Raw genomic sequence first — 55336 nt, forward strand, 5'->3', positions numbered from 1 at the left:
ATGACGCGCGGGCCGTATACCTTCCGCGGCTATTTCAACAGCCCGGAACACAACGCCAGCGCCTTCGACGCCGACGGCTTTTACTGCTCCGGGGATCTGATCGCCATTGACGAGCAGGGCTACATCACCGTGCAGGGGCGCGAGAAAGATCAGATCAACCGCGGTGGCGAAAAGATTGCCGCCGAAGAGATCGAAAACCTGCTGCTGCGCCACGAAGCGGTGATCCACGCCGCGCTGGTGAGCATGGAGGACAGCCTGCTGGGCGAGAAGAGCTGCGCGTATCTGGTGGTGAAACAGCCCCTGCGCGCGGTGGAGGTGCGCCGCTTCCTGCGCGAGCAGGGCGTTGCCGAATTTAAGCTGCCGGACCGCGTGGAGAGCGTGGATGCGCTCCCGCTGACGCCGGTCGGCAAAGTTGATAAGAAACAGTTGCGCCTGTGGCTTGCTGAACGCGCCCGGGGCTGAGGAAAAGAGTATGGCCATTCCAAAATTAACCGCTTACGCGCTGCCGACCGCCGCAGAGTTGCCGACCAGCAAGGTGAACTGGGCGTTTGAACCGGAGCGCGCCGCGCTGCTGATCCATGATATGCAGGAGTATTTCCTGAACTTCTGGGGCGAAAATAGCGACATGATGCAGCAGGTAGTAGCGAACATCGCCAGACTGCGCGCGTACTGCAAAGAACACAATATCCCAGTGTACTACACCGCGCAGCCGAAAGAGCAGAGCGATGAAGACCGCGCCCTCCTGAACGACATGTGGGGGCCGGGCCTGACCCGCTCGCCGGAGCAGCAGCGCATCGTGGCTGAACTGACGCCGGACGAAGCGGACACCGTGCTGGTGAAGTGGCGCTACAGCGCGTTTCACCGCTCGCCGCTGGAGCAGATGCTGAAAGAGACCGGCCGCAACCAGCTGCTGATTACCGGCGTTTACGCCCATATCGGCTGCATGACCACCGCCACAGATGCCTTTATGCGCGACATCAAGCCGTTCTTTATTGCCGACGCGCTGGCGGATTTCACCCGCGACGAGCACCTGATGTCGCTGAAATACGTGGCAGGACGTTCTGGCCGCGTGGTGATGACCGACGAGCTGCTGCCGTCCGTTCCGGCAACGAAAGCCGCGCTGCGCGCGCTGATCCTGCCGCTGCTGGACGAGTCCGACGAGCCGATGGATGACGAAAACCTGATCGACTACGGCCTGGATTCAGTACGGATGATGGCGCTGGCCGCCCGCTGGCGCAAAGTACACGGCGATATCGACTTCGTGATGCTGGCCAAAAATCCGACCCTCGACGCCTGGTGGGCGCTGCTCTCCCGCGAGGTGAAGTGATGGTGTTTGATTTCACCGGCAAAACCGTCTGGGTCACGGGCGCGGGGAAGGGGATTGGCTACGCGACCGCACTGGCGTTTGCCGAAGCCGGCGCGCAGGTGACCGGGTTCGATCTGGCCTTCCCGCAGGATGACTATCCGTTTGCCACCGAAACGCTGGACGTGGCGGATGCCGGGCAGGTGCATGAGGTGTGCGGGCGCGTGCTGGCATCGCTCGACCGCCTGGACGTGCTGGTCAACGCGGCGGGCATCCTGCGCATGGGGGCGACGGACCAGCTCTCGCAGGAAGACTGGCAGCAGACCTTCGCGGTCAACGTCGGCGGCGCGTTCAATCTGTTCCAACTGACCATGGGCCAGTTCCGCCGTCAGCAGGGCGGGGCGATTGTTACCGTGGCGTCCGACGCGGCGCACGCGCCGCGCATCGGCATGAGCGCCTACGGCGCATCGAAAGCGGCGCTGAAAAGCCTGGCCCTGACCGTCGGGCTGGAGCTGGCGGGCAGCGGCGTGCGCTGCAATCTGGTGTCGCCGGGCTCAACGGATACCGATATGCAGCGCACCCTGTGGAAAAGCGACGATGCGGAGCAGCAGCGTATTCGCGGCTTTGGCGAGCAGTTCAAGCTCGGCATTCCGCTGGGCAAAATCGCCCGCCCGCAGGAGATAGCTGCGACCGTGCTGTTCCTTGCCTCCGATGCCGCCAGCCACATCACCCTGCAGGATATCGTGGTGGACGGCGGCTCCACGCTGGGGGCGTAAATGATCTGGAAACGTCATTTATCGCTTGAGGAGCTGAACGCCACCAGCGTGAATACCCTGGTGGCGAACCTGGGCATCGTCTATACCCGCCTCGGGGACGACGCGCTGGAAGCGGAGATGCCGGTGGATGCGCGTACCCATCAGCCGTTTGGCCTGCTGCACGGCGGGGCGTCGGCGGCGCTGGCGGAAACGCTTGGCTCAATGGCCGGATTTCTGATGACCCGCGACGGGCAGAGCGTGGTGGGCACGGAGCTGAACGCCACGCATCATCGGGCGGTATCCCACGGCAAGGTTCGCGGCGTGTGTCAGCCGCTGCATCTTGGGCGTTCGAGCCAGAGCTGGGAGATTGGGGTCTTCGACGAGCAGGGGCGGCGGTGCTGTACCTGCCGGTTGAGTACGATGGTGTTGGGCTAACTCAGATCAAAGTGATCGGCTTAACACTGTGGTGTAAATCTCTGGTTTGACCACGCATTATTGCGTTTCAAAGTTGTTAAATTTTTCCGGTTGTTCTAGAAACAAAATGTAACATCTCACTGTTTCACGACAACGGACAACAACTATGAACAACTCAGGGAAATACCTTACATGGGCAGGGCTCTCCGTTGTGGGAGCTTTTGCCCTGGGCTATATCGCCCTCAACCGGGGGGAGCAGATCAACGCGCTCTGGATCGTCGTTGCCTCGGTCTGCGTTTACCTGATCGCCTATCGTTTTTATGGCCGCTATATCACCAGGAACGTCCTGGGCGTTGATGCAACGCGCATGACGCCTGCCGTCCGCCATAACGACGGTCTGGACTATGTGCCGACCGACAAGAAAGTGCTGTTCGGTCACCATTTTGCGGCGATTGCCGGGGCAGGCCCGCTGGTGGGGCCGGTGCTGGCGGCGCAGATGGGTTACCTGCCGGGGATGATCTGGATCCTCGCCGGGGTGGTGCTGGCGGGGGCGGTGCAGGACTTTATGGTGCTGTTCGTCTCTACCCGCCGCGACGGACGTTCGCTGGGTGAGCTGGTGAAAGAGGAGATGGGGGCCACTGCCGGGGTGATTGCGCTGGTGGCGACCTTTATGATCATGGTGATTATCCTCGCGGTGCTGGCGATGATTGTGGTGAAAGCGCTGACCCACAGCCCGTGGGGGACGTACACCGTTGCCTTTACCATTCCGCTGGCGCTGTTCATGGGGATCTACATCCGCTACCTGCGTCCGGGACGCATTGGTGAAGTGTCGGTGATTGGCCTGGTATTCCTGGTGTTCGCCATTATCTCCGGCGGCTGGGTGGCGGAAAGCCCGACCTGGGCCCCGTTCTTCGACTTTACCGGCGTACAGCTGACCTGGATGCTGGTGGGCTACGGCTTTGTGGCGGCGGTGTTGCCGGTGTGGCTGCTGCTGGCCCCGCGTGACTACCTCTCTACCTTCCTGAAAATCGGCACCATTGTCGGGCTGGCAATCGGTATTCTGATTATGCGCCCAACGCTGACCATGCCGGCGTTAACCAAATTTATCGACGGTACCGGCCCGGTCTGGACCGGCAATCTGTTCCCGTTCCTGTTTATTACCATCGCCTGCGGTGCGGTGTCGGGCTTCCACGCGCTGATCGCCTCCGGGACGACGCCGAAGATGCTCGCGAATGAAAATCAGGCCTGCCTGATTGGCTACGGCGGCATGCTGATGGAGTCCTTCGTGGCGATTATGGCGCTGGTATCCGCCTGTATTATCGACCCGGGCGTGTATTTCGCGATGAACAGCCCGATGGCGGTCCTGGCTCCGGCGGGCACCGTTGACGTGGTCGCTTCCGCCGCGCAGGTGGTGAGCGGCTGGGGCTTTGCGATTACGCCTGAAACGTTGACGAGCATCGCCAGCGAAGTGGGCGAGCAGTCCATTATCTCCCGCGCGGGCGGGGCGCCGACGCTGGCGGTTGGCATGGCGTATATTCTTCACGGCGCGCTGGGCGGGCTGATGGATGTCTCGTTCTGGTATCACTTCGCCATTCTGTTTGAAGCGCTGTTTATCCTGACGGCGGTGGATGCGGGAACCCGTGCGGCGCGCTTTATGCTGCAGGATCTGCTGGGCGTCATCTCCCCGAACCTGAAGCGGACCGATTCGCTCCCGGCTAACCTGCTGGCTACGGCGCTGTGCGTGCTGGCGTGGGGCTATTTCCTGCATCAGGGCGTGGTCGATCCGCTGGGCGGGATTAACACCCTGTGGCCGCTGTTCGGTATCGCCAACCAGATGCTGGCGGGCATGGCGCTGATGCTCTGCGCGGTGGTGCTGTTCAAGATGAAGCGCCAGCGCTACGCGTGGGTGGCGCTGGTGCCGACCGCGTGGCTGCTGGTCTGTACCCTGACGGCGGGCTGGCAGAAGGCCTTCAGCCCGGATAACAAGGTGGGCTTCCTGGCGATCGCCAACAAGTTCCAGGCGATGATCGACAGCGGCAAGATCCCGGCACAGTACACCGAATCGCAGCTGTCGCAGCTGGTGTTTAACAACCGTCTGGACGCCGGGCTGACCATCTTCTTTATGGTGGTGGTCGTGGTGCTGGCGTTGTATTCTCTCAGGACCGCGCTGGCAGCATTGAAAGTCGACGCGCCAACGGCGAAAGAGACGCCGTATGAGCCAATGCCTGAAAACCTGGAAGAGATTGTGACCCAGGCCAAAGGGGCGCATTAACCCGTGTGCCGGGTGGCGCTAGCGCTTACCCGGCCTACATTCCCTGTGAGATCAGAACTATGTTCGACACCCTTTCCAAAGCCGGTAAGTACCTGGGACAGGCCGCCAAAATGATGATTGGCGTGCCGGACTACGACAACTACGTCGAGCATATGCGCGTCAACCATCCAGACCAGACGCCCATGACCTACGAAGAATTTTTCCGCGACCGCCAGGACGCCCGCTACGGTGGCAAGGGCGGGGCGAAGTGCTGTTAACCCTCTTTCGGGAGATAGAGGCTGATCTGCTCCTGCTTACAGCCGTAGATCGCCGCCAGCTTTTCGCGGGTGCGCTTTTGCGGACGGGAGTCCAGCGCTTCCAGCTGTGACACGGCGGACTGGCTGATGCCGAGTTTCTCCGCCACCTCCTGCTGGGATAGCCCGCGCAGGATACGCCACGCGGCCTGCAGGCTGACGTTCTGCCAGGTCATGATGCTGCACACGTCTCCGGGCAATTCCACGTCATCCAGACTATCGTGTTCGACCTCAATATCCTCCAGATCGTCATCGGTTTCGTCGTCGATCTCTGCCATCTGTGAGCACATGCGGAAGTATTCGTGATAAGGAATAACCACATACTGCGTTTTACCGTTATCGTCCTTAATTAGCTGAACAGCCATAGGTGGCTTTCTCCTCATGCAGGTAAGTCGTTGAAGTTCTGCGCTTGACGGCTAAAACATAACAATGGTTATCGGGATCGTCCCGAAGCGTATAGATGATGCGGTAATCGCCAACGCGAAGCCGGAAATGATTTTCTGTCGCCGATATTTTTTTGATATCGGGCCGGGGTGCCGAGCGGTCATCCAGTTCGGCAAGCTTTACCTCAATGCGGCGTTGATACCGCTCGTCAATTCTGGAAAAAGCCTTTTTTGCACCATTAGACCAGACAATCTTCATCCGTACCTCCACTGTACGCCCACACAAATTATAAGGAAATAATAAGACTATTAGATAAATTCCGAATTTCTTATGGGGTACTGTAGAGCGGACATAAAACGGAAGTAAGCGGTAAAAAGCGAAACATCGAGGCGGCTCGACAAGGCCTCTGCCGGGCGACAGAGGCTTGCAGAAAAGGTGCGATCAGGCGTTCAACCCGCCGTCGACATCCAGCCCTGTGCCGGAGATCTGCCCGGCGGCCGGGCTGGCAAGGAAGGTGACCGCCGCCGCGATGTCTTCCGGCTGGCCGTAGTGGCCGACCGCGATCATCTGGCGCTGGGCTTCCGCCTGTTCGCCGTCTTCCGGGTTCATATCGCTGTTGGTGGGGCCGGGATGCACCAGGTTAACGGTAATGCCGCGCGGGCCCAGATCGCGCGCCAGGCCGCGGGTGAGGGAGTTAAGGGCAGACTTGGTCATCGAGTAAACGGCAATGCCCGGCATCGCCACGCGGTTCGCCAGACAGCTGCCGATGTTGATGATGCGCCCGCCGTCGGACATGTGCACCAGCGCTTCCTGAATGGCGATCACCACGCCGCGAATGTTGACGTTGATCAGCGCGTCGATGTCCGCCAGGGTCATGGACTCCAGCGGGCCGCCGCGCGCGATACCCGCGTTGTTGACCAGAATATCCAGCCCGCCAAGGGAACGCGCTGCATGGGTAACGGCATCCTGAATCGCCTGCGCGCTGGCGCTGTCGGCCTGAATCGCTTCGCCGTGCCGCCCAAGCGCCTTAATTTCATCGGCGACCGCCTGGGCTTTATCGGCGGATTTTTCATACGTAATAACCACATCGGCACCGGCGCGTGCCAGCGACAGCGCGATAGCCCGACCCAATCCACGGCTGGCGCCGGTAACCAGCGCCTTTTTACCTGTTAAATCGATCTGCATGATGACCTCGTGACGAGAGTGGTGAGAATCATCATTAGGTATAGCCTGTCGGCGCGATTAACGGCTGAAGGATTCCACCTTCTCAAACGCGGCGCGCAGAACGTCGGGCGTTAACGTCACCGGCAGAGAGTGAATCGACTCCACCGGGCGCAGGGTGTGGGCAATGACCTTATCCAGCGCTTCCCGGTTATTGATGTCAACGTCCAGCGCGCGAAGCGTGGTCGGCAGGTTAAAACGCCGGTACGCCGTCACCAGTTGCGCCAGCACATCGTCCTGACCGAGCAGGGCGCTCTGCACCAGAATCCCGTAGGCTACCTTGGTGCCGTGCAGATATTTTTCCGTCTGCGGCAGCATGGTTAAGCCGTTGTGTACCGCATGTGCTGCCGCCACGCGGGTATAGCGTTCGCCCAGACCGCCGACCATCCCGCCACCGGCAATAATCGCATCCACCACGTCCCGGAACGCCTGCGTCTGGTCACCGCGCTGCTGGTCGGCCAGCGCCTCTTCGCTGCGCGTCAGCAGCACGTCGCGGATCGCCAGCGCGCCGTTGATGCCGAGCCGCACGGTCAGCGGCAGGTTCTCCGGCTCAGGTGCCAACACCACCGCTTCGTACCACTTCGCCAGCGTATCGCCGATGCCTGCCAGCAGATATTCCGCTGGGGCGTTAAGGACGATCTGCGGCTCCACCAGCACCAGGAAGTTGGCGTCGTCGAAGATCTCAAAATGCAGCGCCTGACCGGCATCGTTGTACCAGACGGAGAGCGGGGTCCACGCCGCGCAGGTGGCGGCAATGGTGGGGATGCCCACGAACGGAACGCCTAAACGACGCGCCACGGCTTTCACCGTATCCATCACCGCACCGCCGCCGACGCCAATGACCACGCTGGCGTCGCTGCCGGATTCATTCACCAGATGAGTGACGTCGCGCTCGCTGCAGTGGCCTTTAAAAAGCAGGCGTTTCGCCCCCGGCGCGTGAAAGCTCTCCGGCAGGAACGGGCGCGCGCCGTCGATAGCGCGCTCGCCGTAAATCCACACCGCGCGGGAAAGCTGTTCCGGGGTAAAGAAGTCATTCAGACGCGCAAGGCTTCCGGGATGGGAGAAGTAGTTCGCCGGGCCAGGCACGACGCGGATATCGGTGTTGCTCATGGTGTTGTCCTTTTTTAGCAAGCGCTAACCCGATGTTATGTCTGGACATCCGGATGGCTAATAATATTTCGCTTTATCTTATGCCTTTTCCGTCGTTGTCAGTCAACCGGAGCTGTGAAAAATTCGATAAATCAGAAGAGTTATGAAGGATTTACGCGGATGGTTTCCAGTCGCCTTGAGATGCGCGGTATCAGCCTGGCCTTTTCCGGCTTTCAGGCGCTGTCGCGCGTGAATTTCACCTTAACCGGCGGATCGGTACATGCGCTGACCGGCGCCAACGGCGCGGGGAAATCGACGCTGATGGCGGTGCTGTGCGGGACGCACGACCACTATGAAGGCGAAATCTCCATCAATAACCAGCCGGTAAGCATCCGCGAGCCGCTGGACGCCAAACGGCTGGGCATCCACCTCGTGCAGCAGGAGGTGGACGTGGCCCTGATCCCGGGATTAAGCATCGCCGAGAACATCATGCTCGACCAGCTGGCGCAGCCGGGGCATCGCTTCAGCTGGCGCGCCGTCCGCCAGCAGGCGAGACAGGCGCTGGCGCAGCTGGATGTTTCTCTGGACGTTCGCCGCTCCATCGACAGCTGCACGCTTGCCGAAAAGCAGCAGATTTTGCTGGCGCGCGCCCTGTCACACCACTGCCGTTTTCTCATTCTTGATGAGCCCACCGCGCCGCTGGACGCGCACGAGAGCGAGCGCCTGTTTGCGGTGGTGAGACGGTTAAAGCAGCAGGGCATCGGCGTGGTGTTTATCTCCCACCGCATTCACGAGCTGAAGGCCATCTGCGACACCCTGACGGTGCTCCGCGACGGCAAGCTGATTGAGTCCGGCCCGATGGCCGATCTGAGCGGCGAAGCGATCGTCGAGAAGATGCTCGGCCACGTGCTGAGCGATATCTACCCGCCCGCGCGGCCGCCGCACGGCGACGAAACGCTGCTGCGGGTGGAAGGGCTGCACGACGACGCGCTGCTGAAAGATATCTCGCTGCACCTGCGCAAGGGCGAAATTCTCGGCATTGCCGGGCTGGCGGGCGCGGGCAAAACCGAACTCTGTAAGGCGCTGTTTGGCGCCAGCAAAAGCCGCGTCGCGAACGGCGAGCTGAACCATCAGGACTGGAAACCGCGCGACCCGGCGGACTCGGTGCTGCGCGGCCTGGCGCTGGTGCCGGAAGAGCGGCGCAAAGAGGGCATTTTTATCGACGAGCCGGTGAGCATGAACCTTGCCGTGTGCGCCGATAACAGCTTTTCGCGCTGGAGCCTGTTCGGCCATCGTCAGGCGTGGCGCTGGGCGGAGGAGGTGATCGCCCGCGTCGGCGTGCGCGCCCGCGGACCCGGGCAGGTTTTGCGACGTCTCTCCGGCGGCAACCAGCAGAAGGTCGCCATCGGCAAGTGGCTGCGCAATGACGCGAGCGTGCTGATCTTCGACGAGCCGACCAAAGGCGTGGACGTGAAGGCCAAAACCGATCTGTTCCAGCTGATCGACGGCCTGGCGCGCGAGGGCAAAGGGGTGATTTACGCCTCGGGCGAATTTGCCGAACTGGTCGGGCTGTGCGACCGCATCTGCGTGCTGTGGGACGGGCGCATCGTGGCGGAAATCGCCGGGGCCGAGGCCCGTGAAGAGACACTACTTTATTATTCAACCGGAGGAACGGCGTCGTGAGCAAGGCCCTTTCAGTAAACGCGGCGGCGTCTGGCCGTCAGCAGATTTTCGATTTTCTCTACAAGTGGGGCATGCTGTTAACCGTCGTCGCGCTGGTGGCCGTCTTTGGCCTGGCGTCGGACAGCTTCCTCGATCCGAACAACATCATCAATATTCTGCGTTCGATTGCCATCGTGACGGTGATTGCCATCGGCGTGTCGATATCGCTGACCATTGGCGGGTTCGATCTCTCCGTGGGGTCTACCGCGTCGCTGGCGAACGCGCTGGTGATTTCGCTTTTCGTCTGGCACGGCTTCGGCACCACCGAGTCGATTCTAATCACCCTCGCGCTCTGCACGCTGGTCGGCCTGTTTAACGCCTTTCTGATCGTTATCCTGCGCATTCCGGACATGCTCGCGACGCTGGCCAGCCTGTTTGTCATTCAGGGCGTGGCGATGACCTACAGCTACGGCGGGTCGATTACCGAGAACATGGTGCTGCCGAGCGGCGACATGGCGGAAGGCACCATCCCTGCGACGTTCAGCCTGCTGGGGCAGGTGCCGACTATCGTGATCGTCATGCTGGTGGTGACGGTTCTGGCGCAGCTGGGGCTGTCGCTCACCACTCACGGTCGTCGGATGTACGCCATTGGCGGTAACCCGGAAGCGGCGCGCCTCTCGGGGATTCGCACCACCCGCTACAAGGTGGCGGCCTACGTGATTGCCTCCCTGCTGGCGGGCCTGGGCGGGATTTTGCTGGCCTCGCGCATTGGCTCGTCGCAGGTAAACGCGGGCGGCGGTTACCTGATGGATGCGGTGGCGGCGGCGTGGATTGGCTTCTCGCTGGCCGGGTCCGGCAAGCCGAATGCCCTGGGGACCCTGGTCGGGGCGGTGATTCTCGGCGTGCTGTCGAACGGGCTGGTGATGCTCTCCGTGCCGTATTACGCCATGGACATTATAAAAGGGCTGGTGCTCGCGGTAGCGCTGGCGATTACCTACATACAAAAACGCTGACAACACAACGGGATAAAAAATGAAAAAGATTGCACTCTCTTTGGTGGCATTAGGGTTATTCACCGCTCTGCCTGGCTTCGCGGCCACGCCCGCACCGCTCCCGGCGGCCATTGCCAACCATGACGGCCCCATTCGCATCGCGGTGATCCGTAACCTCGGCTCAGACGACAACACCACGCAGTTTATTGCCGGGGCCATTCAGGAAGGGAAGAAGCTTGGCTTTAAGGTCAGCACCTTTTTAAGCAACGGGGACGACGCCAAATTCCAGGACTTCGTGAACCAGGCCATCAGCCAGAAGTACGACGGGATTATCCTGTCTCAGGGCCGCGATCCGTACTCCACCGCGCTGGTGAAGAAGGCGGTGGACGCCGGGATTAAGGTCGCGGTATTTGATACCGCCGTCAACGGCGAGATCCCGGGCGTGACCGTTACCCAACAGGACGATGCCTCTCTGACGAATCTCTCCTTCGGCCAGCTGGCGAAAGATTTCAACGGCAAGGCTAATATCGTCAAGCTGTGGGTAGCGGGCTTCCCGCCGATGGAGCGTCGTCAGGCGGCGTATAAAGAGTTGCAAAAACAGTACCCGGACATCAAAGAGCTGGAGTCTATCGGCGCGGTCTCCTCTGACGTGCAGGGCGACACCGCCAACAAGGTGGGCGCGATCCTCGCGAAATACCCGAAAGGCAAAATCGACGCCATCTGGGGAACCTGGGACGCCTTCAGCCAGGGGGCGTATAAGGCGCTGAAGGAGAACGGCCGTACCGAGATCAAACTCTACAGCATCGACATCTCCAACCAGGATCTTCAGCTGATGCGCGAGCCGGGCAGCCCGTGGAAGGTGAGCGTGGCGGTGGATCCGAAGCTGATTGGGGCGACCAACGTGCGCCTGATCGCCAATAAGATTGCCGGGGAAGCCACGCCTGCGACCTACGATTTTAAGGCGGCCGCTATTCCGCAGACGCTGCTGACCGCCCAGCCGGGCGCGGTGAACGTGGCGTCGCTGGGGAAAATCATTCCGGGTTGGGGCCAGACGGAAGATTTTATCGCGCCGTGGTTTGCGACGCTGGAAGCGAAGAATAAATAAAACCCAGCCGGGTGGCGGCTGCGCCTTACCCGGCCTACATTTCGCACCCGTAGGCCCGGTAAGCGCAGCGCCACCGGGCGAAAGGAGCTCAAGGTGACTCATTTACCCCCTCCCGAATACAGCCGCAACATGCGGCTGATTGGCCATAGCGATCAGGGTGGTCGCCCGGACGGCGTGCAGCTGATGGTGCACCGCGGTTTCGCTTATATCGGCCATATGGTGTCGCAGGGCTTTTCGATTGTCGACGTGCGCGACCCGAAAAACCCGAAAGCGGTGGGCTACGTGCCCGCGCCGCCCGGCACCTGGAACGTGCATCTGCAGGCGCATGATGACCTGCTGCTGGTCATCAACGCCCGGGATCTGTTTGCCGATGCCCGCTTTGCCGACGAGAAGGTCTACTATACCCGGCAGGTGGGCGAGACCGTCAGCGACGTGCAGGACAAAGGCTGGAGCGCTGGCCTTCGCGTTTTTGATATCTCCACGCCGGACGCGCCGCGCGAAATCGGCTTTCTGCCGCTGAGCGGCATTGGCATTCACCGCATCTGGTACGTCGGGGGCCGCTGGGCGTACGTGTCGGCGCTTATTGACGGTTTTACCGACTACATCTTTCTGACGATCGACCTGGCCGACCCGCGTAAGCCTGAGGTGTCAGGGCGCTGGTGGCTGCCGGGCATGAACCAGGCCGAAGGCGAACAGCCGAACTGGCCGGAAGGGAAACGCTACGCGCTCCACCATGCGATTATTGCCGGCGATACGGCGTACGGCAGCTGGCGCGACGGCGGCCTGACGCTGCTGGACGTGAAGGATCGTACCCAGCCGAAGCTCATTAGCCACCGCAACTGGAGTCCGCCGTTTGGCGGCGGCACGCACACCGCGCTGCCGCTGCCGGACCGCGATCTGCTGGTGGTGCTGGACGAAGCGGTGCTCGATAACCAGGAAGACGGCGAGAAGCTGATCTGGCTGTTTGATATCCGCGAGCCGTCGAACCCGGTCAGTATCTCTACCTTCCCGCAGCCGGATGAAATCGACTACGTGGCGAAAGGGGCGCATTTCGGGCCGCACAACCTGCACGAAAACCGGCCGGGGAGCTTTGTCAGCTCAACGCTGATTTTTGCCACCTATCAGAATGCGGGCGTGCGCGCGTATGACATTTCCAATCCGTATCGTCCGGTTGAAACGGGGGCGCTGGTGCCCGCCGCGCCGGCGAAAATGATGGATACCCGCCCGAATCGCCCGCAGGTGATCCAGTCGTGTGACGTGTTTGTGGATGCGCAGGGAATTATCTACAGCACGGACTATAACGGCGGGCTGTCGGTGATTGAGTATCTGGGGTGAGTTTTTGCCGGGTGGCGGCTTCGCCTTACCCGGCCTACATTTTGCTCTCGTAGGTCCGGTAAGGCGAAGCCGCCACCGGGCAAACGTTCTCAACTGTACTGCCGCACCCGCGCCACCAGATCTTCCGCGCTGTCGATACGGTCGGCAATCACGATCAGCGCCTTGCCGAGCGTTATCGCGTGGCGCAGGCACTCGTGGCGCATCGCCTCGTCCTGAATGGTGTCGATATCCGCGACGTGGGAAAGCCCGACGCTGCGGCGAATGAGTTCGGTGCCGCAGAAGCCAATGGCGTCATGCCAGACCTTTTTCAGGAACGCGGAGGCATAGCCCGGCGCGCCGAGCGCCGCGTCGCGCGTTTTCTCGTGCGCCAGCGCCTGGAAGCGTTCCGCGAAGGTGTTCCACAGCTCCTGAATATCGGTCAGGCGCTGCTCGCGCGCGGCGGCGGCATCGCGAATGCCCAGGTGCCCCGGCAGGCCGCAGAAGTTGAGCAGCAGGTTGCCGATGGCGGTGCCGATATCAAAGCCCATCGGGCCAAAATAGCCGAACTCGGCATCGATGGCCTTCAGGCTGCCGTCGGCCACAAAAATCGAGCCGCTGTGAATGTCTCCGTGCAGCAGGGCTTCAGCCTGAGAAAAGAAGCGGTGCTTGAGGGCGGCCACGGCCATTTTCAGCTGGGCGTCGTCGCGTAGCGCGGCGACGTCATTTTCCAGCTCGGCAGGGTAGCTGTTGCGTTCGTGGATCTGGTACGGATCGTTGAAGAACAGATCTTCGGTGATCTCGCACATCTCCGGGTTGATGAATTTCGCCACCTGCGCTTTCTTCTCGTGCGGGTGCAGGTAGAAATCGCTGGTGTGGAACAGCGCGTGCGCGAGGTATTCACCCAGCTGACGCGCCGCCTGCGGGTAATAATTATTTTTGATCAGCTCGCCGCGCCAGATGCGATGGCTGGAGAGATCTTCCATCACCATTACCGCCAGTTCCGGGTCAAAGTGGTGGATTTTCACGGTGTGCTGCGGGCTGTGCCGGTAGTGCTCGACCAGCGTTTGCGCCTCCAGACGGGCGCGATCCAGCGTCAGCGGCCAGGACTCGCCGACGCAGCGCACGTAGGGCAGCGCCTGCTTGACGATGATGCGGCTCACGCCCGCGCTGTCGATAATTTTAAAAACCAGATTGAGGTTGCCGTCGCCTACCTCCTGCGCCTCCACCAGCGATGAAGGATCGTCAAGGCCGCCAAATTGCCTGGCATATTCCACGGCGTCCTGAGCGGTAAAGGTACGGTATTGCGACATGGCCTGCTCCTCACGGGTTTGCTAATAAAGACATGTAGACGTCTATACATCTGGATTTCATCCTGACACAATGTGCTACAACAACGCAACAGGGAATTAACGACATGCAGACATTACAGACGACCAGCCTGCGGGTAGCGGATAATCAGCTCTTTATTCTCGACCAGCAGGCCCTTCCGCAGGAGAAACGCTGGCTGGATGCCTCAACGGTAGAGGCGCTGGTGGGGCATATTCACGCCCTGCGGGTGCGCGGCGCGCCGCTGATCGGTCTCTCTGCAAGCCTGCTGCTGGCGCTGCTGGCGGAAAACGGCAAAAGCCGTGACGGGCTGGCGGTTGCGCTGGAAACCCTGCGCGCGTCCCGCCCGACGGCGGTGAACCTGATGAACAACCTCGACCGCATGAAGCGGACGCTGTGGCAGGAAGATTTTGTTCCGGCGCTGGTGGCCGAAGCGCTGCGCCTGATTGACGAAGACAAACGACTTTGCGATGCGATTGCCAGCGCGGGCAGCGCGCTGGTGAAGCCCGGCAGCCGTCTGCTGACCCACTGCAACACCGGCGGGCTGGCAACGGCGGGGGTCGGTACGGCGCTGGGGGTGATTGCACGCGCGCACCAGGAAGGCAACGTCAGCAACGTCTGGGTGGATGAAACCCGCCCCCTGCTGCAGGGGGGGAGATTAACCGCGTGGGAACTCGGCGAGCTGGGCGTGCCGTATCAGCTGATTACCGACTCCATGGCCGCCAGCCTGATGGCGAAAGGGCAGGTCGACGCCGTGTGGGTGGGCGCAGACCGCATTGCGGCCAACGGCGACGTGGCGAATAAAATCGGCACCTACTCTCTGGCGGTGCTGGCAAAATTCCACGGCATTCCGTTCTACGTGGCCGCGCCGCAAACGACCCTCGACCCGGACTGCCCGAACGGCGACGCGATCCCGATTGAGCAGCGTGCCGCCAGCGAGGTGACGGGCGTCGCCGGAAGCTTTGGCGCGGTGCAGTGGGCGCCGGAAAACGCGAAGGTCTACAACCCGGCGTTTGACGTGACCCCAGCCTCGCTGATTAGCGGCTGGGTGCTGGATACGGGCGTGGTCACGCCGGAAGAGGTTGCGGAAGGGAAATTTGCCTGAGTCCGGCTATCCTTTAAGGGGCTCCCTTAAGAGGACAACATCGTGACGCTCGACCCTGAAACAGACTTAAAACTGGAGCGCGTAGTGGACGCACCGCGCGACCTCCTGTGGCTCTGCTGGACTACGCCCGAACACATCAAACACTTCTTCATCCCTGCACCGCATAAGGTGCTCGACTGCGATCTCGATTTGCGCGTGGGCGGGCGGTTCAACACCGTGTTTGAGGTGGACGGCCAGCGGATGGATAACCGGGGCGTGTTTCTTGAAATCGACCCGGGGAAAAAGCTGGTCTTTACCGACGGCTATACCGAAGGCTGGAAACCGGCCGAGAAGCCGTTTATGACGGCGATCCTGCTGCTGGAAGAGGTGGGCGAGGGCAAAACCCGCTATACGGCGATTGCGCGCCACCCCACGAAGGAAATCCGCGAGCAGCATGAACAGATGGGATTTCACGAAGGGTGGGGGATTGTGCTGGATCAGCTGGTGGCGTATGTGAAAGGGCTTAACGCGTAGTGCGCGCTGGTGCCCTCACCCCGACCCTCTCCCACAGGGAGAGGGAGAAAAGATCAGGCCAGGCGTGGATACGCATCCGCAATTGCGTCACCGGTAAACTGGGCAACCCAGCCTTCCGGGTTATCGAAAATACGAATCGCCGTAAAGTTCGGCTCTGAGCCCATATCAAACCAGTGCGGCGTGCCCGCGGGCACGGAGATCAGGTCGTTTTTCTCGCACAAGACCTGATATACCTCATCGCCGATGTGCAGGCAGAACAAGCCCGCTCCTTCCACGAAAAAGCGTACTTCGTCTTCGCCGTGGGTGTGTTCGTTCAGGAACTTCGCGCGCAGCGCGTCTTTCTGCGGATTGTCGGCGCGCAGGCTGATCACGTCCCAGCTCTGGTAACCCTTCTCTGCGACCAGTTTGTCGATCGCATGTTGATACGCCGCGATCACGGCTTCAGGCGCGGGATCGTGTCCTAAATCGCGATCCGCCGCCCAGCGTTCAAACCGCACGCCTTTCGCGTTGAGCCGTTGGGCAATCTCGGCGGCGTCGGTGCTGTGCCACTGGTGTTGACTGGCATCTTTGTCGGAATAAATGGTCAATGCGCTCATGAAGGGATCTGCTCCGGGTTAATTTCGTCAAACTGGTGGACCTGATGGTGGTGGCTTGCGCCGTCATCATCACCGCGAATCAGCTGCAGGGTACGAAAACCTGCCTGTTCAGCCGCGTCCAGCTCCTGATGAATATCGGAGAGGAAGAGGATCTGCGACGGGGCGATGCCCGTTTGTGCCGCAATGTTCTGATAAGACTGCACCTCGCGCTTGGCGCCGATGTGGGTGTCGAAATAGCCGCTGAACAGATGAGTAATATCACCTTCGTCGCTGTAGCCAAATAACAGTTTCTGCGCGGCGACGGAGCCAGAGGAATAAACATAGAGATCAATCCCTTGCGCTTTCCATTTTTCCAGCGCCGGGAGCACGTCCGGGTAGAGATGGCCGGTAAAGTCGCCGTTAACGTAGCCGTCGTGCCAGATGATCCCCTGCAGCGCTTTAAGCGCCGTGGATTTACGGTCTTCATCCATAAAGGCAAACAGGGCGTCGATAAGTTCGCTGACGCTGGCGTGTGGGTTAGCGATTTCATCACGCAGGTTGTCCAGAATGGATTTGACCGGCTCGGCGTACTGCTGCGCGGTCACGAAGGCCGCCAGTCGCTCACGCGCGTAGGGGAACAAAACATCATGGACAAAACGAATATCGCTGGTGGTCCCTTCAATATCCGTCACAATCGCGCGAATCATACTCTCTCCAGTTGTCGTAAACGCATTTCGCATTCAAATAAGAACTCTAATCCTTCCAGATGACGCCGGGCTTCGGCCACGTCGCTTCCCCAGCAGGTTAAGCCATGACCGCGCAGAAGAAAACCATAATTAAGCGGCCGTTCCTGGGCGTAATGAGCGATGCGTGAGGCGAGGGCGTCGATATCCTGGTCGTTATCAAAGACCGGGATAGCCACCGTGTCCAGATGCGTGGTTTGTCCGGTGAGGGATTTTTGCATCTCAAAGCCGCTGATGGTGAGCTCGGCCTCTTTGACCAGACGCGACAGCACCGTGGCGTTAACCGTGTGAACGTGCAGCACGGCGTTGGCTTCCGGGAACAGGCGATAAATCAGCGTGTGCAGACCGGTCTCCGCCGACGGTTTACGACCGGACGGCGCGCGGTTGGTGGCGATCTCCACCTGCAGAAAGTCATCGGTTGTGAGGCTACCTTTGTCCTTGCCGGATTCGCTGAGCCAGCAGAGATGTTCGTCCTGACGCACCGACATGTTACCGCCGGTAGCGGGCGCCCAGCCTTTGGCACCGATCCAGCGGCAGGCATCGACCAGATGCGCGAGTTGCAGGTTGTCTGTCATTTCCTTTTACCCTCTCGGCCAGGAATATTCATATGGTTTATACCCGTCATACTTCAAGTTGCAGGTGCGTTGGCTGCACTCACTCACCCCAATCACGTACTTATGTACGCTCCCGGGGATTCGTTCCCTTGCCGCCTTCCTGCAACTCGAATTATTTAGGGTATAGACGTCTAAGCGTCTTGATTGCCAAAGACTAACATCGTGTTATAGTGGCAGCAACATAAGTATTACAAGCAGGCACAACACAATGAGCATTAACGCCTTGATTCCGCAAAGTAAACTTCCTAACCTCGGTACTACCATCTTTACGCAGATGAGCGCCCTGGCGCAGCAGCACAACGCCATTAACCTTTCTCAGGGGTTCCCGGATTTCGACGGCCCGGCTTATCTGCAGGCGCGTCTGGCGTATCACGTGGCGCAGGGGGCGAATCAGTATGCGCCGATGACGGGCGTGCAGGCGCTGCGGGAAGCGATTGCCGACAAAACGGCTGAGCTGTATGGCTATAAGCCCGATGCGAACACCGACATCACGGTGACGGCAGGGGCAACCGAAGCGCTGTACGCGGCCATCACCGCGCTGGTGCGCGCGGGGGATGAAGTCATCTGCTTTGATCCGAGCTACGACAGCTATGCGCCTGCGGTTGAACTCTCCGGCGGCGTGGTGAAACGCGTGGCGCTCCAGCCGCCGCATTTCCGCCCTGACTGGCAGGCATTTGCCGCGCTGCTGAGCGACAAAACCCGTCTGGTGATCCTGAATACGCCGCATAACCCGTCGGCGACGGTGTGGCAAAAAGCCGATTTTGCCGCGCTGTGGCAGGCTATCGCCGAACGGGAAATTTACGTCCTGAGCGATGAAGTCTACGAGCACATCTGCTTTGCTGAGGAAGGGCATGCCAGCGTGCTGGCCCATCCGCAGCTTCGTGAACGTGCTATCGCCGTCTCTTCGTTTGGTAAGACCTACCATATGACCGGCTGGAAGGTAGGGTACTGCGTGGCCCCGGCGGCCATCAGCGCTGAGCTGCGCAAAGTGCATCAGTACCTGACGTTTGCCGTGAACACGCCGGCTCAGCTGGCGCTGGCGGATATGCTGCGCGCGGAACCCGCGCATTACCGCGAGCTGCCGCACTTCTATCGTGAACGTCGGGATCTGTTTGTGGCGGCGCTGAGCCAAAGCCGCCTGGAAATTTTGCCGTCTGAAGGAACCTATTTCCTGCTCGCCGACTACAGCGCGATTTCCGAACTGGACGACGTTAGCTTTTGCCAGTGGCTAACGAAAGAGGTCGGCGTGGCCGCCATTCCATTGTCGGTGTTCTGCGCCGATCCCTTCCCGCACAAGCTGATCCGCCTGTGCTTTGCGAAGCAGGAATCGACGCTGCTGGCGGCGGCGGAGCGTTTGAACACGCTCTGATTATTTCACCGTCCACGCTTCTGAGTAACGGCGGTCTGCAAACAGCTCCAGCAGACCGTTGATTTGCTTGAGGCGCAGCACCTCATCGCTGTCCATGCCCAGCTCTTTGCCTATTCGCTCATCATTCCAGCCGAGCTGTGCCAGTTCGCGCACGATATCTGACATGGCGTTGATTTGATGCCGACCCCGCGCCCGATTGTGGCGAATCGTGGCGGCCATACGGTCATGTTTATCCTTCCGGTGCTGGCGCAGGCAGGTGACGGGGAGATATCCCCTGAGCTGACGCTTCAACGCCGCCCGATTTTTGCCGATTTCGTGGCGATGAAAGCCATCCACAATTTCGTAGTGATGGGCTTCACTTTCCGTCACAACAATAGGTTGGGTGAATCCATCGAGTTCGAGCGACTTGCTGAGCAGCCGTTTTTCCGGAGGGGCAACGTTATTGGGGTTGTAGTCGTTAGCGATAATCGCGTCCTGTTTGATCCAGAGAACGCAGTCTATCGGTTGCTCGCGAAAAGGGCTGTTTTTATGGATCGCTTCGCGAAAGGCATTGATGGCGTTAATCCTATCCTCCTCGGAAAGTGACTGAAGGTACGTTTCGATATCGGTAATTATTCTTTGTCGCATAAAATGCCCCACTCCTTGCGCTTCGCCTTCACTCGTTCGCTGTAGCGCTGATAATGTTTAGGTTTATTCGGGCTGAACGACAGCGCCCTGCACCAGTAGTCATTATTAAGTAAAACCTTACAAATACGGCGCCATGAGGGGATGTCTTTGGCGCCGATATCGCCGTCCTGCGTCTCGGGGATATCCGGCATGCCTCTCTTCTGATACCAGTGCAGATAGATCGCGATTTTATTGCGGTAATGCTCAGCCGTGTTTTGCGGCATGCTGTTCAGCAGGAGCATGGCGTAGTCGCGCCAGCCGAGGTGATCGGGTTTGAGGATTTTCCGGTGGCCATAAAAGTGGTTGTCCTGCCCGGCGTAGAAGCCGCCGCTGCGCACGCCGCTGACGCGCTCGCACATGGCGGCCCAGCGCTCGGGCTCGAGAACGTGATAGAGCCAGAGTCCCTGGCGCTGTTCCGGGCCGAAGGGCTCGCAGATGCGCATATAGCGCGGCGGGACGCCCGCCTGAAACATGAGGTTGTAGAGCGGGTTATAGCTGCTTCCGGATTTTGCAAACCATGTCCAGATGTCTGCGGTTTTCCAGTCGTAAAGAGGATAGACGTACCACGCGTGCCCGCCGGGCGCGGTGGTTGTCCAGGGCTTATCGTCCGCGAAGCGATGCTTGCGGTTGTTGGCGATGGTCAAAAATCGGTTATAGGATTCATCGGCGCGAATGCCCACCAGCATGGCTGCCGGACGGTGCAGTGCAAACCAGTCGGAAAACGAGCGGACAAAGGCTTCAAAGGTCATTCCCGTCTGGTAAAAATCAAAATAATCCGCAGCGGTGATGGCGCCTTCCGGCGGCTGGCGCACCCAGCGCACGTCCGGCGCCCAGCATTGCCATTCAGGCTGATACTGTGAGAGGGAATTTTGCGTGGTCAGCGGAAGCGCCACCCAGTAAAAGTGCTCGATGACGTCCCGGTAGCCTTCGCGCAGCGCATTAACGTGCTCAATGGTGCAGGAGAACTGTGCTTCCCAGTCAATAAAAAGCACGCTGATTTTTCGTTTTTGCGCCCGGGCCATTTGCGCGGTGAGATGCAGCATGACGGTGGAGTCTTTGCCGCCGGAGAAGGAGACGCAGATGCGGGAAAAGGTGGCGAACGTCCAGGCAATGCGCTCCTGCGCGGCCTCCAGCACGTTAAGCTGCAGGGGATATTTATACAGTGACATGTTCAATCTCTTCCTGAGTATGACTGTCGGGGGCTTTTATTTACGCTGATAAACCATGAATAGTAAAGATATTAAGGAGAAACCGGAATAATAAGATCTTCCATTAAAGGATTTGTTGCCCGAATGTAATTAAAAAGTATTCAGGCGATATCGCAAGTTATTCCACTTCGATTTTTTCAATGAATTGCGTAAACACGCTGCTGTTTAACGCCGAGCGATTGTAAAGCATGTAAACATCTACTTGAGGAATCGCAAAAGGCAAGGAAATGCTCTTCAGGTTGAGATGGTCTTTATATCGTTCAAACAATATTGTTGGTACAAAGCCTATTAAATCACTCACGCCAATAATATTCATAATCGAAAGCAGTGAGTCACTGCGGAAACAGACGTTGCGTTCCGGAAGGAGAATGTTTGACTGCAGCTGGAACTCTTTTATGCCATTCTCCTGACTGCGCATCAGCGTGAATTTTTCCTGGCCGAGTTCCTCAATCGTTGCGCTATCGCCGAGGCGGGGGTGATCTTTGCTGCACGCCAACAGCATTGCTAACTTCATAAAGCGGGTACAGACGATAGAGCGACTGTTAACGGGAGCAAAGCTAAACACCAGGTCGGCCTTGCGGTAGGCGAGCAAATCCTCGGCTGACTCAGGAGATAAGAGCACATCATTATGTTCTATGTCGTAATTTTCGTCTGCAAGCAGAGAGCTTAGCAGGCTGCCGAAGCGCCCATGGGCCACAATCTGCGGGCAGTAGATGACAAAGCTCTTTTTGATCTGCGCGTTATTCAGGATATTAATGGTTTGCTCAATGCTATTAAGGTTTTCTTCCAGATGGTGATGCAAATTGATCCCCACCGTCGTCGGGGTAATGCCTTTACCCGAACGAATAAAAAGCGGGTCATTCAGTTGCGCGCGCAGGCGTTGCAGGGACTGGCTCACTGCTGAGGGCGTGATATAGAGTGTTTCCGCTGCCTTGCTAATGCTAAGGTGCTGATAAATGCACTCAAAAATGACTAACAGATTAAGATCGAATTTTTTAAGGTCGTAAAGATTTGCCATAAATCATCCTGAGTGTGTTGTTGTCATCACATTACTGATAACTATAGTTCGAAGTTAATCATTTACAATCCTTGTGATTAACCTACTTAATTTGTTTTAAATACGAGCTTAATATATCACGAGGCTGGATTATTGAAATAGAACTTCAGCCGTTATTAAGATATTTTTATCTTTAAAACTTGCGGCGTTGTTCTCAAATAACCATTATTGGTTATACATTCGCTGTGACTCATTATTGTCACTTTCGTTCTGGCCACCAGGCAGACCACTTATTGCAACTCATTCTCATTATTAAGCCTCTCGTTGAGTCAGGCAGACGCGGAGGCTATTCGGTAAAACCTATCACAGCCATAGGGCGGAATGCCGGCGTGACGCATTGCCCAAACTGAAAACCGGTGCTGTAATCAAACCGCTGTTACGGCCTGAAATAAGGTATGTAGAGCGCAACGCAACGCCAGCCCAGGCTGGCACTGAAAGTTCCTGTGGAAAGTTCAGGTATCAGGGCCGCCCACCAGGGCGGCCTTTTTACGTTCAGGCTTTCCGTTAGTTCCGTTCACAAGGTTGTCTTGTTGGCGTTGTAAGGTTTGGCTGATTGATTTGATAAAGCATACGCATTAGCCCCGATGGATAAAGTTGGTTACCTTACATCTCAACGAAAACACGGAGGAAGTACAGATGTCTTTGATTAACACTAAAATTAAACCTTTCAAAAACCAGGCGTTCAAAAACGGTGAGTTCATCGAAGTAACCGAGAAAGATACCGAAGGTCGCTGGAGCGTCTTCTTCTTCTATCCGGCTGACTTCACCTTCGTTTGCCCGACCGAACTGGGCGACGTGGCTGACCATTACGACGAACTGCAGAAGCTGGGCGTAGACGTTTACTCTGTGTCTACCGATACCCACTTCACCCACAAAGCATGGCACAGCAGCTCTGAAACCATCGCCAAAATCAAATACGCGATGATCGGTGACCCGACTGGCGCCCTGACCCGTAACTTCGACAACATGCGTGAAGATGAAGGCCTGGCTGACCGTGCGACCTTCGTTGTTGACCCGCAGGGCATTATCCAGGCTATCGAAGTTACCGCTGAAGGTATCGGCCGTGATGCGTCTGACCTGCTGCGTAAAGTAAAAGCAGCGCAGTATGTCGCTTCTCACCCAGGCGAAGTGTGCCCGGCTAAATGGAAAGAAGGCGAAGCAACGCTGGCGCCATCTTTAGACCTGGTCGGCAAGATCTAAGTCTGTAAAGCCTGGCGGCGCTGCGCTTGCACAGGCCTACAGTATCGTAGGCCGGGTAAACGACGAGCCACCCGGCAATCAATGGGCGCACCCGCGCCCATTTCATTCCAGCACCATGATGCAAGTTGCATTCAGGCCGCCCGTATAAGGCAGCTTGCATGATGACGTTTTAAGAGAGGGAAGAACCATGCTCGACACCACGATGAAAACCCAGCTCAAGGCCTACCTTGAGAAACTGACCAAACCCGTTGAGCTGATTGCCACGCTGGACGACAGCGCGAAATCGGCAGAGATCAAGGAACTGCTGGCAGAGATCGCTGAACTGTCACCAAAAGTGACCTTCAAAGAGGATAACTCGCTTAACGTCCGTAAGCCGTCTTTCCTGATCACTAACCCAGGCTCTGAGCTGGGGCCGCGTTTTGCCGGCTCGCCGCTGGGGCATGAATTTACCTCGCTGGTGCTGGCGCTGCTGTGGACCGGCGGTCATCCGTCGAAAGAGGCGCAGGCGCTGCTGGAGCAGATCCGCGACATTGACGGTGATTTTGAGTTTGAAACCTATTACTCGCTCTCCTGCCACAACTGTCCTGACGTGGTGCAGGCGCTGAACCTGATGTCGGTCCTCAACCCGCGCATCAAACACACGGCAATTGATGGCGGTACCTTCCAGAATGAAATCACCGATCGCAACGTGATGGGCGTTCCGGCGGTGTATCTGAACGGTCAGGAATTCGGCCAGGGCCGTATGACGCTGACGGAAATCGTCGCCAAAGTGGATACCGGTGCCGAAAAACGTGCCGCAGAAGCGCTGAACAAACGCGATGCTTACGACGTGCTGATTGTCGGTTCCGGCCCTGCGGGTGCGGCGGCGGCAGTCTACTCCGCACGTAAAGGGATCCGTACCGGTCTGATGGGCGAACGTTTTGGTGGCCAGGTACTGGATACCGTGGACATTGAAAACTATATCTCCGTGCCGAAAACCGAAGGCCAGAAGCTGGCCAGCGCGCTGAAGGCGCACGTCAGCGATTACGACGTGGATGTGATCGACAGCCAGAGCGCCAGCAGGCTGGTTCCGGCAGCGGTCGAGGGTGGTTTACACCAGATTGAAACCGCCTCCGGCGCGGTGCTGAAAGCGCGCAGCATCATCATTGCCACCGGCGCGAAATGGCGCAACATGAACGTGCCGGGCGAAGATCAGTACCGTACCAAAGGCGTGACCTACTGCCCGCACTGCGACGGCCCGCTGTTTAAAGGTAAGCGCGTGGCGGTGATCGGCGGCGGAAACTCCGGCGTGGAAGCGGCGATCGATCTGGCGGGGATTGTTGAACATGTAACCCTGCTGGAGTTCGCGCCAGACATGAAGGCCGACCAGGTTCTGCAGGATAAAGTGCGCAGCCTGAAAAACGTCGACATCATACTGAACGCGCAGACCACGGAAGTGAAGGGCGACGGCAGCAAGGTCACCGGTCTGGAATACCGCGACCGCGTGAGCGGCGACGTGCACAGCGTGCAGCTTTCAGGGATCTTCGTGCAGATTGGTCTGCTGCCAAACACCACCTGGCTGGAAGGGGCGATTGAGCGCAACCGCATGGGCGAAATCATCATCGATGCCAAGTGTGAAACCAGCGTGAAAGGCGTATTTGCCGCGGGCGACTGCACCACCGTACCGTACAAACAGATTATCATCGCCACCGGCGAAGGGGCGAAGGCGTCTCTGAGCGCGTTTGACTACCTGATTCGCACCAAAACCGCATAAGAAAAGAAAGTAAGGGTACACCTGCAATAGCGAGAGGCCACCGAAAGGTGGCCTCTTTTTTTTATCTGACGACCATCACCGGTATATGGGTGTGGCGGATGACGCTGGAGGCGTTAGAGCCCAGCAGATGTGTGGTAATGGACGGGTTACGCGAACCGATAACCACCACGTCTGCCTTCAGTTCGGTCGCCAGTTCATTTACCGCATCGCGTACGCTGCCGAATCTGACGTGCGTTTTGATCCGTGAAGGGTCGATGCTGAAGTGGCTGACCATGGTTTGCAGGCGATTTTCCGCCTCGTGCTGCAAATGTTCCTCGAAGCGACGCACATCGGCGGCAAAGCGGTGCAGGCTCAGGCTGGCGGAGCCTGGCAGCACGTGTAGCAGATGGATGACACCGTCCTGCTGCGCCAGAAACTCCGCGTGGCGTACGGCCTTGTCGCTCAGCTCCATTTCAAAAACATCAACCGGCATAATGATTCTCTGATACATACCCGTTTCTCCTTGTTTATAAACGCTGTATTCATTCAACCACAAAATAGTCATGGTTTCTGTAAGCGCTCCGTCAGTTTTCTTATCTTGCCAGGATAAATCTCAAAAGACCCGTATTCACAGGCAGACCTTCAGGGGTAGCTACCCTTATACACTTACCCGGAACCTTTCGGAGGTCGCATGAAAGCACTTACGTATCACGGTCCACACCATGTTCGCGTCGAGAATGTCCCCGACCCCATCATCGAACAGCCCGACGATATTATTCTGCGCGTCACGGCCACGGCTATCTGCGGCTCCGATTTGCATCTCTACCGCGGAAAGATCCCGAAGGTGCAGCACGGCGATATTTTTGGCCATGAGTTTATGGGGGAAATCGTCGAGTGCGGCGCAGAGGTGAAGAATTTGCAAAAGGGCGATCGCGTGGTGATCCCCTTTGTTATCGCCTGCGGGGACTGTTTCTTCTGTCGCCTCCAGCAGTATGCGGCCTGTGAGAATACCAACGCCGGGCAGGGTGCCGCACTGAACAAAAAGCAAATTCCCGCGCCTGCGGCGCTGTTTGGCTATAGCCACCTCTACGGCGGCGTGCCGGGCGGGCAGGCGGAATACGTTCGCGTACCGAAGGGTAACGTCGGACCGTTTAAAGTCCCGCAGCTTCTTTCTGATGATAAAGCGCTGTTCCTGTCCGACATTTTGCCCACGGCCTGGCAGGCGGCAAAAAATGCGCAGATTGAAAAAGGCTCAAGCGTAGCCGTTTTCGGCGCCGGGCCGGTGGGGCTCCTGACCATTGCCTGTGCGCGGCTGCTGGGGGCTGAGCAGATCTTTGTTATCGATCACCATCCCTACCGGTTGCGATTTGCCGAGGCGCGCTATGGCGCTATCCCCATCAACTTCGATGATGACAACGATGCGGCGGAAAAAATCATCGAACAGACCGCGGGCCAGCGCGGCGTTGACGCCGTGATTGATGCGGTCGGGTTTGAAGCGAAAGGCAGCACCACGGAAACGATCCTCAGCAATCTTAAAATCGAAGGCAGCAGCGGCAAAGCGTTGCGTCAGTGCATTGCTGCCGTGCGTCGCGGCGGGGTGGTCAGCGTACCCGGCGTATACGCAGGGTTTATCCATGGCTTCCTGTTTGGCGATGCCTTTGATAAGGGGCTGACGTTTAAGATGGGCCAGACGCACGTCCATGCCTGGCTGGGTGAACTGTTACCGCTGATCGAAAAAGGGCTGCTTACGCCGGAGGAGATCGTGACCCATTATCTCCCCCTTGCGGATGCGGAACGCGCCTATAAGATTTTCGAAAAACGGGAGGAGGAGTGCCGGAAGGTGATTCTGGTCCCGGGCGCAGAGACCCCCGAAGCCGCAGAGCAGACCGTTAAAGGGCTGGTGAATGCCTTCCCGGGCGGGGTTGCCTGAGAATATTCGCTTACCAGTGGCGTTCAAGATAGAGCACGGCCGTGACGATAATCGCCACAAAAATCAGAAAGATAAGTGTGATAACGCCTATCTCACTCATGACCGTCCCCGCGGCACCAAAACAGGTTAAGCGTGGATTAAGGCCATTTTGCGCGGTATAGGAAAATTGGGTGAATTTGCGGAAAGAGGATGCGGCTGCATCCTCTGTGCAAAGCGGGTAGGCGCTTATTCAGAAGAGATTAACGCAGGTAATCGCCCGCGGCTTCTGGCTGGTAGAGCAGCTCCAGCACTTCCAGATGGGTCGAGGCGCCACCCGGTAATTCCCAGTGGATCGTATCCCCCGTACGCAGCCCCAGCAGTGCGGCACCCACAGGGGCCAGAACAGAAAGCTGTGTGCTGCTGTCGGTCATCTGAGCCGGGTATACCAGCGTACGGGTCAACTCTTCACCGGTGGTCAGGTTGCGGAATTTCACCTGGCTGTTCATGGTGACCACGTCATGTGGCATTGTCTCAGGCGTGCACATCTGTGCCCGGTCGAGCTCCTCATTCAGGGCGTCGGCCACGGGGAGCGAGGCGAACTCCGCTTTTTCCAGCAGCCTGTCGATACGTTCTGCGTCGAGCTCATTGATGATAATGGTAGGTCTGGACATTTTTTACTCCATGTCGTTAATGCTGCGTCTAACGCAGAAACTGATCCAAAAGAAAACCCTCGCCGTCTGGCAGCGAGGGTTTAACTCTCCCGATGATACTGGCTGAGCGCGCAAGTTTGAAGTGATGAAAGTCACATTCATGGGCCATATGAATTTTCGCTGAAATTTATTCAGTCTTCATTCCTGACGGAATACGTTACGCTGAGTGTCCTGAACCCGGGCGTTGCCCATCAACGAGAGAGAATTATGTACTTCTATCAACCGTCTCAGGGGCACGGCCTGCCGCATGACCCGCTGAACGCCATTATTGGTCCACGTCCGATAGGCTGGATCTCCTCTTGCGACAAGGCCGGTCAGCTGAACCTTGCACCGTACAGTTTCTTCAACTGCTTTAACTACCGCCCGCCGATCATCGGCTTTTCCAGCAACGGCTGGAAGGACAGCGTGCGTAATATTACGGAAACCGGGGAGTTTGTCTGGAACCTGGCAACGCGCGATCTCGCACAGGCGATGAATCAAACCTCCGCGATGCTTCCCCACGATCGGGATGAATTTAGCTTTGCCGGACTCACGCCAGCGGCCAGCCAGCTGGTTAACGCCCCCCGCGTTGCAGAAAGCCCGGTGAATTTTGAATGTCGACTGTCCCAGTGCATTCAGCTTACCGGAGCCGACGGTACGCCGGTGGACACGTGGCTGGTGCTGGGGGAAGTGGTCGGTATCCATATTGCCGAAACGCTGCTGGAAGAGGGGATATACCAGACGGCGAAAGCGCAGCCCATCCTGCGTGCGGGTGGGCCGACGGCATACTATGGCATCAGCGATGAAAACCGGTTTGATATGGTGCGCCCGGGCGCGGATCAGTAACCGGCTTTATCAATCACGAATTGTTTACCGCAGTTACCCGGATGTGGCTGCGGGGCAAATGAGGCCGCAGAAAGCGGGTTGTTAATGGCGTCAGCCTTCAGCGAAATCTGCATCTCGGTCAGATAAGCCGGATTGCCGTTGCAGGTCAGCTTGAACGCTCTGACGTTCTCCTTGCCCCAGCTTTTGGCTACGGCACTGTCAAAGTCGCTGCGATTGACGGGTTTTCCGTAGTTATTGGCAAGGAATTTACCGACCGCACTGTTTTTAACTTCCTGATTCATCCGCACCATCGTGCCGAAATAGGCATCCGGATCGAAACCAAAGCAGACGCCATGTTTGGCGTATTCGTAGCGTTCCAGGCAGGAATTACCGCCCGCACCCGGCATCACGTCGTTGAGCTTTGCGGCAGCAGAAAGCGACAGTCCGGTTTCGGCGGCATCGCATTTGCGGCTGGCCTTCACTTCCGGCATGTTCGGAATGGGGCGCGTGGCGCAGCCAAAACGCATCCATCGACGTTCATCCACCCCGCGTGCGGCAATGGATTTCGGCAGGCCGGGCCATAGCCCGTGAACGGTCAGAAAATCAGCTTTATTTTCGCGCTCTTTTTGCAGGCGACATTCGTCAGGTTCATTGCGGTTGCGCTCGACCATGCTCTGGCAAAACCCGGTTTGCCAGGACAGAGCCAGCACATAGCGATCGAAATCGCCATACTGGGTTGCCTTGAGCGGTTCTGCCTGCGTGGAGAAAACACAGAGGGCAAGCGCGATTGCCCCAGACGGGATAACGATATCCTTCCTGAACATATGATTTCCTGATCGAATGAGCGTGATTGATTTCTGGGGGTTATTAAAGCACAAAAAGCGCCCGCAGGCGCTTTCTGGATATCAGGAATTTAGCTTAGGCTGCGCCGGGCACCAGCACTTCCGTGGCGATAATCACGATAATCAGCCCAACCATAACGGGCACTGAGGTGCGTTTTACCACTTCAAATGGCGAGATTTTCGCCATCCCGGCAACGGCGACGACCACGCCCGATACCGGGGAAATGGTACGGCCCAGGTTTGACGCCTGCAGCATGGGAATGGAGAGATAGGCCGGGTTAATACCGGAGGAGTGGGCCAGTTTCGGGATCATCTCCACGAAAGCGTAGAAAGGCGCATTGCCGGAACCGGTGGTCATGGCCGCCAGCATGGTGAGTACCACCAGGACCAGCATCAGGATAATACTGGCCGAGCCGAACGAGGTGGCGATAGAGATCAGGCTCTGGATAAAGCCGATGGTGCTCAGACCCTGAGCAAAAACGCCCGCTGCCACCAGCAGCATCACCACGCCAGCGAAGGCATCCGCCATACCGCGATAGGCGACTTCCAGACCCGAGAACACCTTTTGCGTGTTGAAACCGCGCACAAACTCCAGCACGGCAGCCAGCAGCATGCAGATAACCAGAATGGTGATGATGTGCAGCTGCGGGCCCCATTTGCCGTCAAAAATCAGCACTCCGATAATCGGCGTGAAGGGCAGAATGGCATAAAACGCGGGTGCGGTGGTGGTGATCTCACTCACGTCCATCATCTCGTGGCTGATGTTTTCTTTCTTATCCAGATAGCGCTGCCAGAAGAAATGCGCGATTCCCATTCCCACAATGGCGACAATAGAGATTGGCAGCGTGGTTTTAAAGGCGAAGTCGATGAGCGACATCTCCGCAGCCTTTGCCGCCAGCACAACGTCGCCGGAGGTTGGGGAAAGAATAATGGCTGCCGGAGACGCGCAAATGGCTGCTGCCGCGCCGCGGCTGATACCGACGTTCACCATGACCGGGAACAGCGTGGCCATGAGCAGTACGCCAAGTCCGGTTGCCGACGACACGGCCAGCGACATCAGGCAGGCGAGGAAATAGGCGGCGACCATCAGCAGATAGGGTGAGTTGATGTATTGCAGCGGTTTTGAGGCAAGCTTAACGACCATGTCGTTGGCACCGATATGGGTCATGTAGGCGGCAAAACCGCACAGCATCATGATCATCATACCCAGGTCGCCGCCGCGGCTCATGAGTAATATCTTAATGTATTCAACAATATCAGTGGCGGTGTAACCCGTACTGGTTGCACTGGCAGGTAATACCTGATGTCCCATTATGGCGCTGATAATCAGCAGCGTTAAACCGCCAACAAATAATACGCCCGTGGCCGAATAGCCTTTAATGATGTAGCGTGCGACACCGACAATGACGACGACCCCAATAAGGAGTTCGAATAACGTAAGCATGATTTCCCCTGTATCTCTGCTGCAATGGAGCACAAAAAATCAATAAAAATAAGAAGGATGAAAATGTGCCGAATAAATGGCCTGTTCTTGCTGATTAAAATCAATAAACAGACGACTAGAGAGCAGAACAACCGTGTTTTTGCCATGGCTCTTACATTTACGCCATGAGAGTCTTGACCGTCAGAAATAGCGCAATATGTCCTTACAATGATAACAGATTGTTAATATTTTGTGTAATTCAGCATGTTGCTGATATACAAGGCTAAACAGGTTAAAGGCTTACTTTGAATGTGCTTATTCAGACTTGCGGTCCAGTTTATTGAGAATATTCCCGAAAAAAGGCCGAATAATTAGGAATAACGCTGATGTCGTTAAGCCTTGATTCAACTACTTTATGGTAAACTTTGCCTCGAATACTAAGAATGGTAATTGCATTGTGATCGTACGTAATACATTTTTCTCAATTTTATTGTTTATTTTTGGGCAGTTAACGTTTTCTTCTGTTGCACAGGCAGAGGACAACGCGACGGATAAAGGGTGGTTCTCAACCTTTACGGATAATGTCTCTCAGACCTGGACGGCGCCCGAACATTATGATCTCTATGTTCCGGCAATAACGTGGCATGCGCGTTTTGCTTACGACAAAGAGAAAACCGATAAATATAACGAGCGTCCGTGGGGCGCTGGTTTCGGTCAGTCGCGCTGGGATGATAAGGGAAACTGGCATGGCATCTATCTGATGGCCTTTAAAGACTCCTTTAATAAATGGGAGCCGATTGGGGGCTACGGCTGGGAGAAAACCTGGCGCCCGCTAGCCGACGAGAACTTCCATGTCGGGTTGGGCTATACCGCGGGGGTCACCGCACGTGACAACTGGAACTACATTCCGATCCCGGTGCTGCTGCCGTTGGCCTCTATCGGTTACGGCCCCGCAACGTTCCAGATGACCTACATCCCGGGCACGTACAACAACGGTAACGTTTACTTCGCCTGGATGCGTTTTCAGTTTTAACTGAAAAAACGTTACCTGTTGGTGATAAAACGCGCAGCCGTTGATTCATAAACGATAAAAATCTGCCAGTGAAAATTAACGCGACTTTAGTCACTTTTTATCAAAGATCCGCTGGACAAAAGGTCTCACAATTGATGTACTGGTAACCGACACAGCATTTGTGTCGTTTTTTAATGTAAAGGTAATTTTGATGTCTAAGATTAAAGGTAACGTTAAGTGGTTTAATGAGTCCAAAGGATTCGGTTTCATTACTCCTGAAGATGGCAGCAAAGACGTGTTCGTACACTTCTCTGCAATCCAGTCTAATGGTTTCAAAACTCTGGCTGAAGGTCAGCGTGTAGAGTTCGAAATCACTAACGGTGCCAAAGGCCCTTCTGCTGCTAACGTAATCGCTCTGTAATCCAGACGCGTCAGCAAGAATTTCAAAACCCGCTCACTGAGCGGGTTTTTTTCGTTTTGAATCAGCCAAGCAGATACATTTTCAGGAAGCTGGCCACGATCAGCACGCTTAACAACACCATGCCTGCGCTCATCAGACTCTGTTTCATTCTGTCACCCTCGTTCAGTACTGCATCCAGAGTGACAGAGAAAAATTAAGCCAACATTAACGGTTCGGCTGTTAATGCGCGCTTGCAGAAGAAAATAGCCAAAATGCGATCCCCGTCATCGCAAAGGAGCCGAGCATATTGATTGCCATATTCATCAGCGCCCAGCCGATACGGCCTTCCTGAAAGAGAAAAACCGTTTCCGCAGAAAAGGTTGAGAAGGTGGTTAACCCGCCGCAGAATCCGGTGGTAATCAGGACTTTCCACATTGGGTCAATGTGTGTCATTCGGTTAAACCAGGCCAGCCCCATGCCAATGATAAAGGCACCTATCAGGTTTGCAGCCAGCGTCCCCATGGGAATCGCCTGATGCAGGGGGTTAAACCGCATACTGAGAAACCATCGCGCAACGCTACCCGTTCCCCCACCAATAAAAACGGCTAAAAGTAGTTGTAACACGCTAAATACCTGCTATTTGATGTGTAAGAGAAGCGAGTTTAACGCCGTTTATGATGAGGGGACAAATATGTATGTTGCGGTAGGGCAATTTGCGGTCACGCCTGACTGGCAGGCTAACGCGTTAAAATGCGTCAATCTGATGATGCAGGCCCAACAGAAAGGCGCGTCGCTGCTGGTGCTTCCTGAGGCGCTGCTGGCCAGGGATGATAATGACCCGGATTTATCCGTGAAGTCCGCGCAGCCGCTGGACGGTGAATTTTTACAGCAATTGCTCGCGCAGAGCGTGGGCAATACGATGACGACGATCTTAACAATCCATGTTCCCTCTACGCCGGGTCGGGCGGTGAATACGCTGGTGGCGATTCGCGGCGGAGCCATAGTCGCACGTTACGCCAAGCTCCATCTTTATGATGCCTTCAGCATTCAGGAATCACGGCGCGTCGACCCAGGAGACCGTGTTCCGCCGCTGCTGGAGATTGACGGATTAAAGGTTGGGCTGATGACCTGCTATGACCTGCGTTTTCCGGAGCTGGCACTCCATCTGGCGCTACAGGGGGCGGACGTGCTGGTTCTGCCTGCCGCGTGGGTTAAAGGGCCGTTAAAGGAACATCACTGGGCAACGCTGCTGGCGGCACGCGCGCTGGATACCACCTGCTATGTCGTTGCTGCAGGAGAATGCGGAACGAAGAACATCGGGCAAAGCAGGGTGGTCGATCCGCTGGGTGTGACGATTGCCGCCGCTGCGGAAGCCCCGGATTTGCTGGTGGCAGAGATAAACATAGACAGAATTGCGCTTGCGCGTCAGCAATTACCTGTTCTTCGCAATCGTCGGTTTGCGCCACCGCAATTATTGTGATGTTTTTTTCAACAATGCTTGATTCACCTTGTTACAGATTGCTATTGTGTGCACGCGCTAAATGACCGTTAATACAGTCAGGTTTTGGCGCTGAATGCAGCCTGTTTTAAGTAAAGAAGGTATCTATGGGTGAGATTAGTATTACCAAACTGCTGGTGGTTGCCGCACTGGTCGTCCTGCTGTTTGGTACCAAGAAGTTACGCACGCTGGGTGGTGACCTGGGGGCTGCCATCAAAGGCTTTAAGAAAGCGATGAACGACGATGATACAGCCGCGAAGAAAAGCGCTGAGGATGACGTCCCGGCAGACAAGCTTTCTCACAAAGAGTGACAGCAACGCCTGCGGGCTTGCGAAAAAAAACCGGCTCATGAGGCCGGTTTTTTTGTATTACTGTAAATGAATATTACAGCATTATTTAACTTCTTCGCCTTTTGCCTGCATATCTGCATGGTAGGAGGAGCGAACAAACGGGCCGCATGCGGCGTGAGTAAAGCCCATCGCCAGCGCTTCGGCCTTCATTTCATCAAACTCGTCCGGGCTCACGTAGCGCTGTACCGGCAGGTGGTGACGGCTTGGCTGCAGATACTGGCCCAGAGTCAGCATGGTTACACCGTGGCGGCGAAGATCGCGCATCACCTCGATGATTTCATCGTTAGTTTCACCCAGACCTACCATCAGACCTGACTTGGTCGGAATATGCGGATGCGCTTCTTTGAAGCGTTCCAGCAGTTTCAGAGACCAGTTATAGTCAGCGCCCGGGCGCACCTGACGATAGAGACGCGGTACGTTTTCCAGGTTGTGGTTAAACACATCTGGCGGCGTCGCGGTCAGGATATCCAGCGCGCGGTCCATACGGCCGCGGAAGTCTGGCACCAGCGTCTCGATTTTGATGTTTGGGCTTTTCTCGCGAATGGCCGTAATACAGTCAGCGAAGTGCTGCGCCCCGCCGTCGCGCAGATCGTCACGGTCAACGGACGTGATAACCACATAGCGCAGCGCCATGTCGGCGATGGTCTGCGCCAGCTTCTGGGGTTCGTTAGCATCAGGTGCGACCGGACGGCCATGAGCAACATCGCAGAACGGGCAGCGGCGGGTACAGATAGCACCCAGAATCATAAACGTCGCGGTACCGTGATTGAAACATTCAGCAAGGTTCGGACAAGAGGCTTCTTCACAAACGGAGTGAAGGCCATTCTTGCGCATCGCCGCTTTGATCCCCTGGATACGCGAAGAGTCGGCCGGAAGTTTGATTTTCATCCATTCCGGTTTTCTTAACAGCGCCTCGCGCTCTGTAGCCACGTTTTTAACCGGGATAAGGGCCATTTTATCGGCATCGCGGTATTTAACACCGCGTTCCATCACAATGGGTTTACTCATAGCGTGCGTGTTCCAGTTGCGAATATCGAAGGAAAGCGTTTCAATTCAAGGGAATGTTGTATTTATCAACTATTTTTGAACGAACGACAGGCAGTATATCATTGAAACGGTCGTTAAAGCAGCCTGCCAGATCGCCAATTTGTAAAATAGTTGTTGTTTTGTGCCTTTTGCCCTGCCTGTCGCAGGGGCTTATGCTGGCTCAACCTGTCAGAAGGCCTGACGGATAATGCGGATGACGTTTTCCAGAACCGGATCGCGCAAGCTCAGCTTGTTGTAATGCAGTGAAATTTCAATAGATTCCGCATTAAGCTGGCTGAGGGGGATACTGTCCAGCGGCCAGCATTTCCGGAGCAGGCTGTACAGGCGCGATGGCATGATGCACAGCATATCGCTGCTGCCTATCAGGGATGCGGTGGTGAACATATTGTAACTGCTGAAGCTGATCTGACGTTCCGGGAAAATTTCATCAATACGCTGACGAAGGCCATGGTTGGACTGCCCTTCGGTCATGAAAGACGAGTGGTCGTAGTTGCGCAGGTTTTCGATGGTCAGCGGCTCGCTGAGGGCAGGATGCTGCTGACGGCAAACCAGTACCAGGTTATCCGCATAGAGCACATTTTGCCCCAGCGCTCTGGCACTGAAGCTGCCGCTTTCAATAATCAGGTCCGTCTGGAACTGGGCAAGCTGAACGTCAGGTTCATGGAGAGGCACATTGCGAAGCAGGAGCTGCGGAGCATGCTCTTTTACGGCCTGGAAGATCGCAGGCATGACCAGCACACCCACAGAAGGAGAACAGCCGATGGTGATGGTTCTCTGCTTATCATAGCTCCCGGTTAAATCCAGTGCGCCCAGAATCGACTCCAGCCCCTGGCTGATGTACTCATGAAGATGCGTGGCGTAAGCCGTCGGCGTTACCCCCTGGCCCTTACGGATAAATAACGGGTCAGGAAATATAGCGCGTAGCTTTTGGATTGACTGGCTTATTGCTGATGGCGTGAGATTAAGAATTTTCGCAGCGTTAACGATACCCTTATGGACATATACTGCCTCAAAAATAGTCAGTAAATTGAGATCAATATTACGTAAAGTCCGAAAAATTTGCGGCTTGTCTTCGCCACCAGGTTCATTCAGTCGTTTGGCTGGTAAATTATTATACTCCACGCTTTCACTCCGTATACATTCACAATATGAATGATAGTTGAATTTATTTATTATGCTTGTAGAGATTCGTAAAGTGTTGGTTTTGTTTCATTTGTTTATCAAAAGCAAACACTTGTGTGATAATTGCTCACGTTACTTATGCCGTGTTTGCCGTGCATGCTGGAGGCTAAATAATATGTAGCGGTAATATTCGGGCGCTTCGAAAATATAGAATCTATGGATTATTGTAAAGTGCAAAAACGGTAAATAGACAGTGGCCCGTCAAATTAGCGAGCCCTGTTGTACGATATATTAAGCAGGGATATATTCGTGCGGGGGATTGTTAAGTAGTGCTAACACGTTCTTTAACAGCACGGGACGAATCGTGTCTGGCGTAGCGGTTTCTACCCACTGGCGCATTTGCGTCATTTCCATGCCGGCGTAGCCACAGGGGTTTATGCGCTGGAAAGGCGCGAGATCCATATTAATATTCAAGGCCAGGCCATGGAATGAGCAGCCTTTACGAATACGCAGCCCCAGAGAGCAGATCTTCATTTCCCCAACGTAAACCCCAGGCGCATCGGCACGCGGATGCGCATCAATACCATATTCCGCCAGCGTGTTGACGACGGTTTGTTCCAGTAGGGTAACCAGTTCACGAACGCCGAGCTTTCTGCGCTTCAGATTGAGCAGGACGTACATCACCTGCTGCCCGGGACCATGGTACGTGACCTGACCGCCGCGATCGCTCTGGATAACCGGAATATCGCCCGTCATTAATAAATGTTCTGCTTTTCCCGCCTGACCCTGCGTAAAGACCGGCAGGTGTTCGACCAGCCAGATCTCATCGGGGGTAGTGTCATCGCGTGAATCGGTGAAGTCATGCATAGCCTGGGAGACAGGCTCGTAAGGTTGCAGCCCGAGGTGACGGACCAGAATTTTATCCTGATACAAAACTGCGTCTCCGAAGACGAGGGACAAAAGGTATGCGGGAGTATATCACAGCGGGGAGATGGGTTACCCGGCAAACCGGGTAACCGCAAAGGGACTACAGCACCATACGAACGATTTCGATATTGCCGAGCTCTTCGTACAGCGTCTCAACCTGCTCAATGTGTGTCGCAGTGATGGTAATAGAAACCGAGTGGTAGTTGCCCTTGCTGCTTGGTTTTACTGACGGAGAGTAGTCACCCGGCGCATGGCGCTGTACCACTTCAACCACCTGATCAACCAACTCAGGTTTCGCCAGACCCATTACTTTGTAGGTAAATGGGGTAGGGAATTCAAGCAGTTCGTTAAGTTTGGTTTTCATGTCAGCTCCGGCGTAACGTCAAAAAATAATAACTCCCACGTCAGGTGGGAGTTATCAGGATACTTAGTATATGGGGATCAAAATCACACTTTCAAGTGTTCGATTTTTAACCAAACCAGTGGTGGAACATCAATTTAATATAATCAATGATTTTGCCGAAGAAATTGCCTTCAGGAATTTCTTGCAGGACCACCAGCGGGCGCTGATCGATCGTTTTGCCATCCAGCTGGAAGTTGATTGTGCCCACGACCTGATTTTTCTGCAGCGGGGCGTGCAGCTCGGTGCTGTTCAGGACGTAGCTGGCTTTCAGATCCTTCATACGACCGCGCGGAATGGTCAGGTAGAGGTCTTTATCAACGCCGAGAGAAGCACGGTCGTTGTCGCCGAACCAGACGGGTTCAGACGCAAACTCTTTGCCTGCTTTCAGTGGATTCACGGTTTCGAAGAAACGGAAGCCCCAGGTCAGCAGCTTCTTGCTTTCTGTTTCACGGCCTTTAAAGGTGCGGCCACCCATCACGGCAGAGATCAGACGCATCTGGCCTTCAGTGGCGGAGGCGACCAGGTTGTAGCCCGCTTTGTCGGTGTGACCGGTTTTGATGCCGTCAACGTTCAGGCTGTTATCCCACAGCAGGCCGTTACGGTTGGTCTGACGAATACCGTTGAAGGTGAACTCTTTCTCTTTATAGATAGAGTACTCATTAGGAACATCGCGGATCAGCGCCTGACCAATCAACGCCATGTCACGTGCCGAGCTGTACTGACCGTCTGCGTCCAGGCCGTGTACGGTCTGGAAATGGCTGTTTTTCAGACCCAGCGCGTTCACGTAGCTGTTCATCAGGCCTACGAAGGCATCCTGGCTACCGGCGGCGAAATCGGCCATCGCCACGCAGGCATCGTTACCCGACTGCAGGTTGATACCGCGAATCAGCTGGGAAACAGGAACCTGCATACCCGGTTTCAGGAACATCAGAGAGGAACCCTTAAAGACCGGGTTCCCGGTTGCCCACGCATCGTTACCGATGGTGACCAGATCCGTTTCTTTGAATTTACCTGCCTTCATCGCCTGGCCGATAACGTAGCTGGTCATCATTTTGGTCAGGCTGGCCGGGTCACGGCGGGCATCGGCATTCTGTTCTGCCAGCACTTTGCCAGAGTTGTAATCGATCAGGATGTAGGATTCCGCGTCGATTTGCGGAACGCCAGGGATCATGGTCTTGATATTCAGGTCATCGGCGTGAGCTGCAGAGAGCGCAGCCGCGCAAAGGGCCGTGGTCAGCGCCATGCGCTGCACAAAACGAGCAGAAAAAGTGGTCTTCATGGTCAGAACTACGACATCCGTGATGGAATTAAAAAAAGTGCCTTACTATAGCAAATGCTATTCAGGCAGGCATCCGACTTTAAGCATGAGTTTGTGAATGTGTTTTACACAAACTGACAATTCGGATACCGCCGGTTAATTATTTCGCAACAGCGATAAATGACTGAAGCTGAGCTTCATTCTGCAGACGCTGCTGCAGGGAGGCTGCCTGCGATTTGCTGCCAAACGGCCCCATCTGAATGCGCCAGACCGCACCGTTCTGCTCAACGCGTCCTGGTACGCCAAACTGCTGGCTCAGACGCTGCTGATACTGTTTAGCCCGGGCCTGATCGCTCACAGCACCGACCTGAACCACATAGCTGCCGCTGGCCGCTGTTGGAGCCGCCACCGCGGCACTTTGCGTGGCCGCGGGCGCCGTTACGGGAGCCGACTGGGTCGCTGGTGCAGCAACGGGAGCGGGGGCTGGGGTAGGTTCACTGCCTTCCAGCACGCCCGAGGCTAAGGTCGTCGGTGCGCCAAGAAAACCGCTGCTCTTTACCGGTGCGCCCGTTGAATCGTCGCTTTGCAGCGTGTCGTTGCTGATTGGGCGTATTTCTCCCCCCGGCTGAGCAGGCTCGGCCGGAGAAGAAACGCTGCCCATTCCGCCGTCAAGATTGGGGCGGTCGGGCAGGGCATAGGTCTGTTTCGCCACCGTCGTACACGCGGTACCCGGCCCGGAGAGGGAGCCATCCTGCGCCACGATAATCGGGTCAATACGGACTTTAGTGTTGTTCGAGGTATTCAGGCGATCGGCAGACGCGCGCGACAGGGAGATCACCCGGTCATTACCGTAGGGGCCGCGGTCGTTGATACGCACGACAATCATGCGGCCGTTTGCCAGGTTGGTGATACGGGCATAGCTCGGGATCGGCAGCGTCGGATGTGCCGCCGTCAGCTGCATGGGGTCGAACGTCTCTCCGGAGGCCGTCAGGTTACTGCCTGGCTCGGCATCATAAATGGCGGCAAAGCCCGCCTGGCTGAAACGGGAAGGATCCTGAACAATTTTATAGCTTTTGCCGTCGCGCTCGTAATCCTGATTGGCACTGGCATTCAGCGGTTCATAAACGGGATCGGCACCGCTGATTTCTACGATCGGGCCATTACACACCGCAGGCTGCGGCGGCGCGACGGTTGCCTGTTGCTGACCATCATCACTAGTACAGGCCGCAAGTAAACTTGCCGCAATGCAGATCCCCAGCCACTGCTTACGCATTCCGATCCCCTTATTTTTATACGCTTTTTGACAACATTTTTCTGTGGGTATGGATCGACATCACGATACCAAACCCGGCCATCAACACGATCAGTGCCGAGCCTCCGTAACTCACCAGCGGCAGCGGTACGCCTACCACCGGCAGAATACCACTCACCATACCAATATTTACGAAGACATAAACGAATAAAATCAGCATCAACCCGCCAGCCATGACGCGACCAAAGGTCGTTTGCGCGCGTGCTGCAATCCACAATCCCCGCATGATCAGCAGAACGTATAGGGCCAGGAGTATTAAGATGCCCACCAGCCCCAGCTCTTCCGCCAGGACGGCAAAGATAAAGTCGGTGTGGCGTTCCGGTAAAAATTCCAGCTGCGACTGCGTGCCGTGCAGCCAGCCTTTACCGCGCAGGCCGCCGGAGCCAATCGCAATCTTGGACTGAATAATATGATAGCCCGCGCCCAGCGGATCGGTTTCCGGATCGAGCAGCATCATGACGCGCTGGCGCTGGTAATCGTGCATCAGGAAGAACCAGAGAATAGGGATGAACGCCGCAATCAGCACTACCGCGATACCAATCAGGCGCCAGCTCAGGCCCGACAGGAACAGGACAAACAGGCCGGAGAGGGCGATGAGGATAGAGGTACCCAGGTCAGGCTGTGCCGCAACCAGCAGCGTTGGCAGGAAAATCAGCACCAGCGCGATAGCGGTATTCTTCAGCGACGGCGGACAGACGTCGCGGTTGATAAAGCGTGCCACCATTAAGGGCACGGCGATTTTGGCAATTTCCGAAGGCTGAAAGCGGACAATGCCCAAATCCAGCCAGCGTTGCGCCCCTTTTGAAATGGCCCCAAAGGCATCGACCGCAACCAGCAAAATAATACAGAAGATGTAGAGGTAGGGCGCCCAGCCTTCGTAGACGCGCGGCGGGATCTGCGCCATCACCACCATAATAATCAGGCCCATGGCGATCTGGCCGATTTTGCGCTCCATCATCCCGATGTCCTGGCCGCTGGCGCTCCAGATAACCAGCGCGCTGTAAACCAGCAGAGCCAGCAGGATCAGCAGCATGGCTGGGTCGATGTGGATTTTGTCCCACAGCGATTTTTTATTTGGATTATCCGTCATGATTATTGGTCCTCCGCCGCAGCGGCGGCCGGGTTTTCAGCCGGCAGTTCGGTGTTGTTATCACCCAGCATAATGTGGTCAAGGATCTGGCGCATGATGGTCCCTACTGCAGGCCCGGCACCGCCATTCTCCAGAATCATCGCCACCGCGACCTGCGGGTTGTCATATGGGGCAAACGCCGTCATCAGCTTGTGGTCACGCAGACGTTCGGCAATGCGGTGCGCGTTATAGGTTTCGTTGGCTTTCAGACCAAAGACCTGCGCAGTACCGGATTTTGCGGCGACTTTGTATGGCGTTCCGGCGAAATACTTGTGTGCGGTACCGTTCGGGCGGTTTGCCACGCCGTACATACCGTCTTTCGCGATTTCCCAGAAGCCGGAATGAATGTCACCCACCGGCGCTTCGTGCGGCTGGTTCCACGGCACTTTTTTGCCGTCTTCAACCGTACTCTGCAGCAGGTGAGGCACTTTCACCACGCCGTCATTGATGAGGATCATCATGGCTTTGTTCATCTGAAGCGGCGTTGCCGTCCAGTACCCCTGACCGATACCCACCGGAATGGTGTCGCCCTGATACCACGGTTTTTTAAAGCGCTTCAGCTTCCATTCGCGCGTCGGCATGTTGCCGGAGCGTTCTTCCGCCAGGTCAACGCCGGTGTAGTGTCCGTAGCCGAATTTGCTCATCCACTCTGACAGGCGGTCGATCCCCATGTCATATGCCACCTGATAGAAGAAGGTATCCGCAGACTCCTCCAGCGATTTGGTGACGTTCAGATGACCGTGGCCCCATTTTTTCCAGTCGCGATAGCGCTTTTCTGAACCGGGCAGCTGCCACCAGCCTGGGTCAAACAGGCTGGTATTGCGGTTGATGACGCCAGCGCTCAATGCCGAGACCGCCACGTACGGTTTAACCGTGGATGCCGGCGGGTAAACCCCTTGCGTCGCGCGGTTCACCAGCGGCGTGTTGGGGTCATTCAGCAGACCGGAGTAGTCTTTACTGGAAATGCCGTCAACAAACAGGTTCGGGTCATAGCTTGGCATAGACACCATTGCCAGGATGCCGCCGGTGCGGGGATCGGTGACCACAACGGCTGCGCGGCTGCCTGCCAGCAGGGTTTCAATATACTGCTGTAGCTTAAGGTCGAGGGTCAGATAGACGTCATGCCCCGCCTGAGGCGGCACTTCTTTAAGCTGGCGAATCACGCGGCCACGGTTGTTAACCTCAACCTCTTCATAGCCGGTTTGCCCGTGCAGGACATCTTCGTAGTAGCGTTCAATACCGAGCTTACCGATGTCGTGCGTTGCGGCGTAGTTCGCCAGCTTGCCGTCTTTATCGAGGCGGTCGACGTCTTTGTCGTTAATCTTGGAGACGTAGCCAATCACATGCGTCAGCGCGGAGCCGTAGGGGTAGTAGCGACGCTTGTACCCCTTTACTTCCACGCCGGGGAAACGGTACTGGTTCACCGCAAAGCGGGCCACCTGGACTTCCGTCAGGTTGGTTTTAACCGGTATGGAGGTGAAACGGTGAGAGCGGGCGCGCTCTTTTTTGAAGGCGGCGATATCGTCGTCGTTAAGGTCAACAACGCTTTTCAGCGCTTCCAGCGTATCCTGAACGTTATCGACTTTTTCCGGCATCATCTCGATTTGATAGATGGTGCGGTTTAACGCCAGCGGGGTGCCGTTGCGATCGTAAATAATGCCGCGGCTGGGTGCGATAGGCACCAGCTTGATACGGTTTTCGTTGGAACGCGTCTGGTAGTCGGTAAAACGGACAATTTGCAGATTATAAAGGTTGGCGATCAGCACGCCGGTAAGCAGCAAAATCCCGGTGAAGGCGACCAGCGCCCGGCGCACAAACAGCGCGGACTCAGCCGTATAGTCGCGAAAAGAATTCTGTAGTTTCATCCGCTGCTTAATCTACCCTGGTCAGTCATTACTCGCGGTGATAGGGGTGGTTGGTAGTAATGCTCCACGCGCGATACAGGCTTTCTGCCACCAGTACCCGAACGAGCGGGTGGGGAAGCGTCAGCGCGGAGAGGGACCAACTTTGTTCTGCTGCCGCTTTGCAGGCAGGGGATAACCCTTCGGGTCCGCCAATCAACAGACTGACGTCACGGCCATCCTGCTTCCAGCGCTCCAGTTCGTGCGCCAGCTGCGGCGTATCCCAGGGTTTTCCTGGAATATCGAGGGTGACGATGCGGTTTTTGCCAGCGGCAGCCAGCATCAGTTCGCCCTCTTTATCGAGAATACGTTTGATATCGGCGTTCTTGCCGCGCTTACCGGCGGGGATTTCCACCAGTTCGAACGGCATGTCTTTTGGAAAACGACGCAGATATTCAGTAAAACCGGTTTGTACCCAGTCCGGCATTTTGGTGCCGACGGCGACCAGCTGCAACTTCACGCATTAACCCCAGAGTTTTTCCAGCTCATACAGGCGACGGCTCTCTTCCTGCATGACGTGGACAATCACATCGCCGAGATCGACAACCACCCAGTCAGCCGTCGCTTCACCTTCAACGCCGAGCGGCAACAGCCCTGCAGCACGTGATTCCTGTACCACGTGATCGGCAATTGAAACAACATGACGTGTGGACGTACCGGTGCAGATGATCATGCAGTCGGTAATACTGGATTTACCTTTAACGTCGATAGCGATGATGTCCTGACCTTTCAGGTCATCAATTTTGTCAATAACAAAATCCTGGAGTGCTTTACCCTGCAAGTTTTCCCCCTGGGGTGAATGAGATTGTAAAACGTTGAATTCGTAGCCAGACAGTATACCTGAACTCATGCCTGTATCGGGACAAAAGTCTCCGGTCGGGCTTTTGAAGGCGGGTATCATCCCACCCTCTGCCTGAGATTGCATCGCCATTTTTGTAAAACAATTTCTGTAAAGCAATCATCGGCGGGAAAGTCTGGCAGCGGAGAATAACAGTATGGCTTACCCTGTCAAGGCAGGATAAACAATAAGCCGCTTTTTATGCCCTCCGGCTATTCATCTGCGCTTTTCTGATACAAACCATGCGTATGGATATAGGCCAGCACCGGTGCGGGGAGCAGATCGTCACACGCTAAACCCTGCTGTAAGCGCTCGCGAATGAGGGTTGCAGAGATATCGAACCACGGCGTTTCGGCCAGATAAATCTTCCCGGCAGGCTGAGTGTGAAGATCTTCAACATTGGCGGTGAGATGATCTTCCAGCCACTGCTGGTACTGCGCTTCGCGCATGGTCAGCGGATAGCCAGGACGGCGGCAGACGAGCAGGTGGCTGTTCTCCAGAATGGTTTCATATTTATGCCATGTGGGGAAGTTCAGCAGGGAGTCCTGTCCGATGATAAAAGCCAGCGGCTGGTCTGGACCTTGTTCTGCGCGCCATTCCTGAAGCGTCTGCGAGGTCCAGGAGGGCGTATCGCGACGCAGCTCACGCTCGTCAAGCCGGAAGAGCGGCTTATCTGCGATGGCCAGGGTAAGCATCTCTTTTCGCTGCTCGCTGGTCGCCTCGGGCTGTGGACGGTGGGGCGGGACATTATTCGGCATGATGGTGACGCGCTGAAGGCCGATCAGATTCGCCAGAATTTCAACCGGCTTCAGATGCCCGTAGTGTGCCGGGTCGAAGGTGCCGCCATACAGGGCCTGTAAAGAGTGCATACTATCCATCAATAAAAACGTCTGCCAGCGCCTTGTGGCAGAGCAGCAGGGAAAGGCTTTCCAGCTCAGCCCAGACCGACTGGCCGTAATCTTGTTTTAACGTGAGTTCGGCGCGCATCAGAAGCTGTACCGCCTGGCGAAGCTGTTCATGACTCAGACGGTTGATGGCCTCGGAAGTCAAAGCCCGGCGATTTTGCCACACCCGGTGTTTATCAAACAGCGAACGCAAAGGCGTATGGGCAGACTGACGCTTGAGCGTAATCAGCAGCAGCAGTTCGCGCTGCAGCGTACGCAGCAGAATGACCGGTTCGCTGCCTTCGAGGCGCAGCTGCTGCAGAATATGCAGGGCGCGTTTACTTTTTGCCGACAGCAGCGCGTCCACCCAGTGGAACGGCGTGAAGTGCGCCGCGTCGTTAACGGCCTGCTCGACGCGCGGCAAGGTCAGCTTGCCGTCCGGCCAGAGCAGGGAGAGTCTGTCCAGCGCCTGCGCCAGGGCCAGCAGGTTACCTTCATAGCAGTAGCAGAGCAGCTGGTTCGCCGCGTCATCCAGCTGAAGGTTGTGCTGCTTCGCTCTCGCGGCGACCCATTTAGGCAGATGCGCCTGCTCAGGTGTCTGACAGGTGACCAGCACCGCGTGGGGCGCGAGTTGGGTAAACCATGCCGCGTTTTCCTGCGCTTTGGTCAGCTTGTTGCCACGCACAATCAGGATCAGATCGCTGTGTAAGAGGCTGACCAGCGTAGCAAGCTGCTCGTTCATCGCCGCGTTAGGCCCGTTTTCCGGCAGCAGGATCTGAATCGTCTGGCGCGATGCGAACAGGCTCATCGCCTGACAGAGCGAGAAGAGGGCGTTCCAGTCGGTATTGTTATCCAGCTGGACGGTGTGGTGTTCATCAAAGCCCTGCGCGGCGGCGGCATGCCGCACGGCATCCAGGCTTTCCTGAAGTAATAACGGATCGTTTCCAAGAAGCAGATACGCCGCGCGCAGCCCTTCATTGAGCTGCGCGCGGAGTTGTTCAGGATACAGCCTGATCATCATTTACCCAGAGAGTTAGCAGCAGGAAGCGTGCCATCAACCGGTTTATCAACAATGTCAGATCCTTGTTTGGTTGACGCTGCAATACTTGGCAGTTTACGGATCAACTGCTCCGCCGCCTTGTCGTACATTTCGTTGATGATAATCTGCTGTTCGGCATCTTTTGCCAGCGCCGTCTGCGGGTTATCGAAGAACGAACGGTACACTTTCGTGCTGATCGGATAGATATCTTTACCCGGGATCAGGACTGCCGCGTTGACCGTCAACACCATTTGATACTCTGCGGTACGGCCATCCTGGAAGATAGACGCAGTGTCTCTCGACAGGCCACTTCCTGTCACACGCAGAGACGGTACATCCTGACGCAGCGTCTGTTTCTCAACAAGCTCAACGCCGTTCAGACGCAGCTGATTGCGAATTGCCCGGCTGAGTGGACCGTTCGGATCCCCGGAATCAAAGATCATGGTTTTCATCTGAGCAGGCACCGCCGTGGTATTGCGCAGGTGCCAGCCGCAGCCAGCGGTGACAAGCACCGCCAGAGATAAGAGTATTGTTGCCAGTTGTCGCACGTTTCCTCCCGCGCTTAGCCAACGACCAGATTCAGCAGTTTACCAGGTACGTAGATCACTTTACGTACGGTAACGCCCTCAAGATATTTAGCGACCAGTGGTTCCTGGCCCGCGCGCTCGCGAACCTGTTCTTCGGTTGCATCGACCGCCACGGTAATTTTACCGCGGACTTTACCGTTCACCTGGACCACGACCAGCGTGGTGTTTTCCACCATCGCGGCTTCGTCAGCCTGCGGCCACGGCGCGTTGTCGATATCGCCTTCGCCTTTCAGCTCCTGCCACAGGGTAAAGCTAACGTGCGGCGTGAACGGGTTCAGCATGCGAACGACGGCCAGCAGCGCTTCACGCATTAAGGCACTATCCTGCTCGCCGTCCTGCGGGGCTTTCGCCAGCTTGTTCATCAGTTCCATAATAGCCGCAATTGCGGTATTGAAGGTCTGACGACGACCAATATCATCGGTCACTTTCGCAATGGTTTTATGAACGTCACGACGCAGCGCCTGCTGATCTTCAGTCAGGGCAGCAGCGTTCAGCGCCGGGGCATCGCCCAGTGAGGTGTGCTCGTAAACCAGCTTCCAGACGCGTTTCAGGAAGCGGTTTGCGCCTTCCACGCCAGACTCCTGCCACTCCAGCGTCATGTCTGCCGGAGAGGCAAACATCATGAACAGACGCACGGTATCCGCACCATAACGCTCAACCATCACCTGCGGGTCGATACCGTTGTTTTTCGACTTGGACATTTTGCTCATGCCGGTGTAGACCAGCTCGTGACCTTCAGCGTCTTTCGCCTTCACGATACGGCCCTTCTCGTCGCGCTCAACGATCGCGTCAACCGGAGATACCCAGTTACGCTCGCCGTTCGCCCCGACGTAGTAGAAGGCATCCGCCAGCACCATGCCCTGGCACAGCAGCTGTTTTGCAGGTTCGTCAGAGTTCACCATGCCCGCATCGCGCATCAGCTTGTGGAAGAAGCGGAAGTAGAGCAGGTGCATGATGGCGTGTTCGATACCACCGATGTAGATATCTACCGGCAGCCAGTAGTTCGCTGCTTTGGAATCCAGCATGCCGTCCTGATACTGAGGACAGGTGTAGCGAGCATAGTACCAGGATGACTCCATAAAGGTGTCAAAGGTGTCGGTTTCGCGCAGCGCAGGCTGACCGTTGACGGTGGTTTTCGCCCACTCAGGATCGGCTTTGATCGGGCTGGTGATACCGTCCATGACCACGTCTTCCGGCAGGATCACCGGCAGCTGATCTTCCGGCGTTGGCATCACGGTGCCATCTTCCAGCGTCACCATTGGAATTGGCGCACCCCAGTAACGCTGACGGGAAACGCCCCAGTCGCGCAAACGGAAGTTAACTTTACGCTCGCCCACGCCAAGGGAGGCCAGCTTGTCGGCGATAGCGTTGAAGCCCTCTTCGAAGCTCAGACCGTTAAACTCGCCGGAGTTGAACAAGGTCCCTTTTTCGGTCAGCGCTTGTTCGGACAGGTCTGGTTCAGAACCGTCAGCCGTCAGAATAACAGGCTTGATGGTCAGGCCATATTTGGTGGCAAATTCATAGTCGCGCTGGTCGTGACCTGGAACAGCCATCACGGCGCCTGTGCCGTATTCCATCAGAACGAAGTTGGCGGCCCAGACAGGGATCGCTTCGCCCGTCAGCGGGTGAATGGCTTTAAAGCCGGTATCAACCCCTTTTTTCTCCATCGTTGCCATATCGGCTTCTGCCACTTTCGTGTTGCGGCACTCGTCGATGAAGGTAGCCAGTTCCGGATTGTTTTCTGCCGCTTTCTGCGCCAGCGGGTGTCCTGCGGCCACGGCCAGGTAGGTCGCGCCCATGAAGGTGTCCGGACGGGTGGTGTAGACGGTCAGGGTCTGGTCGTAGTTCTCAACGTTGAAGGTAATTTCCACGCCTTCAGAACGGCCGATCCAGTTGCGCTGCATGGTCTTAACGGTATCTGGCCAGTGGTCCAGATTATCCAGATCGTTCAGCAGCTCATCAGCGTAAGCGGTGATTTTAATAAACCACTGCGGGATCTCTTTACGCTCTACTTTGGTGTCACAGCGCCAGCAGCAGCCATCGATAACCTGTTCGTTCGCGAGAACGGTCTGGTCATTCGGGCACCAGTTAACGGCAGAGGTCTTCTTATACACCAGGCCTTTTTTGTACAGCTCGGTGAAGAATTTCTGTTCCCAGCGGTAATATTCCGGGGTACAGGTTGCCAGCTCGCGGCTCCAGTCATAGCCAAAGCCCAGCATTTTGAGCTGGTTTTTCATGTACGCGATGTTGTCGTACGTCCACGGTGCCGGCGCCGTATTGTTTTTGACCGCCGCGCCTTCCGCAGGCAGACCGAACGCATCCCAACCGATGGGTTGCAGAACGTTTTTGCCCAGCATGCGCTGGTAGCGCGCAATCACATCACCGATGGTGTAGTTACGCACGTGGCCCATGTGTAGTCGACCAGAAGGATAGGGAAGCATCGACAGGCAGTAATACTTCTCTTTGCTCTCGTCTTCGGTTACTTCAAAGGTGCGCTTCTCGTCCCAGTGTTGCTGGACTTTTGATTCTATCTCTTCCGGGCGGTATTGCTCTTGCATGGCAGCCAGTGGTCCTGTGTTCAATACAGCTACAAATGTAGCCAATGGATGTGGTAATTCAGATCCGCATAGCATAGCCCAAACGCCCGCGTCAAAACAGCCTTTCGCACAAATGCGCTTTGCAGGAATTTACCGGGTCTGTGCTTCACCTGACAAAGCGGCGCTTAAATAAGGTCTATTATTAGAAATAGTTACTTACCCGGGAGGCAAAATGATGAACAAGGTTGCTCAATTTTACCGCGAACTGGTGGCGACACTGACGGAACGGCTGCGTAACGGCGAGCGTGATATCGACGCGCTGGTGGAGCAGGCGCGTGCCCGCGTGTCGCAAACGGGTGAGTTAACGCGAACCGAAGTGGAAGAGGTGACCCGCGCCGTGCGTCGCGATCTGGAAGAGTTCGCGCGCAGCTACCAGGAAAGCCAGGAGGAGGTCACGGACAGCGTTTTCATGCGGGTGATCAAAGAGAGCCTGTGGCAGGAACTGGCCGATATCACGGATAAAACGCAGCTGGAGTGGCGTGAAGTCTTTCAGGATTTAAACCACCACGGTGTGTACCACAGCGGTGAAGTGGTCGGGCTGGGAAATCTGGTGTGCGAGAATTGCCACCATCATATTGCGGTGTATACGCCGGAGGTCCTGTCGCTGTGTCCAAAATGCGGCCACGATCAGTTCCAGCGTCGGCCGTTTGAGCCCTAGGTAAAAGCGCAGGTTTGCGCCCTCTCCCCGTGGGAGAGGGCCGGGGTGAGGGCATCAGGCCGCACTACGCACTATAGTAAGCCAGTCTCTCCGCCAGCAAATCCACAAACGCCTCACGGTCAATATCCACCATCACCGTGGTATTCGGTTTATTCCCCGTCAGCGAGTAGTAGTCCACCACCGTCATCCCCTGGGTGTATTTCCCCTGCGTTTCGACGCCAACCCACCTGTGGACTGTGGTAAACATCTCCGGTTTTAACAGCCAGGCAATGGTGCACGGATCGTGCAGCGGCGCGCCGTGGAATCCCCATTTCTCGGCTTTGTGATACTCCATAAAGAAGTCGAGCAGCTCAGCCACGGTTGTCGCGACCGGATTGCCCACGGAGCGGAAGCGCTCAATGTCGTCTGCCATAATCTGCGCGCGATGCGTCACATCCAGCCCTGCCATCACAACGGGCAGGCCCGACTGGAAGACGATTTCCGCTGCTTCCGGATCGACAAAAATGTTGAACTCTGCGGAAGGCGTCCAGTTTCCCAGGCCCATAGCCCCGCCCATGATGACGATACGAGCGATTTTGCTGTGCAGTTCAGGATGGCTGTTCAGCAGCAGCGCGACGTTGGTTTGCGGTCCCGTTGCCACCAGGGTGACGGGTTCCGCGCTCTCGCGCAGCACCTTTGCCATCAGCTCCACGGCGGTGCAGCTTTGCGGCGTGAAGCCAGGTTCCGGCAGCGCCGGACCGTCCAGCCCGCTTTCGCCATGCACGTTATCCGCAATAATTAATTCACGCATCAGGGGCTTGAGGGCGCCGCCGGCGACAGGAATATCCGTGCGCTTGAGCAGCGTCAGCATGCGCAAAACGTTACGCAGGGTTTTATCCGGCGTCTGGTTTCCGGCAGAAGAGGTGACGGCTTTGACGTCGAGCTCGGGGGAGGCAAGTGCAAGGACGAGCGCGATCGCGTCATCATGACCCGGGTCGCAATCGAAAATTATAGGTTGTGCCATAGCGTTCTCCATTCATAGCGTTATTTTGTGACAAGGTTAACGCTGCAATGGGGCACCGACGAGAAGAAGTGAGCGAAAGCGTGAGGCAGTGCGCAATCCGCAGATTGCGCACTGAGAAGGTTAGTGCAGGATTTTCGCGAGGAAATCTTTCGCACGTTCCGATTTCGGGTTGGCGAAGAACTCCTCTTTCGGGGAATCTTCGACAATTTTCCCTTCGTCCATGAAGATCACGCGGTTGGCCACCTTGCGGGCGAAGCCCATTTCGTGGGTCACCACCATCATGGTCATCCCTTCGTGCGCCAGCTCGACCATTACGTCCAGCACTTCGTTGATCATCTCCGGATCGAGCGCCGACGTGGGCTCGTCAAATAGCATGGCAACCGGATCCATGCACAGCGCACGGGCGATCGCCACACGCTGCTGCTGGCCGCCAGAAAGCTGCGCCGGGAACTTATCGGCATGAGCCGCGAGCCCAACGCGTTCCAGCAGTTTCAGGCCTTTCTCGCGCGACGCTTTTTTATCACGCTTGAGCACTTTCACCTGGGCCAGGGTCAGGTTCTCAATAATGGAGAGGTGAGGGAACAGCTCAAAATGCTGGAACACCATGCCAACGTGAGAGCGAAGCTGGGCAAGATTGGTTTTCTTGTCGTTGACTTTGGTGCCGTTGACGACGATCTCACCCTGCTGGACCGGCTCCAGTCCGTTAACGGTTTTGATCAGCGTCGATTTACCGGAACCGGACGGTCCGCACACCACTACCACGTCGCCTTTTTTCACTTCGGTGGAGCAGTCGGTCAGCACCTGAAAGTGCCCATACCATTTAGAAACATTTTTCAGGGAAATCATTGTACCGTCCTTTTCTTCAGCCAGCTGACCAACAGCGACGCGCTTAAACTAATCACAAAATAGACCGCTCCCGCAAAGAGCACCATCTCAACCTGCGTACCATCACGCTCACCGATGGTGGACGCGGTACGGAAGAAGTCTGCCAGGCTCAGCACGTAGACCAGGGACGTATCCTGGAACAGCACAATTCCCTGGGTCAGCAGGAGCGGAACCATGGCGCGAAACGCCTGCGGCAGAATAATGAGCTGCATGGACTGCCAGTGCGTCATCCCCAGCGCCAGCGCGGCGCTGGATTGCCCGCGGGAGATACTCTGAATGCCTGCACGGATAATCTCAGAGTAGTAAGCGGCCTCAAACATTGAGAAAGCCACCATCGCCGAGATCAGACGGATGTCGGTTTTCGGCGACAGCCCCAGCACGTTTTGCAGGAAGCCGGGCACGATCAGGTAAAACCACAGCAGCACCATTACCAGCGGGATGGAGCGGAACACGTTAACGTAGGCGGTCGCAAACCAGGCGAGCGGCTTAAAGCTCGACAGGCGCATAACGGCCAGCAGGGTGCCCCAGACGATACCGACGATAATGGCAATGACGGTGATTTTTAAGGTAATCATCAGTCCATCAAGCAGGTAAGGCATGGATGGAACGATAGAACTCCAGTCAAATTCGTACATTATTTGCCCCCCATGTTGCCCGGCAGGCGAATTTTGCGTTCAACCAGGTTCATCACCAGCATGATGAAAGCATTAATCAGAACGTAGGCGAGCGTGATCGCGGTGAAGGATTCCCACGCGTGAGCGGAGTAATCCAGCAGCTTGCCCGCCTGCGCAGCCATATCGACCAGACCGATGGTCGAGGCGATGGCCGAGTTTTTCACCAGGTTCATCATCTCGGAGGTCATTGGTGGAACGATGACGCGGTAGGCGTTAGGCAGCAGCACGTAGCGGTAGGTTTGTGGCAGGGTTAACCCCATCGCCAGACCCGCATTTTTTTGTCCGCGGGGTAATGACTGAATGGCGGCACGCACCTGCTCGCAAACGCGCGCAGCGGTAAACAGCCCCAGACACATCATGGAGGAGACAAAGAACTGCACATTCGGATCCAGTTCCGACTTGAACCACATGCCAATATTTTCCGGCAGCAGTTCCGGGATAACCAGATACCAGGTAAAGAACTGCACGATCAGCGGAACGTTACGGAACAGTTCCACGTACAGGGTGCCGAGTGTTGAAAGAAAACGGTTAGGGACGGTGCGCAGAATACCGAACAGAGAACCGACAAGAAACGCGATGATCCACGCCGTTATCGATAATGCCACGGTGACCTGAAAGCCGCTCCACAGCCAGCCAAGATAGGTGGTGTTGCCGAACGGGGCTTGTTGCAGGAATATGCCCCAGTTCCAGTCGATTGACATAATAAACTCCAGAAAAAAAAGGGTAGCAGCGCTACCCTCGAAGATTGGTGAGAAGCTCATTTTTCGCGCTGAGTGGGGAACGACCACTCAACGTATAGTCTGTCCATGCTTCCCGACAATCGAGAGGGCAGGAGATCCCGCCCCTGTTGTTCTAATTAGTTAAGAGCCTTGTCATTTGGAGATTTGAACAGCGCTTTCATGTCGTCTGACAGTTCAAAATTCATGTTCAGGTTTTTTGGTGGAATCGGGTTCTTGAACCATTTGTCGAACCATTTTTCCGCTTCGCCTGAGGTCTGCACCTGGGCGATGGTGTCATCGATCAGCTTTTTGAACTGCGGATCGTCTTTACGCAGCATACAGCCGTAGGCTTCTTTTGACTGCGCGGTACCGACGATATCCCAGTTGTCTGGTTTCTTCGCTTTCGCACGCTCGCCTGCCAGCAGGGCGTCGTCCATCATAAACGCGACGGCACGACCGCTTTCCAGGGTACGGAAGGAGTCGCCATGGTCTTTCGCGCTGATGATGCGCATATCCATTTTCTTCTCGTCGTTCAGCTTGTGCAGCAGCACTTCAGACGTGGTCCCGGAGGTGACAACGACCGCTTTCCCTTTCAGGTCAGCGAAGTCTTTGATCTCACCGCCTTTCTTCGTCAGCAGGCGGGTGCCCACAACAAAGATGGTGTCGGAGAAGGCAGCCTGCTTCTGACGCTCGAGGTTGTTGGTGGTGGAGCCACACTCGAAGTCAAAGGTGCCGTTTTGCAGCAGCGGAATACGGTTCTGTGAAGTGATGGGGATCAGCTTCACCTGCAGGTCAGGTTTGTTCAGCTTTTTCTTCACAGCTTCAACGATGGCGTTGGAGTAATCCTGTGAATAGCCCACGACTTTTTGCGTGTTGTCGTAGTAAGAGAACGGGACAGAAGATTCACGGTGGCCGACCACGATAACGCCGTTTTTGGCAATCTTGTCGAGAGTGCTGCCTGCTGCCGGAGCGTCTTCAGCGTGAACCACGCCTGCGGACATCCCCATAACCAGCATTGCTGTGGCCAGTTTACGTAATTGCATACCCAACTCCTTTTTTATCAGCGCCAGTGACGCATTGATACCCATTGTGATGTTGTTATATCTCGCGCAATGCGAGTGCAGTGTTATGCAAGCTTGTTAACATTTAGTCTGGCTTAATGTAAAGATTTTGCTGCGTTATTGTTTATTTTTGCGAAGCACGCCGCACCATTCAGAGGCAAATATCTCCCGTTGCACCGTTTCGGTGCTACCGATGATCTACGCTGGTGCGACAAAGTTGCACATTAAGCCAAACTGCGTTTACCTGAATAAACAAAGCAATAGGCGTGCCAGAATTGAAGTCCGGAGGGAATTGTCGGGTGGCGCTGACGCTTACCCGACCTACAAAAGCGAAACAGTAGGCCGGGTAAGCGTTAGCGCCACCCGGCAGGAAGAGGAGGGATTATCGACGACGCTGGCGCAGGCTCATCAGCACCGCGCCAAAGCCGAACAGCGCGGTCAGGATCCACAGCGGCCAGTTGCCGGTGCGGGCGTACGGCGTCAGCCCGGTGGTAGGAGTGACGTTGGTGGTCAGCACTTCTCGGGTGAACTGTGGGATCATGGCCTGGATTTCACCCTGCGGACCAATCACGGCGGTGATGCCGTTGTTGGTGCTGCGCAGCAGGGGACGTGCCAGCTCCAGGGAGCGCATGCGTGCCATCTGGAAGTGCTGCCACGGGCCGATTGATTTACCAAACCAGGCATCGTTAGAGATGGTCAGCAAATAGTCCGTATCCGGGCGGAAGTTGTCGCGCACCTGCTCGCCTAAGATAATTTCGTAGCAGATGGCCGCCGTCAGGGCTGCGCCGTGCGCGTGCAGCTGAGGCTGAACGTACGGTCCGCGGCTGAAGGAGGACATCGGCAGATCGAAGAACGGGGCCAGCGGGCGAAGAATTGACTCCAGCGGCACAAATTCACCAAACGGCACCAGGTGGTTCTTGTTGTACCGATCGGTGGAGTGGTAGCTGTATTCGCTGTCTTTGCCGAGCGTAATGATGGTGTTGTAGGTGTCGTAGCGGTTCTGCTGATTCAGACGCGCATCGACAATCCCGGTGATCAGCGTACTGCCACGCGAGAGCAGCAGGTCGTTCATCATGTTGAGGAACGGCTGCTGGTTGATCTCCAGATCGGGAATAGCAGACTCCGGCCAGATAATCAGCTGCGATTTACCCATCACCTCTTCGGTGGCGTTGGCGTAGATCTTCAGCGTATTCAGCAGCTCTTTCTCGTCCCACTTCATCGACTGCGGGATATTCCCCTGCACCATGGAGACCTGCATGGCGCGCGCGGGCTCCGGCGTGAACCACTGGATATAGCGCAGCGGGAAGGGCAGGGCGAACAGCACCAGCGCCACAGCCAGCGGTTTCCAGCATCGTGAAACCAGCGCTAATACCAGCAGGCCGCTAACGACCATCAGCAGGAAATTAATGGCCTCAACGCCCATGACCGGCGC

At 56.4% G+C, this 55336-nt stretch carries 59 protein-coding genes (2 of these 59 cut by a window edge); 22 read left to right on the plus strand and 37 right to left on the minus strand.

The window, feature by feature from the left end; genetic code table 11:
- The 6 genes from entE to ACEPLT_RS05620 form a co-directional block, all read left to right on the plus strand.
- Window positions 1-462: the final stretch of a (2,3-dihydroxybenzoyl)adenylate synthase EntE gene (gene entE, locus ACEPLT_RS05595; RefSeq protein ID WP_232928040.1), read on the plus strand. 1149 nt of this gene lie to the left of the window's left edge; the window shows 462 of its 1611 coding nt (coding positions 1150-1611); the start codon falls outside the window, past its left edge; the stop codon is at window positions 460-462.
- Between the two features lie 10 nt (window positions 463-472).
- Window positions 473-1327, plus strand: coding sequence for an isochorismatase (locus tag ACEPLT_RS05600; RefSeq protein WP_023293058.1), 855 nt, complete (start codon window positions 473-475; stop codon window positions 1325-1327).
- Complete coding sequence (gene entA, locus ACEPLT_RS05605) at window positions 1327-2079, plus strand: 2,3-dihydro-2,3-dihydroxybenzoate dehydrogenase EntA (protein WP_239558446.1); 753 nt, start codon at window positions 1327-1329, stop codon at window positions 2077-2079. The genes ACEPLT_RS05600 and entA overlap by 1 nt, the downstream gene beginning before the upstream one ends.
- Window positions 2080-2493: a proofreading thioesterase EntH gene (gene entH, locus ACEPLT_RS05610; protein WP_008500995.1), complete on the plus strand. Its 414-nt coding sequence runs from the start codon at window positions 2080-2082 to the stop codon at window positions 2491-2493.
- A 145-nt stretch (window positions 2494-2638) separates the two neighbouring features.
- Window positions 2639-4744, plus strand: coding sequence for a pyruvate/proton symporter CstA (cstA, locus tag ACEPLT_RS05615; RefSeq protein WP_232928043.1), 2106 nt, complete (start codon window positions 2639-2641; stop codon window positions 4742-4744).
- A 59-nt stretch (window positions 4745-4803) separates the two neighbouring features.
- The gene (locus ACEPLT_RS05620) at window positions 4804-5001 is read left to right on the plus strand and encodes a YbdD/YjiX family protein (protein WP_006809671.1); all 198 of its coding nucleotides are present in this window, start codon (window positions 4804-4806) and stop codon (window positions 4999-5001) included.
- On the opposite strand, the gene ACEPLT_RS05625 is transcribed toward ACEPLT_RS05620, so the two are convergent.
- From ACEPLT_RS05625 to ACEPLT_RS05640, 4 genes are all read right to left on the minus strand, one after another.
- A complete protein-coding gene (locus tag ACEPLT_RS05625) occupies window positions 4998-5402 on the minus strand; it encodes a helix-turn-helix domain-containing protein (protein ID WP_008500997.1) in 405 nt (134 codons plus the stop codon). The two genes, ACEPLT_RS05620 and ACEPLT_RS05625, sit on opposite strands and share 4 nt — an antisense overlap.
- Complete coding sequence (locus ACEPLT_RS05630) at window positions 5383-5679, minus strand: type II toxin-antitoxin system RelE family toxin (RefSeq protein WP_023326881.1); 297 nt, start codon at window positions 5677-5679, stop codon at window positions 5383-5385. Before ACEPLT_RS05630 ends, ACEPLT_RS05625 begins: the two co-directional genes overlap by 20 nt.
- Window positions 5680-5862: 183 nt before the next feature.
- A complete protein-coding gene (locus tag ACEPLT_RS05635) occupies window positions 5863-6606 on the minus strand; it encodes an SDR family NAD(P)-dependent oxidoreductase (RefSeq protein ID WP_008500999.1) in 744 nt (247 codons plus the stop codon).
- Window positions 6607-6663: 57 nt separating this feature from the next.
- Window positions 6664-7752 carry an oxidoreductase gene (locus ACEPLT_RS05640; protein WP_232928047.1) on the minus strand — a complete coding sequence of 363 codons (1089 nt, stop codon included), beginning with the start codon at window positions 7750-7752 and terminating at the stop codon, window positions 6664-6666.
- A gap of 159 nt (window positions 7753-7911) precedes the next feature.
- On the opposite strand from ACEPLT_RS05640, the gene ACEPLT_RS05645 reads away from it, so the two are divergent.
- The 4 genes from ACEPLT_RS05645 (at window position 7912) to ACEPLT_RS05660 (ending at window position 12825) form a co-directional block, all read left to right on the plus strand.
- Window positions 7912-9414: a sugar ABC transporter ATP-binding protein gene (locus ACEPLT_RS05645; protein WP_023293052.1), complete on the plus strand. Its 1503-nt coding sequence runs from the start codon at window positions 7912-7914 to the stop codon at window positions 9412-9414.
- Window positions 9411-10406, plus strand: a complete 996-nt coding sequence (locus ACEPLT_RS05650; protein WP_023343570.1) for an ABC transporter permease — start codon at window positions 9411-9413, stop codon at window positions 10404-10406. The genes ACEPLT_RS05645 and ACEPLT_RS05650 overlap by 4 nt, the downstream gene beginning before the upstream one ends.
- 19 nt (window positions 10407-10425) lie before the next feature.
- The gene (locus ACEPLT_RS05655) at window positions 10426-11490 is read left to right on the plus strand and encodes a sugar ABC transporter substrate-binding protein (protein ID WP_232928050.1); all 1065 of its coding nucleotides are present in this window, start codon (window positions 10426-10428) and stop codon (window positions 11488-11490) included.
- A gap of 93 nt (window positions 11491-11583) precedes the next feature.
- Window positions 11584-12825 carry an LVIVD repeat-containing protein gene (locus tag ACEPLT_RS05660; protein ID WP_232928054.1) on the plus strand — a complete coding sequence of 414 codons (1242 nt, stop codon included), beginning with the start codon at window positions 11584-11586 and terminating at the stop codon, window positions 12823-12825.
- A gap of 89 nt (window positions 12826-12914) precedes the next feature.
- Here the strand turns inward: ACEPLT_RS05660 and mtnK are convergent, their stop codons facing one another.
- Window positions 12915-14114, minus strand: coding sequence for an S-methyl-5-thioribose kinase (gene mtnK, locus ACEPLT_RS05665; protein ID WP_232928061.1), 1200 nt, complete (start codon window positions 14112-14114; stop codon window positions 12915-12917).
- A 104-nt stretch (window positions 14115-14218) separates the two neighbouring features.
- Here mtnK and mtnA point away from each other — a divergent pair, with 104 nt between their 5' ends.
- Both mtnA and ACEPLT_RS05675 read left to right on the plus strand, forming a co-directional pair.
- A complete protein-coding gene (gene mtnA, locus ACEPLT_RS05670; RefSeq protein ID WP_232928066.1) occupies window positions 14219-15235 on the plus strand; it encodes an S-methyl-5-thioribose-1-phosphate isomerase in 1017 nt (338 codons plus the stop codon).
- A 42-nt stretch (window positions 15236-15277) separates the two neighbouring features.
- Window positions 15278-15748 carry an SRPBCC family protein gene (locus ACEPLT_RS05675; RefSeq protein WP_023326890.1) on the plus strand — a complete coding sequence of 157 codons (471 nt, stop codon included), beginning with the start codon at window positions 15278-15280 and terminating at the stop codon, window positions 15746-15748.
- A 53-nt stretch (window positions 15749-15801) separates the two neighbouring features.
- Here ACEPLT_RS05675 and ACEPLT_RS05680 read toward each other — a convergent pair whose 3' ends face one another.
- The 3 genes from ACEPLT_RS05680 to ACEPLT_RS05690 are packed head-to-tail and all read right to left on the minus strand — an operon-like array spanning window position 15802 to window position 17641.
- Window positions 15802-16344, minus strand: a complete 543-nt coding sequence (locus ACEPLT_RS05680) for a 1,2-dihydroxy-3-keto-5-methylthiopentene dioxygenase (RefSeq protein WP_045371852.1) — start codon at window positions 16342-16344, stop codon at window positions 15802-15804.
- Window positions 16341-17030, minus strand: coding sequence for an acireductone synthase (gene mtnC / locus ACEPLT_RS05685; protein WP_008501009.1), 690 nt, complete (start codon window positions 17028-17030; stop codon window positions 16341-16343). Before mtnC ends, ACEPLT_RS05680 begins: the two co-directional genes overlap by 4 nt.
- Entirely contained in the window at window positions 17027-17641 is a 615-nt protein-coding gene (locus tag ACEPLT_RS05690) for a methylthioribulose 1-phosphate dehydratase (RefSeq protein WP_232928070.1), read from the minus strand. Before ACEPLT_RS05690 ends, mtnC begins: the two co-directional genes overlap by 4 nt.
- Before the next feature lie 247 nt (window positions 17642-17888).
- Between ACEPLT_RS05690 and ACEPLT_RS05695 the strand changes: the two genes are divergently transcribed.
- The gene (locus ACEPLT_RS05695) at window positions 17889-19049 is read left to right on the plus strand and encodes a pyridoxal phosphate-dependent aminotransferase (RefSeq protein ID WP_232928076.1); all 1161 of its coding nucleotides are present in this window, start codon (window positions 17889-17891) and stop codon (window positions 19047-19049) included.
- Here the strand turns inward: ACEPLT_RS05695 and ACEPLT_RS05700 are convergent, their stop codons facing one another.
- The 3 genes from ACEPLT_RS05700 to citR all read right to left on the minus strand — a co-directional run bounded on the left by ACEPLT_RS05700 (window position 19050) and on the right by citR (window position 21941).
- Window positions 19050-19676, minus strand: a complete 627-nt coding sequence (locus ACEPLT_RS05700) for an IbrB-like domain-containing protein (RefSeq protein WP_232928079.1) — start codon at window positions 19674-19676, stop codon at window positions 19050-19052. It abuts the gene before it with no gap.
- Window positions 19661-20884, minus strand: coding sequence for a phosphoadenosine phosphosulfate reductase (locus tag ACEPLT_RS05705; RefSeq protein ID WP_023326893.1), 1224 nt, complete (start codon window positions 20882-20884; stop codon window positions 19661-19663). The genes ACEPLT_RS05700 and ACEPLT_RS05705 overlap by 16 nt, the downstream gene beginning before the upstream one ends.
- A gap of 157 nt (window positions 20885-21041) precedes the next feature.
- Entirely contained in the window at window positions 21042-21941 is a 900-nt protein-coding gene (gene citR / locus ACEPLT_RS05710) for a DNA-binding transcriptional repressor CitR (protein WP_196095398.1), read from the minus strand.
- Window positions 21942-22616: 675 nt separating this feature from the next.
- Here citR and ahpC point away from each other — a divergent pair.
- Window positions 22617-23180, plus strand: coding sequence for an alkyl hydroperoxide reductase subunit C (gene ahpC, locus ACEPLT_RS05715; protein ID WP_008501015.1), 564 nt, complete (start codon window positions 22617-22619; stop codon window positions 23178-23180).
- Between the two features lie 187 nt (window positions 23181-23367).
- Window positions 23368-24933, plus strand: a complete 1566-nt coding sequence (ahpF, locus tag ACEPLT_RS05720) for an alkyl hydroperoxide reductase subunit F (protein ID WP_032674357.1) — start codon at window positions 23368-23370, stop codon at window positions 24931-24933.
- Window positions 24934-24994: 61 nt separating this feature from the next.
- On the opposite strand, the gene uspG is transcribed toward ahpF, so the two are convergent.
- On the minus strand, window positions 24995-25423 hold the full coding sequence (uspG, locus tag ACEPLT_RS05725; RefSeq protein WP_008501017.1) for a universal stress protein UspG: 429 nt from the start codon (window positions 25421-25423) through the stop codon (window positions 24995-24997).
- A gap of 180 nt (window positions 25424-25603) precedes the next feature.
- On the opposite strand from uspG, the gene ACEPLT_RS05730 reads away from it, so the two are divergent.
- Window positions 25604-26842, plus strand: coding sequence for a zinc-dependent alcohol dehydrogenase (locus ACEPLT_RS05730; RefSeq protein WP_008501018.1), 1239 nt, complete (start codon window positions 25604-25606; stop codon window positions 26840-26842).
- 10 nt (window positions 26843-26852) lie between these two features.
- On the opposite strand, the gene yldA is transcribed toward ACEPLT_RS05730, so the two are convergent.
- Window positions 26853-26942 carry a small membrane protein YldA gene (gene yldA / locus ACEPLT_RS05735; protein ID WP_008501020.1) on the minus strand — a complete coding sequence of 30 codons (90 nt, stop codon included), beginning with the start codon at window positions 26940-26942 and terminating at the stop codon, window positions 26853-26855.
- Between the two features lie 139 nt (window positions 26943-27081).
- On the minus strand, window positions 27082-27492 hold the full coding sequence (rnk, locus tag ACEPLT_RS05740; RefSeq protein ID WP_008501021.1) for a nucleoside diphosphate kinase regulator: 411 nt from the start codon (window positions 27490-27492) through the stop codon (window positions 27082-27084).
- A 246-nt stretch (window positions 27493-27738) separates the two neighbouring features.
- On the opposite strand from rnk, the gene ACEPLT_RS05745 reads away from it, so the two are divergent.
- Window positions 27739-28356 carry a flavin reductase family protein gene (locus ACEPLT_RS05745; RefSeq protein WP_008501022.1) on the plus strand — a complete coding sequence of 206 codons (618 nt, stop codon included), beginning with the start codon at window positions 27739-27741 and terminating at the stop codon, window positions 28354-28356.
- Here the strand turns inward: ACEPLT_RS05745 and rna are convergent.
- Window positions 28350-29159, minus strand: a complete 810-nt coding sequence (gene rna, locus ACEPLT_RS05750) for a ribonuclease I (protein WP_008501023.1) — start codon at window positions 29157-29159, stop codon at window positions 28350-28352. The two genes, ACEPLT_RS05745 and rna, sit on opposite strands and share 7 nt — an antisense overlap.
- Window positions 29160-29253: 94 nt before the next feature.
- Window positions 29254-30621: an anaerobic C4-dicarboxylate transporter DcuC gene (gene dcuC, locus ACEPLT_RS05755; protein ID WP_021242585.1), complete on the minus strand. Its 1368-nt coding sequence runs from the start codon at window positions 30619-30621 to the stop codon at window positions 29254-29256.
- Window positions 30622-31015: 394 nt separating this feature from the next.
- On the opposite strand from dcuC, the gene pagP reads away from it, so the two are divergent.
- Entirely contained in the window at window positions 31016-31633 is a 618-nt protein-coding gene (gene pagP, locus ACEPLT_RS05760; RefSeq protein ID WP_008501026.1) for a lipid IV(A) palmitoyltransferase PagP, read from the plus strand.
- A 190-nt stretch (window positions 31634-31823) separates the two neighbouring features.
- Complete coding sequence (gene cspE / locus ACEPLT_RS05765) at window positions 31824-32033, plus strand: transcription antiterminator/RNA stability regulator CspE (RefSeq protein ID WP_002439184.1); 210 nt, start codon at window positions 31824-31826, stop codon at window positions 32031-32033.
- A gap of 219 nt (window positions 32034-32252) precedes the next feature.
- Here the strand turns inward: cspE and crcB are convergent, their stop codons facing one another.
- The gene (gene crcB / locus ACEPLT_RS05770; RefSeq protein WP_008501029.1) at window positions 32253-32636 is read right to left on the minus strand and encodes a fluoride efflux transporter CrcB; all 384 of its coding nucleotides are present in this window, start codon (window positions 32634-32636) and stop codon (window positions 32253-32255) included.
- 67 nt (window positions 32637-32703) lie between these two features.
- Between crcB and ACEPLT_RS05775 the strand changes: the two genes are divergently transcribed.
- A complete protein-coding gene (locus tag ACEPLT_RS05775) occupies window positions 32704-33492 on the plus strand; it encodes a deaminated glutathione amidase (protein WP_059359609.1) in 789 nt (262 codons plus the stop codon).
- Window positions 33493-33617: 125 nt separating this feature from the next.
- Window positions 33618-33821 (plus strand): twin-arginine translocase subunit TatE, encoded by a 204-nt coding sequence (gene tatE, locus ACEPLT_RS05780; protein WP_008501031.1) that lies wholly within the window; start codon window positions 33618-33620, stop codon window positions 33819-33821.
- A gap of 81 nt (window positions 33822-33902) precedes the next feature.
- Here tatE and lipA read toward each other — a convergent pair whose 3' ends face one another.
- The 14 genes from lipA to leuS all read right to left on the minus strand — a co-directional run bounded on the left by lipA (window position 33903) and on the right by leuS (window position 48865).
- Window positions 33903-34868 carry a lipoyl synthase gene (gene lipA / locus ACEPLT_RS05785; protein ID WP_008501032.1) on the minus strand — a complete coding sequence of 322 codons (966 nt, stop codon included), beginning with the start codon at window positions 34866-34868 and terminating at the stop codon, window positions 33903-33905.
- Between the two features lie 207 nt (window positions 34869-35075).
- Window positions 35076-36029, minus strand: a complete 954-nt coding sequence (locus ACEPLT_RS05790) for a YbeF family transcriptional regulator (protein WP_021242582.1) — start codon at window positions 36027-36029, stop codon at window positions 35076-35078.
- Window positions 36030-36320: 291 nt separating this feature from the next.
- Window positions 36321-36962: a lipoyl(octanoyl) transferase LipB gene (gene lipB, locus ACEPLT_RS05795; RefSeq protein WP_008501034.1), complete on the minus strand. Its 642-nt coding sequence runs from the start codon at window positions 36960-36962 to the stop codon at window positions 36321-36323.
- Between the two features lie 94 nt (window positions 36963-37056).
- Window positions 37057-37320 (minus strand): DUF493 family protein YbeD, encoded by a 264-nt coding sequence (gene ybeD, locus ACEPLT_RS05800; protein WP_003858718.1) that lies wholly within the window; start codon window positions 37318-37320, stop codon window positions 37057-37059.
- 106 nt (window positions 37321-37426) lie between these two features.
- A complete protein-coding gene (gene dacA, locus ACEPLT_RS05805) occupies window positions 37427-38638 on the minus strand; it encodes a D-alanyl-D-alanine carboxypeptidase DacA (RefSeq protein WP_008501035.1) in 1212 nt (403 codons plus the stop codon).
- Between the two features lie 139 nt (window positions 38639-38777).
- Window positions 38778-39890: an endolytic peptidoglycan transglycosylase RlpA gene (rlpA, locus tag ACEPLT_RS05810; RefSeq protein ID WP_021242581.1), complete on the minus strand. Its 1113-nt coding sequence runs from the start codon at window positions 39888-39890 to the stop codon at window positions 38778-38780.
- A gap of 16 nt (window positions 39891-39906) precedes the next feature.
- Window positions 39907-41019, minus strand: a complete 1113-nt coding sequence (mrdB, locus tag ACEPLT_RS05815; RefSeq protein WP_008501037.1) for a peptidoglycan glycosyltransferase MrdB — start codon at window positions 41017-41019, stop codon at window positions 39907-39909.
- 2 nt (window positions 41020-41021) lie between these two features.
- Window positions 41022-42923 carry a peptidoglycan DD-transpeptidase MrdA gene (mrdA, locus tag ACEPLT_RS05820; RefSeq protein ID WP_023293034.1) on the minus strand — a complete coding sequence of 634 codons (1902 nt, stop codon included), beginning with the start codon at window positions 42921-42923 and terminating at the stop codon, window positions 41022-41024.
- 28 nt (window positions 42924-42951) lie between these two features.
- The gene (rlmH, locus tag ACEPLT_RS05825; RefSeq protein WP_003858701.1) at window positions 42952-43419 is read right to left on the minus strand and encodes a 23S rRNA (pseudouridine(1915)-N(3))-methyltransferase RlmH; all 468 of its coding nucleotides are present in this window, start codon (window positions 43417-43419) and stop codon (window positions 42952-42954) included.
- A gap of 3 nt (window positions 43420-43422) precedes the next feature.
- Entirely contained in the window at window positions 43423-43740 is a 318-nt protein-coding gene (gene rsfS, locus ACEPLT_RS05830) for a ribosome silencing factor (protein WP_003858696.1), read from the minus strand.
- A gap of 269 nt (window positions 43741-44009) precedes the next feature.
- A complete protein-coding gene (gene nadD / locus ACEPLT_RS05835; RefSeq protein WP_248248794.1) occupies window positions 44010-44675 on the minus strand; it encodes a nicotinate-nucleotide adenylyltransferase in 666 nt (221 codons plus the stop codon).
- Entirely contained in the window at window positions 44668-45699 is a 1032-nt protein-coding gene (gene holA / locus ACEPLT_RS05840; RefSeq protein ID WP_039024429.1) for a DNA polymerase III subunit delta, read from the minus strand. The genes nadD and holA overlap by 8 nt, the downstream gene beginning before the upstream one ends.
- Window positions 45699-46268 (minus strand): LPS assembly lipoprotein LptE, encoded by a 570-nt coding sequence (gene lptE, locus ACEPLT_RS05845; RefSeq protein ID WP_008501042.1) that lies wholly within the window; start codon window positions 46266-46268, stop codon window positions 45699-45701. The genes holA and lptE overlap by 1 nt, the downstream gene beginning before the upstream one ends.
- 14 nt (window positions 46269-46282) lie before the next feature.
- Window positions 46283-48865, minus strand: a complete 2583-nt coding sequence (leuS, locus tag ACEPLT_RS05850) for a leucine--tRNA ligase (RefSeq protein ID WP_232928085.1) — start codon at window positions 48863-48865, stop codon at window positions 46283-46285.
- Between the two features lie 214 nt (window positions 48866-49079).
- Between leuS and ACEPLT_RS05855 the strand changes: the two genes are divergently transcribed.
- The gene (locus tag ACEPLT_RS05855; protein ID WP_023617134.1) at window positions 49080-49562 is read left to right on the plus strand and encodes a zinc ribbon-containing protein; all 483 of its coding nucleotides are present in this window, start codon (window positions 49080-49082) and stop codon (window positions 49560-49562) included.
- Between the two features lie 64 nt (window positions 49563-49626).
- Here ACEPLT_RS05855 and rihA read toward each other — a convergent pair whose 3' ends face one another.
- The 6 genes from rihA to lnt all read right to left on the minus strand — a co-directional run.
- The gene (gene rihA, locus ACEPLT_RS05860) at window positions 49627-50565 is read right to left on the minus strand and encodes a pyrimidine-specific ribonucleoside hydrolase RihA (protein ID WP_008501045.1); all 939 of its coding nucleotides are present in this window, start codon (window positions 50563-50565) and stop codon (window positions 49627-49629) included.
- A 120-nt stretch (window positions 50566-50685) separates the two neighbouring features.
- Window positions 50686-51411 (minus strand): amino acid ABC transporter ATP-binding protein, encoded by a 726-nt coding sequence (locus ACEPLT_RS05865; RefSeq protein WP_008501046.1) that lies wholly within the window; start codon window positions 51409-51411, stop codon window positions 50686-50688.
- Window positions 51408-52085, minus strand: coding sequence for a glutamate/aspartate ABC transporter permease GltK (gene gltK / locus ACEPLT_RS05870; RefSeq protein ID WP_008501047.1), 678 nt, complete (start codon window positions 52083-52085; stop codon window positions 51408-51410). Before gltK ends, ACEPLT_RS05865 begins: the two co-directional genes overlap by 4 nt.
- Window positions 52085-52825 (minus strand): glutamate/aspartate ABC transporter permease GltJ, encoded by a 741-nt coding sequence (gene gltJ, locus ACEPLT_RS05875; protein ID WP_008501048.1) that lies wholly within the window; start codon window positions 52823-52825, stop codon window positions 52085-52087. The genes gltK and gltJ overlap by 1 nt, the downstream gene beginning before the upstream one ends.
- A gap of 155 nt (window positions 52826-52980) precedes the next feature.
- Window positions 52981-53886: an amino acid ABC transporter substrate-binding protein gene (locus ACEPLT_RS05880; protein WP_008501049.1), complete on the minus strand. Its 906-nt coding sequence runs from the start codon at window positions 53884-53886 to the stop codon at window positions 52981-52983.
- A gap of 400 nt (window positions 53887-54286) precedes the next feature.
- Window positions 54287-55336, minus strand: partial view of an apolipoprotein N-acyltransferase gene (lnt, locus tag ACEPLT_RS05885; RefSeq protein WP_021242575.1) — the 3' portion only. Its footprint extends 489 nt past the window's final position; only the last 1050 of its 1539 coding nucleotides appear in the window; its start codon lies beyond the right edge, outside the window; it ends in the stop codon at window positions 54287-54289.

The sequence above is a fragment of the Enterobacter sp. fkY84-1 genome (assembly GCF_052974705.1).

Excerpts from the sequence above, each read along its gene's own strand:
- ACEPLT_RS05600 (WP_023293058.1), top strand. The coding sequence starts at position 473 with ATGGCCATTCCAAAATTAACCGCTTACGCGCTGCCGACCGCCGCAGAG.
- entA (WP_239558446.1), top strand. The coding sequence starts at position 1,327 with ATGGTGTTTGATTTCACCGGCAAAACCGTCTGGGTCACGGGCGCGGGG.
- entH (WP_008500995.1), top strand. The coding sequence starts at position 2,080 with ATGATCTGGAAACGTCATTTATCGCTTGAGGAGCTGAACGCCACCAGC.
- cstA (WP_232928043.1), top strand. The coding sequence starts at position 2,639 with ATGAACAACTCAGGGAAATACCTTACATGGGCAGGGCTCTCCGTTGTG.
- ACEPLT_RS05620 (WP_006809671.1), top strand. The coding sequence starts at position 4,804 with ATGTTCGACACCCTTTCCAAAGCCGGTAAGTACCTGGGACAGGCCGCC.
- ACEPLT_RS05625 (WP_008500997.1), bottom strand. The coding sequence starts at position 5,402 with ATGGCTGTTCAGCTAATTAAGGACGATAACGGTAAAACGCAGTATGTG.
- ACEPLT_RS05630 (WP_023326881.1), bottom strand. The coding sequence starts at position 5,679 with ATGAAGATTGTCTGGTCTAATGGTGCAAAAAAGGCTTTTTCCAGAATT.
- ACEPLT_RS05635 (WP_008500999.1), bottom strand. The coding sequence starts at position 6,606 with ATGCAGATCGATTTAACAGGTAAAAAGGCGCTGGTTACCGGCGCCAGC.
- ACEPLT_RS05640 (WP_232928047.1), bottom strand. The coding sequence starts at position 7,752 with ATGAGCAACACCGATATCCGCGTCGTGCCTGGCCCGGCGAACTACTTC.
- ACEPLT_RS05645 (WP_023293052.1), top strand. The coding sequence starts at position 7,912 with ATGGTTTCCAGTCGCCTTGAGATGCGCGGTATCAGCCTGGCCTTTTCC.
- ACEPLT_RS05655 (WP_232928050.1), top strand. The coding sequence starts at position 10,426 with ATGAAAAAGATTGCACTCTCTTTGGTGGCATTAGGGTTATTCACCGCT.
- mtnK (WP_232928061.1), bottom strand. The coding sequence starts at position 14,114 with ATGTCGCAATACCGTACCTTTACCGCTCAGGACGCCGTGGAATATGCC.
- mtnA (WP_232928066.1), top strand. The coding sequence starts at position 14,219 with ATGCAGACATTACAGACGACCAGCCTGCGGGTAGCGGATAATCAGCTC.
- ACEPLT_RS05680 (WP_045371852.1), bottom strand. The coding sequence starts at position 16,344 with ATGAGCGCATTGACCATTTATTCCGACAAAGATGCCAGTCAACACCAG.
- mtnC (WP_008501009.1), bottom strand. The coding sequence starts at position 17,030 with ATGATTCGCGCGATTGTGACGGATATTGAAGGGACCACCAGCGATATT.
- ACEPLT_RS05690 (WP_232928070.1), bottom strand. The coding sequence starts at position 17,641 with ATGACAGACAACCTGCAACTCGCGCATCTGGTCGATGCCTGCCGCTGG.
- ACEPLT_RS05695 (WP_232928076.1), top strand. The coding sequence starts at position 17,889 with ATGAGCATTAACGCCTTGATTCCGCAAAGTAAACTTCCTAACCTCGGT.
- ACEPLT_RS05700 (WP_232928079.1), bottom strand. The coding sequence starts at position 19,676 with ATGCGACAAAGAATAATTACCGATATCGAAACGTACCTTCAGTCACTT.
- ACEPLT_RS05705 (WP_023326893.1), bottom strand. The coding sequence starts at position 20,884 with ATGTCACTGTATAAATATCCCCTGCAGCTTAACGTGCTGGAGGCCGCG.
- citR (WP_196095398.1), bottom strand. The coding sequence starts at position 21,941 with ATGGCAAATCTTTACGACCTTAAAAAATTCGATCTTAATCTGTTAGTC.
- ahpC (WP_008501015.1), top strand. The coding sequence starts at position 22,617 with ATGTCTTTGATTAACACTAAAATTAAACCTTTCAAAAACCAGGCGTTC.
- ahpF (WP_032674357.1), top strand. The coding sequence starts at position 23,368 with ATGCTCGACACCACGATGAAAACCCAGCTCAAGGCCTACCTTGAGAAA.
- uspG (WP_008501017.1), bottom strand. The coding sequence starts at position 25,423 with ATGTATCAGAGAATCATTATGCCGGTTGATGTTTTTGAAATGGAGCTG.
- ACEPLT_RS05730 (WP_008501018.1), top strand. The coding sequence starts at position 25,604 with ATGAAAGCACTTACGTATCACGGTCCACACCATGTTCGCGTCGAGAAT.
- yldA (WP_008501020.1), bottom strand. The coding sequence starts at position 26,942 with ATGAGTGAGATAGGCGTTATCACACTTATCTTTCTGATTTTTGTGGCG.
- rnk (WP_008501021.1), bottom strand. The coding sequence starts at position 27,492 with ATGTCCAGACCTACCATTATCATCAATGAGCTCGACGCAGAACGTATC.
- ACEPLT_RS05745 (WP_008501022.1), top strand. The coding sequence starts at position 27,739 with ATGTACTTCTATCAACCGTCTCAGGGGCACGGCCTGCCGCATGACCCG.
- rna (WP_008501023.1), bottom strand. The coding sequence starts at position 29,159 with ATGTTCAGGAAGGATATCGTTATCCCGTCTGGGGCAATCGCGCTTGCC.
- dcuC (WP_021242585.1), bottom strand. The coding sequence starts at position 30,621 with ATGCTTACGTTATTCGAACTCCTTATTGGGGTCGTCGTCATTGTCGGT.
- pagP (WP_008501026.1), top strand. The coding sequence starts at position 31,016 with ATGGTAAACTTTGCCTCGAATACTAAGAATGGTAATTGCATTGTGATC.
- cspE (WP_002439184.1), top strand. The coding sequence starts at position 31,824 with ATGTCTAAGATTAAAGGTAACGTTAAGTGGTTTAATGAGTCCAAAGGA.
- ACEPLT_RS05775 (WP_059359609.1), top strand. The coding sequence starts at position 32,704 with ATGTATGTTGCGGTAGGGCAATTTGCGGTCACGCCTGACTGGCAGGCT.
- tatE (WP_008501031.1), top strand. The coding sequence starts at position 33,618 with ATGGGTGAGATTAGTATTACCAAACTGCTGGTGGTTGCCGCACTGGTC.
- lipA (WP_008501032.1), bottom strand. The coding sequence starts at position 34,868 with ATGAGTAAACCCATTGTGATGGAACGCGGTGTTAAATACCGCGATGCC.
- ybeD (WP_003858718.1), bottom strand. The coding sequence starts at position 37,320 with ATGAAAACCAAACTTAACGAACTGCTTGAATTCCCTACCCCATTTACC.
- dacA (WP_008501035.1), bottom strand. The coding sequence starts at position 38,638 with ATGAAGACCACTTTTTCTGCTCGTTTTGTGCAGCGCATGGCGCTGACC.
- rlpA (WP_021242581.1), bottom strand. The coding sequence starts at position 39,890 with ATGCGTAAGCAGTGGCTGGGGATCTGCATTGCGGCAAGTTTACTTGCG.
- mrdB (WP_008501037.1), bottom strand. The coding sequence starts at position 41,019 with ATGACGGATAATCCAAATAAAAAATCGCTGTGGGACAAAATCCACATC.
- mrdA (WP_023293034.1), bottom strand. The coding sequence starts at position 42,923 with ATGAAACTACAGAATTCTTTTCGCGACTATACGGCTGAGTCCGCGCTG.
- nadD (WP_248248794.1), bottom strand. The coding sequence starts at position 44,675 with ATGGATAGTATGCACTCTTTACAGGCCCTGTATGGCGGCACCTTCGAC.
- holA (WP_039024429.1), bottom strand. The coding sequence starts at position 45,699 with ATGATCAGGCTGTATCCTGAACAACTCCGCGCGCAGCTCAATGAAGGG.
- leuS (WP_232928085.1), bottom strand. The coding sequence starts at position 48,865 with ATGCAAGAGCAATACCGCCCGGAAGAGATAGAATCAAAAGTCCAGCAA.
- ACEPLT_RS05855 (WP_023617134.1), top strand. The coding sequence starts at position 49,080 with ATGAACAAGGTTGCTCAATTTTACCGCGAACTGGTGGCGACACTGACG.
- rihA (WP_008501045.1), bottom strand. The coding sequence starts at position 50,565 with ATGGCACAACCTATAATTTTCGATTGCGACCCGGGTCATGATGACGCG.
- ACEPLT_RS05865 (WP_008501046.1), bottom strand. The coding sequence starts at position 51,411 with ATGATTTCCCTGAAAAATGTTTCTAAATGGTATGGGCACTTTCAGGTG.
- gltK (WP_008501047.1), bottom strand. The coding sequence starts at position 52,085 with ATGTACGAATTTGACTGGAGTTCTATCGTTCCATCCATGCCTTACCTG.
- gltJ (WP_008501048.1), bottom strand. The coding sequence starts at position 52,825 with ATGTCAATCGACTGGAACTGGGGCATATTCCTGCAACAAGCCCCGTTC.
- ACEPLT_RS05880 (WP_008501049.1), bottom strand. The coding sequence starts at position 53,886 with ATGCAATTACGTAAACTGGCCACAGCAATGCTGGTTATGGGGATGTCC.